Source organism: Pseudomonas wayambapalatensis, from assembly GCF_049942315.1.
In the GTDB taxonomy this organism is placed as follows: Bacteria; Pseudomonadota; Gammaproteobacteria; order Pseudomonadales; family Pseudomonadaceae; genus Aquipseudomonas; species Aquipseudomonas wayambapalatensis.
On record NZ_JBNFMU010000175.1, the window covers coordinates 1 to 55,619 of the forward strand.

Annotated in this window: 52 protein-coding genes and 1 pseudogene (1 of these 53 running past the window's edge); 19 read left to right on the forward strand and 34 right to left on the reverse strand. The window is 64.8% G+C overall.

The genetic code is table 11. The annotated features are described in order from the left end of the window. From ACPZMI_RS11930 to mqo, 3 genes are all read right to left on the reverse strand, one after another. A partial coding sequence (locus tag ACPZMI_RS11930) for an IS110 family transposase (protein ID WP_426352284.1) occupies positions 1-435 on the reverse strand: 435 nt, incomplete at its 3' end. 266 nt (positions 436-701) lie between these two features. Continuing rightward, positions 702-1,100: a RidA family protein gene (locus ACPZMI_RS11935; protein WP_426352285.1), complete on the reverse strand. Its 399-nt coding sequence runs from the start codon at positions 1,098-1,100 to the stop codon at positions 702-704. A 115-nt stretch (positions 1,101-1,215) separates the two neighbouring features. After that, positions 1,216-2,790, reverse strand: a complete 1,575-nt coding sequence (gene mqo / locus ACPZMI_RS11940; protein WP_186709653.1) for a malate dehydrogenase (quinone) — start codon at positions 2,788-2,790, stop codon at positions 1,216-1,218. Positions 2,791-3,043: 253 nt separating this feature from the next. Here mqo and ACPZMI_RS11945 point away from each other — a divergent pair, with 253 nt between their 5' ends. From ACPZMI_RS11945 to ACPZMI_RS11955, 3 genes are read left to right on the forward strand one after another with little or no spacing between them, the layout of a single operon-like run. Beyond that, positions 3,044-4,264, forward strand: a complete 1,221-nt coding sequence (locus ACPZMI_RS11945) for a putative DNA modification/repair radical SAM protein (RefSeq protein ID WP_186665064.1) — start codon at positions 3,044-3,046, stop codon at positions 4,262-4,264. Then, entirely contained in the window at positions 4,255-5,088 is an 834-nt protein-coding gene (locus tag ACPZMI_RS11950) for a TIGR03915 family putative DNA repair protein (RefSeq protein WP_186665066.1), read from the forward strand. Before ACPZMI_RS11945 ends, ACPZMI_RS11950 begins: the two co-directional genes overlap by 10 nt. Positions 5,089-5,142: 54 nt before the next feature. Further along, a complete protein-coding gene (locus ACPZMI_RS11955; RefSeq protein ID WP_054890753.1) occupies positions 5,143-5,361 on the forward strand; it encodes a DUF2970 domain-containing protein in 219 nt (72 codons plus the stop codon). Between the two features lie 294 nt (positions 5,362-5,655). Here the strand turns inward: ACPZMI_RS11955 and ACPZMI_RS11960 are convergent, their stop codons facing one another. Next, a complete protein-coding gene (locus tag ACPZMI_RS11960; protein WP_426352286.1) occupies positions 5,656-6,735 on the reverse strand; it encodes an ABC transporter substrate-binding protein in 1,080 nt (359 codons plus the stop codon). 216 nt (positions 6,736-6,951) lie between these two features. Between ACPZMI_RS11960 and ACPZMI_RS11965 the strand changes: the two genes are divergently transcribed. The 3 genes from ACPZMI_RS11965 to ACPZMI_RS11975 all read left to right on the forward strand — a co-directional run bounded on the left by ACPZMI_RS11965 (position 6,952) and on the right by ACPZMI_RS11975 (position 10,785). After that, entirely contained in the window at positions 6,952-8,604 is a 1,653-nt protein-coding gene (locus ACPZMI_RS11965) for a nitrite/sulfite reductase (RefSeq protein WP_186709650.1), read from the forward strand. After that, positions 8,588-9,082 (forward strand): DUF934 domain-containing protein, encoded by a 495-nt coding sequence (locus ACPZMI_RS11970; RefSeq protein WP_426352287.1) that lies wholly within the window; start codon positions 8,588-8,590, stop codon positions 9,080-9,082. The genes ACPZMI_RS11965 and ACPZMI_RS11970 overlap by 17 nt, the downstream gene beginning before the upstream one ends. 125 nt (positions 9,083-9,207) lie before the next feature. Continuing rightward, positions 9,208-10,785 (forward strand): hypothetical protein, encoded by a 1,578-nt coding sequence (locus ACPZMI_RS11975; protein WP_426352288.1) that lies wholly within the window; start codon positions 9,208-9,210, stop codon positions 10,783-10,785. Between the two features lie 63 nt (positions 10,786-10,848). Here the strand turns inward: ACPZMI_RS11975 and ureG are convergent, their stop codons facing one another. From ureG to ACPZMI_RS12015, 8 genes are read right to left on the reverse strand one after another with little or no spacing between them, the layout of a single operon-like run. Continuing rightward, positions 10,849-11,472 (reverse strand): urease accessory protein UreG, encoded by a 624-nt coding sequence (gene ureG / locus ACPZMI_RS11980; RefSeq protein ID WP_186665077.1) that lies wholly within the window; start codon positions 11,470-11,472, stop codon positions 10,849-10,851. A gap of 11 nt (positions 11,473-11,483) precedes the next feature. After that, positions 11,484-12,158, reverse strand: coding sequence for an urease accessory protein UreF (locus ACPZMI_RS11985; protein WP_426352289.1), 675 nt, complete (start codon positions 12,156-12,158; stop codon positions 11,484-11,486). After that, entirely contained in the window at positions 12,158-12,703 is a 546-nt protein-coding gene (locus tag ACPZMI_RS11990) for a HupE/UreJ family protein (RefSeq protein ID WP_063545045.1), read from the reverse strand. Before ACPZMI_RS11990 ends, ACPZMI_RS11985 begins: the two co-directional genes overlap by 1 nt. Positions 12,704-12,732: 29 nt before the next feature. Next, positions 12,733-13,200, reverse strand: a complete 468-nt coding sequence (gene ureE / locus ACPZMI_RS11995; RefSeq protein ID WP_186719188.1) for an urease accessory protein UreE — start codon at positions 13,198-13,200, stop codon at positions 12,733-12,735. A gap of 10 nt (positions 13,201-13,210) precedes the next feature. Then, the gene (ureC, locus tag ACPZMI_RS12000) at positions 13,211-14,914 is read right to left on the reverse strand and encodes an urease subunit alpha (RefSeq protein WP_288376756.1); all 1,704 of its coding nucleotides are present in this window, start codon (positions 14,912-14,914) and stop codon (positions 13,211-13,213) included. Further along, positions 14,911-15,228, reverse strand: coding sequence for an urease subunit beta (locus tag ACPZMI_RS12005; protein WP_186665089.1), 318 nt, complete (start codon positions 15,226-15,228; stop codon positions 14,911-14,913). Before ACPZMI_RS12005 ends, ureC begins: the two co-directional genes overlap by 4 nt. 19 nt (positions 15,229-15,247) lie before the next feature. Beyond that, the gene (locus tag ACPZMI_RS12010) at positions 15,248-15,550 is read right to left on the reverse strand and encodes an urease subunit gamma (protein ID WP_186665091.1); all 303 of its coding nucleotides are present in this window, start codon (positions 15,548-15,550) and stop codon (positions 15,248-15,250) included. 11 nt (positions 15,551-15,561) lie between these two features. Next, the gene (locus ACPZMI_RS12015) at positions 15,562-16,395 is read right to left on the reverse strand and encodes an urease accessory protein UreD (protein ID WP_426352290.1); all 834 of its coding nucleotides are present in this window, start codon (positions 16,393-16,395) and stop codon (positions 15,562-15,564) included. A gap of 347 nt (positions 16,396-16,742) precedes the next feature. On the opposite strand from ACPZMI_RS12015, the gene ACPZMI_RS12020 reads away from it, so the two are divergent. Continuing rightward, positions 16,743-17,153: a DUF2946 family protein gene (locus tag ACPZMI_RS12020; RefSeq protein ID WP_426352291.1), complete on the forward strand. Its 411-nt coding sequence runs from the start codon at positions 16,743-16,745 to the stop codon at positions 17,151-17,153. A gap of 63 nt (positions 17,154-17,216) precedes the next feature. Continuing rightward, positions 17,217-19,370 carry a TonB-dependent receptor gene (locus ACPZMI_RS12025; protein WP_288376763.1) on the forward strand — a complete coding sequence of 718 codons (2,154 nt, stop codon included), beginning with the start codon at positions 17,217-17,219 and terminating at the stop codon, positions 19,368-19,370. Here the strand turns inward: ACPZMI_RS12025 and ACPZMI_RS12030 are convergent. From ACPZMI_RS12030 to ACPZMI_RS12050, 5 genes are read right to left on the reverse strand one after another with little or no spacing between them, the layout of a single operon-like run. Beyond that, positions 19,367-20,578, reverse strand: coding sequence for an acyl-CoA dehydrogenase family protein (locus ACPZMI_RS12030; RefSeq protein ID WP_186665099.1), 1,212 nt, complete (start codon positions 20,576-20,578; stop codon positions 19,367-19,369). The genes ACPZMI_RS12025 and ACPZMI_RS12030 overlap by 4 nt on opposite strands. A 10-nt stretch (positions 20,579-20,588) precedes the next feature. Continuing rightward, positions 20,589-22,298: a dipeptide ABC transporter ATP-binding protein gene (locus tag ACPZMI_RS12035; protein WP_426352292.1), complete on the reverse strand. Its 1,710-nt coding sequence runs from the start codon at positions 22,296-22,298 to the stop codon at positions 20,589-20,591. Continuing rightward, the gene (locus ACPZMI_RS12040; protein WP_426352293.1) at positions 22,295-23,158 is read right to left on the reverse strand and encodes an ABC transporter permease; all 864 of its coding nucleotides are present in this window, start codon (positions 23,156-23,158) and stop codon (positions 22,295-22,297) included. Before ACPZMI_RS12040 ends, ACPZMI_RS12035 begins: the two co-directional genes overlap by 4 nt. Further along, entirely contained in the window at positions 23,155-24,138 is a 984-nt protein-coding gene (locus tag ACPZMI_RS12045; RefSeq protein WP_186665105.1) for an ABC transporter permease, read from the reverse strand. Before ACPZMI_RS12045 ends, ACPZMI_RS12040 begins: the two co-directional genes overlap by 4 nt. Next, complete coding sequence (locus ACPZMI_RS12050; RefSeq protein WP_426352313.1) at positions 24,135-25,748, reverse strand: ABC transporter substrate-binding protein; 1,614 nt, start codon at positions 25,746-25,748, stop codon at positions 24,135-24,137. The genes ACPZMI_RS12045 and ACPZMI_RS12050 overlap by 4 nt, the downstream gene beginning before the upstream one ends. Positions 25,749-26,023: 275 nt before the next feature. Here ACPZMI_RS12050 and ACPZMI_RS12055 point away from each other — a divergent pair, with 275 nt between their 5' ends. After that, positions 26,024-26,635: a LysE family translocator gene (locus ACPZMI_RS12055; protein ID WP_112898414.1), complete on the forward strand. Its 612-nt coding sequence runs from the start codon at positions 26,024-26,026 to the stop codon at positions 26,633-26,635. A 45-nt stretch (positions 26,636-26,680) separates the two neighbouring features. On the opposite strand, the gene ACPZMI_RS12060 is transcribed toward ACPZMI_RS12055, so the two are convergent. From ACPZMI_RS12060 to ACPZMI_RS12075, 4 genes are all read right to left on the reverse strand, one after another. Continuing rightward, complete coding sequence (locus ACPZMI_RS12060; RefSeq protein WP_426352294.1) at positions 26,681-28,906, reverse strand: TonB-dependent siderophore receptor; 2,226 nt, start codon at positions 28,904-28,906, stop codon at positions 26,681-26,683. 300 nt (positions 28,907-29,206) lie between these two features. Then, positions 29,207-30,421 carry a YeeE/YedE family protein gene (locus ACPZMI_RS12065; protein ID WP_186665111.1) on the reverse strand — a complete coding sequence of 405 codons (1,215 nt, stop codon included), beginning with the start codon at positions 30,419-30,421 and terminating at the stop codon, positions 29,207-29,209. A gap of 102 nt (positions 30,422-30,523) precedes the next feature. Beyond that, positions 30,524-30,670, reverse strand: coding sequence for a type B 50S ribosomal protein L36 (gene ykgO, locus ACPZMI_RS12070; protein ID WP_054890826.1), 147 nt, complete (start codon positions 30,668-30,670; stop codon positions 30,524-30,526). An 88-nt stretch (positions 30,671-30,758) separates the two neighbouring features. Further along, entirely contained in the window at positions 30,759-31,511 is a 753-nt protein-coding gene (locus ACPZMI_RS12075; protein ID WP_426352295.1) for a class I SAM-dependent methyltransferase, read from the reverse strand. Positions 31,512-31,781: 270 nt separating this feature from the next. Between ACPZMI_RS12075 and ACPZMI_RS12080 the strand changes: the two genes are divergently transcribed. Beyond that, positions 31,782-32,450, forward strand: coding sequence for a class I SAM-dependent methyltransferase (locus ACPZMI_RS12080; RefSeq protein WP_426352296.1), 669 nt, complete (start codon positions 31,782-31,784; stop codon positions 32,448-32,450). A 25-nt stretch (positions 32,451-32,475) separates the two neighbouring features. Here ACPZMI_RS12080 and ACPZMI_RS12085 read toward each other — a convergent pair whose 3' ends face one another. After that, the gene (locus ACPZMI_RS12085) at positions 32,476-33,381 is read right to left on the reverse strand and encodes a hypothetical protein (RefSeq protein WP_426352297.1); all 906 of its coding nucleotides are present in this window, start codon (positions 33,379-33,381) and stop codon (positions 32,476-32,478) included. A 154-nt stretch (positions 33,382-33,535) separates the two neighbouring features. Between ACPZMI_RS12085 and ACPZMI_RS12090 the strand changes: the two genes are divergently transcribed. The 4 genes from ACPZMI_RS12090 to ACPZMI_RS12105 all read left to right on the forward strand — a co-directional run bounded on the left by ACPZMI_RS12090 (position 33,536) and on the right by ACPZMI_RS12105 (position 35,669). Then, positions 33,536-34,237 (forward strand): AzlC family ABC transporter permease, encoded by a 702-nt coding sequence (locus ACPZMI_RS12090; RefSeq protein ID WP_186665119.1) that lies wholly within the window; start codon positions 33,536-33,538, stop codon positions 34,235-34,237. Beyond that, on the forward strand, positions 34,234-34,548 hold the full coding sequence (locus ACPZMI_RS12095; RefSeq protein ID WP_065862729.1) for an AzlD domain-containing protein: 315 nt from the start codon (positions 34,234-34,236) through the stop codon (positions 34,546-34,548). Before ACPZMI_RS12090 ends, ACPZMI_RS12095 begins: the two co-directional genes overlap by 4 nt. Continuing rightward, on the forward strand, positions 34,545-35,378 hold the full coding sequence (locus ACPZMI_RS12100; RefSeq protein WP_186665123.1) for an AraC family transcriptional regulator: 834 nt from the start codon (positions 34,545-34,547) through the stop codon (positions 35,376-35,378). The genes ACPZMI_RS12095 and ACPZMI_RS12100 overlap by 4 nt, the downstream gene beginning before the upstream one ends. 63 nt (positions 35,379-35,441) lie before the next feature. Beyond that, complete coding sequence (locus tag ACPZMI_RS12105; protein WP_054890833.1) at positions 35,442-35,669, forward strand: hypothetical protein; 228 nt, start codon at positions 35,442-35,444, stop codon at positions 35,667-35,669. A gap of 51 nt (positions 35,670-35,720) precedes the next feature. On the opposite strand, the gene ACPZMI_RS12110 is transcribed toward ACPZMI_RS12105, so the two are convergent. The 5 genes from ACPZMI_RS12110 to ACPZMI_RS12130 form a co-directional block, all read right to left on the reverse strand. Continuing rightward, a complete protein-coding gene (locus ACPZMI_RS12110; RefSeq protein ID WP_186665125.1) occupies positions 35,721-36,203 on the reverse strand; it encodes a copper chaperone PCu(A)C in 483 nt (160 codons plus the stop codon). Then, positions 36,204-36,812, reverse strand: coding sequence for an SCO family protein (locus tag ACPZMI_RS12115; protein WP_054890835.1), 609 nt, complete (start codon positions 36,810-36,812; stop codon positions 36,204-36,206). Between the two features lie 285 nt (positions 36,813-37,097). After that, a complete protein-coding gene (gene nfuA / locus ACPZMI_RS12120) occupies positions 37,098-37,682 on the reverse strand; it encodes a Fe-S biogenesis protein NfuA (RefSeq protein WP_063545100.1) in 585 nt (194 codons plus the stop codon). Between the two features lie 58 nt (positions 37,683-37,740). Further along, positions 37,741-38,775, reverse strand: coding sequence for an acyltransferase family protein (locus tag ACPZMI_RS12125; protein WP_426352298.1), 1,035 nt, complete (start codon positions 38,773-38,775; stop codon positions 37,741-37,743). 121 nt (positions 38,776-38,896) lie between these two features. After that, entirely contained in the window at positions 38,897-41,197 is a 2,301-nt protein-coding gene (locus ACPZMI_RS12130; protein ID WP_426352299.1) for a fatty acid cis/trans isomerase, read from the reverse strand. Positions 41,198-41,370: 173 nt separating this feature from the next. Here ACPZMI_RS12130 and metH point away from each other — a divergent pair, with 173 nt between their 5' ends. Continuing rightward, complete coding sequence (gene metH, locus ACPZMI_RS12135; RefSeq protein WP_426352300.1) at positions 41,371-45,078, forward strand: methionine synthase; 3,708 nt, start codon at positions 41,371-41,373, stop codon at positions 45,076-45,078. Between the two features lie 176 nt (positions 45,079-45,254). On the opposite strand, the gene ACPZMI_RS12140 is transcribed toward metH, so the two are convergent. Genes ACPZMI_RS12140 through ACPZMI_RS12160 form a run of 5 tightly spaced genes read right to left on the reverse strand, consistent with a single transcriptional unit; the run spans position 45,255 to position 49,691 of the window. Continuing rightward, entirely contained in the window at positions 45,255-46,010 is a 756-nt protein-coding gene (locus ACPZMI_RS12140; protein WP_153773819.1) for an ABC transporter permease, read from the reverse strand. Next, positions 46,010-47,215, reverse strand: a complete 1,206-nt coding sequence (locus tag ACPZMI_RS12145; RefSeq protein WP_186708514.1) for an ABC transporter substrate-binding protein — start codon at positions 47,213-47,215, stop codon at positions 46,010-46,012. Before ACPZMI_RS12145 ends, ACPZMI_RS12140 begins: the two co-directional genes overlap by 1 nt. After that, a complete protein-coding gene (locus ACPZMI_RS12150) occupies positions 47,202-48,023 on the reverse strand; it encodes an ABC transporter ATP-binding protein (protein ID WP_186665141.1) in 822 nt (273 codons plus the stop codon). The genes ACPZMI_RS12145 and ACPZMI_RS12150 overlap by 14 nt, the downstream gene beginning before the upstream one ends. After that, complete coding sequence (locus ACPZMI_RS12155) at positions 48,020-49,084, reverse strand: acyl-CoA dehydrogenase family protein (protein WP_426352301.1); 1,065 nt, start codon at positions 49,082-49,084, stop codon at positions 48,020-48,022. The genes ACPZMI_RS12150 and ACPZMI_RS12155 overlap by 4 nt, the downstream gene beginning before the upstream one ends. A 46-nt stretch (positions 49,085-49,130) precedes the next feature. Continuing rightward, complete coding sequence (locus ACPZMI_RS12160; protein WP_186665144.1) at positions 49,131-49,691, reverse strand: carboxymuconolactone decarboxylase family protein; 561 nt, start codon at positions 49,689-49,691, stop codon at positions 49,131-49,133. Between the two features lie 102 nt (positions 49,692-49,793). Between ACPZMI_RS12160 and ACPZMI_RS12165 the strand changes: the two genes are divergently transcribed. The 4 genes and pseudogenes from ACPZMI_RS12165 to ACPZMI_RS12180 all read left to right on the forward strand — a co-directional run. Further along, positions 49,794-50,708 (forward strand): AraC family transcriptional regulator, encoded by a 915-nt coding sequence (locus tag ACPZMI_RS12165; protein ID WP_426352302.1) that lies wholly within the window; start codon positions 49,794-49,796, stop codon positions 50,706-50,708. A 219-nt stretch (positions 50,709-50,927) separates the two neighbouring features. Continuing rightward, complete coding sequence (locus ACPZMI_RS12170) at positions 50,928-53,345, forward strand: glucose/quinate/shikimate family membrane-bound PQQ-dependent dehydrogenase (RefSeq protein WP_426352303.1); 2,418 nt, start codon at positions 50,928-50,930, stop codon at positions 53,343-53,345. Positions 53,346-53,423: 78 nt separating this feature from the next. Further along, positions 53,424-54,674, forward strand: coding sequence for a carbohydrate porin (locus ACPZMI_RS12175; RefSeq protein WP_426352304.1), 1,251 nt, complete (start codon positions 53,424-53,426; stop codon positions 54,672-54,674). Then, positions 54,655-54,744, forward strand: a pseudogene (locus ACPZMI_RS12180) (lysine transporter LysE); the annotation flags it as partial. The gene ACPZMI_RS12175 and the pseudogene ACPZMI_RS12180, both read left to right, overlap by 20 nt. A 3-nt stretch (positions 54,745-54,747) precedes the next feature. Here the strand turns inward: ACPZMI_RS12180 and ACPZMI_RS12185 are convergent. Continuing rightward, the gene (locus ACPZMI_RS12185; protein WP_426352305.1) at positions 54,748-55,149 is read right to left on the reverse strand and encodes a hypothetical protein; all 402 of its coding nucleotides are present in this window, start codon (positions 55,147-55,149) and stop codon (positions 54,748-54,750) included. 52 nt (positions 55,150-55,201) lie between these two features. Beyond that, on the reverse strand, positions 55,202-55,619 hold the 3' portion of the coding sequence (locus ACPZMI_RS12190) for an anti-sigma factor family protein (protein WP_186719159.1). It continues 335 nt past the right edge of the window; the window shows 418 of its 753 coding nt (coding positions 336-753); its start codon lies beyond the right edge, outside the window; the stop codon is at positions 55,202-55,204.

Consider the following 55,619-nt stretch of genomic DNA (forward strand, 5'->3'; position numbering starts at 1 on the left):
TTTCAGGCGCCGCCGGTCGTCATCTCGCTGCTGGACTAGACGATCACGCTGCTGCAGCAGCTCGCGCAGCAACGCCCTCTGCGGACTGATCTGCAGAGTCGGTTTATCTGGGATAACTTCGGCGAAATGTGCCAATACCGCAGCGTCGATGGCGTCGGTCTTGGCTTTGATGTTCATGGACTCGGCAAACGACCGGGCTCGCCTGGGATTGACGCGAATGACCTTGTAGCCAGCGCTCTGCAGAAAGCTCAGAACCTCACGCTCGTATCCGCCTGTCGCCTCCAGCAGGATGCGCTCGATCTTGAGACCTCGAAGGCTCTTCTCCAATACCTCGAAACCTGCCAGATCGTTGGTGACATTGATCTTGAGGCTCTGGGGACGAACCGCTATGTCCAGCGTGCGACAGGAAACATCGATACCCACAAAGGAAACCATCGCCAAAATCTCCTAGACTCAACAGAGTGAGAGAACTTTGGCTTGGCCCACGCTTGTGATTCGAGATCAGAGCCGCATCCAACTGTTCGGGCTCTCGCCAAAGTGGAACGGTGAATGGCAGCTTGTGCTCCTACTCGTGCTCAAGGCACATGCGGCATGCAGCTTGCCATTCACCGCTCTCACTCCAGATTCTAATCCCCTATCAAGACACAAGCGGGCTTGTCCCGCGATGAGGCCGGTACAAGCGCTACATCTCACCTCCTGCATCACCCCTGGCGCACCACCGCCACGCACTTGATCTCCACCAGCAGCCCGTCATGGGCCAGCTCGCTGACACCGATACAGGTCCAGGGGCAGCTTCCCCGTGGGAACAGCTCGTCCTTCACCGCACGAAACACCGCCATGTGCTCGCGCAAGCCGACATGATAGGTGGTCAGTTCCACCACATCCGCGAAATCGCAACCGGCAGCCGCCAGCACGTCCCTCAGGTTTTCCCACGCCGCGTGAAACTGCTGGCGCGGGTCGACGATGACCTGCAGATCTGCCGTACGCCCCACCTGACCGGCCAGATACAAAGTATTACCGACCTTCAAGGCCGGCAGATAACCGGCGCGCTCGGCAAGTTTTTGCTGGGAGGCGGGAATGATCGGAGTGCGGTCGCTCATCGAGGATGTCCAGTGCTTGAGATTGGACGCATCTTAGCAAGCGAACAGCAAAGCGGCCTGGGGCATGGCGGCACGCCTCTGGCGGCCCTGCACCAGGGCCGCCAGCCCGCCGGGCTCAGCCCGCTGGCGAAGTCAAAGGCTGCAGTTGCAGCACTTCATTGGTGTAGTCCCACTCCTGCTGCACCTTGTCAGGATGCTCGTTCAACTTGAGCCCGTAGCTGGGGATGATCTGGTGCAGCTTCTCCTGCCACGGTGCCGATGCGACCTTGTCCTTGAACACCTTGCGCAGCAGGTCGAGCATGATCGGCGGCGCGGTCGAGGCGCCCGGCGAAGCCCCCAGCAGGCCGGCAATGCTGCCGTCGGCAGAGGTCACGACCTCGGTGCCAAGCTTGAGCACCCCGCCCTGCTCAGGGTCTTTCTTGATGATCTGTACGCGCTGCCCAGCCTGCCACAGGCGCCAGTCCTCTTTCTTCGCATGGGGGAAGTAGGTCTGCAGCGCAGCGAAGCGGTCGTCGTCCGACTGCATGACCTGGCCGATCAGGTACTGCACCAGGTCGAACTCGCGGACCCCGACACGCACCATCGGCCAACTGTTGTGCAGGGTCATGCTGCCGAACAGGTCGAGCAGCGAGCCCTCCTTGAGAAACTTGGTCGAGAAGGTTGCAAACGGCCCGAACAGGATCACCCGCTTGCCATCGAGCACCCGGGTATCCAGATGCGGCACCGACATCGGCGGCGCCCCCGTCGAGGCGATACCGTAGGCCTTGGCCATGTGACGATCGGCAATGGCGGCGTTCTCGGTCACCAGGAACGATCCGCCAACCGGGAAGCCTGCGTACTCCTTCGCCTCGGGGATGCCCGACTTCTGCAACAGCGGCAGCGCCGCGCCACCGGCGCCGATGAACAGAAACTTGGCATCGGTAGCCGACGTGCTGCCATCCTTGAGGTTCTTGTACTCCACATGCCAAGAGCCGTCGTCATTGCGGGTGATGTCCTGCACTTCGCTGGAAAGCTTGAGGTCGAAGTTGGGGCGGGTCTGCAGGTACGCCACGTACTGGCGGGTGATCTCGCCGAAATTGACGTCGGTGCCGATCGGCGTCCAGGTCACTGCAAGCTTCTGGTTCGGATCGCGCCCCTCCATCATCAACGGCACCCACTTGGCGATCTGCGCGTTGTCTTGCGAATACTGCATGGGCTTGAACAGCGGGCTGGCCTGCAGTGCCTCATAGCGTTTACGCAGGAAGCGAATATTGTCATCGCCCCAGACAAAGCTCATGTGCGGGGTGGCGTTGATGAACGAGCGTGGATTCTTCAGCACGCCCTGCTTGACCTGCCAGGCGAGAAACTGCCGGGTGACCTGGAACGACTCGTTGATCTCCACCGCCTTGCTGATGTCGATCTTGCCGTCCTTTTCAGGGGTGTAGTTCAGCTCGGCCAGCGCCGAATGCCCGGTACCGGCGTTGTTCCAACCGTTGGAGCTTTCCTCGGCGACCTTGTCCAGCCGCTCGATCATCTCCATCGACCATCCGGGCTCGAGCTCGTTGAGCCAGACAGCAAGCGTGGAGCTCATGATCCCACCGCCCACCAGCAATACGTCAACCCGCTTGCCCTCGGCAGCCTGTACACCCGTCAGGGCAAAGGCCAGGGCCAGGCCCGCCAGGGCCGGTTTGAATGCGATTCCTCTGTTCATGCTCCCTCCGTCGAGGCGCCGCTGGCCCCGATCCTGTCCGTGAATGTGCCTTGCCCCTGGTCCGCGCACCCGTGCCTTTGGTGTCCAAAAGCTCAGGCAAGCTTAGCTGAGTGATTCACTCAGGTTAGCCGCACGCGCATTCAGGTTCTGAAGGCGGATCCGCTGGCAGGCCGTCAGGCGACTTCAAGAAGCCTCTTGCAAGTCGACCGCTCTGCAAATACTGTATGAAAAACCAGTATCACGAGACATCCCCATGCAACTCATCGCCAAGCTCGGCATCCTCGCCGACGCCGCCAAATACGATGCTTCCTGCGCCAGCAGCGGCGCGCCCAAGCGCAGCTCGCGGGGGCGTGACGGGCTTGGCGCGACCGATGGCATGGGCATCTGCCACAGTTACACCCCCGATGGGCGCTGCGTATCGCTGCTCAAGGTGTTGCTCACCAACTTCTGCCTGTACGACTGCCAGTACTGCGTCAATCGCCGCTCCAGCAACGTGCCTCGCGCACGCTTCAGCCCCGAGGAAGTGGTGCGCCTGACCCTCGACTTCTACCGGCGCAACTGCATCAGCGGGCTGTTCCTGAGTTCGGGCATCATCCGCTCGGCCGACTACACCATGGAGCAGTTGAATCGAGTGGCGCGGCTGTTGCGTGAAGAGCATGGCTTTCGTGGCTACATCCACCTCAAGACCATCCCCGATGCCGATCCACTGCTGATCGAGGAAGCCGGGCGCCTGGCCGATCGCCTGAGCGTCAACGTCGAACTGCCCACCGAGGCCAGCCTCAAGCGCCTGGCCCCAGAGAAACAGGCGCACACCATCCGCCAGGCCATGGGCGTGATTCACCAGGGCCAGCAGGCCGTGGCCAACGAACCCAGGGCGCCACGCTTCACCCCGGCCGGGCAGAGCACCCAGGTGATCGTCGGCGCCGACGCCACCGACGACCGCACCCTGCTGCGCAACGCCGAATCGCTGTACCAGGGCTATGGCCTCAAGCGTGTGTACTACTCCGCCTTCAGCCCCATCCCGGACAGCCCCAACAGCGTGCCGCTGGCCGCCCCGCCGCTGTTGCGCGAACATCGCCTGTACCAGGCCGACTTCCTGATGCGCGGCTACGGCTACAAGGCTGGCGAGCTGCTCGGCCAGGCCGGCAACCTGGCGCTGGACATCGACCCCAAGCTGGCCTGGGCCCTGGCAAACCGCGAGGTCTTTCCGCTGGACCTGAATCGCGCCGAACCCGCCCTGCTCGCCCGCATCCCCGGTATCGGCCTGCGCAGCGTGCAGCGCCTGGTGACACTGCGCCGCGAGCGGCGCATTCGCTACGACGACCTGATCCAGTTGCGTTGCGTGCTGGAAAAAGCCCGTCCGTTCATCGTCACCAGTGATTACCGCCCGGCCCAGGCCGAACTGCGCAGCGGCCTGTTGCGCCAACGCCTGCGCGAGCCGCAGGCGCCGGTGCAGATGGGGCTTTGGGCATGATCGCGCTGGATTGCGACGACCTGTTCGACACCTGGCGCAAGCAAGCGCGGGTACTGCTCGGCCATGGCATCGACCCGGCCGACGTGACCTGGAGCCAGGGCCCGATGGACGACCTGCTCGCCATTGCCACGCCGTTGCCAGAAGGGCCCGGCCCATTCCGCCCGCGAGTGCCGGCGGCCTTGCTCGCACAACTCGAGCAGGCGGCGCGCTATCGCGGCGCGCAACGCTGGAACCTGCTGTACGAAGTGCTCTGGCGCGTCGCCCATGGGGATCGCACGGCAATGCTTGCCGGTGATCGCCTGGGCAGCGAGTTGCAGCGGCGTATCAAGCAGGTCTCCCGCGAGGCGCATCACCTGCACGCCTTCGTGCGCTTCGTGCCGCTGCCGGAAGCGGTCGCCGAACGCCTGCAACTGGACCTGGTGGCCTACCACGAACCCGCCCATGACATCCTTGAAAGCGCCAGTAGCCATTTTGCCGATCGCCTCGGGCGCCAGCGCTGGCTGATCGCAACGCCCACCGATGGCATTCGTTTCGACGGCAGCAATCTCGACTACCGTCGGCAATGTCCAGGTGAGTGGATCGACTGGGCACGCCATGCCGAAGATCCCGGCGCCGAACTGTGGCGTACCTACTACCGCTCCACCTTCAATCCGGCGCGGTTGAATCCTGATGCCCTGCGCCTGCACATGCCGGGGCGGTTCTGGCGCCACTTGCCCGAAGGCATGCTCATTCCCCAGCTCGAAAGCCTGGCGCGCCAGGGCAAACAACGTGACGGCCAGGCACTGGAGGTGGGCTTGCAGCGAGGCAAGCGGGTCGGGCGCTGAGCGCCGTTCTTGCCTACACTTTCGCTGATTGCCTCAGATTTTCCAGGAGCGACCATGGACGATTCCAGCCAAGGCAAGCCGCCAACCTTCTGGCAGATGCTGCACAGCATCCTCGCCGCCGCCTTCGGTGTGCAGAGCGGCAAGAACCGCGCACGCGACTTCACCCACGGCAAGGCCAGCCACTTCATCGTGATGGGGGTGATGTTCACCCTGGTGTTCATCCTGGTGCTGGTGGGGCTGGTGCAATTGGCGATGCACCTGACGGGGCGCTGATTGCCCTTGAAACGCGATACCACCGCCCAAACGCATCCGCCCGCGGAATTCCCTCCCGCGGGCGGCTCAGTTGCGGTTCACGGTCTGAAATTTGCGTTACTGATGGCTGACCCAATACACAGCGGTCACGACAACCAGCACGATCAGGCACAGGATCGCCCAGGCGTCGACACTGCTGTCAGGCTTGCGGAGCTTGGTCGGGTTTCCCATTGCATTACCTCTTGTAGTGGTTATGGGAATGCACGTCACATCAGCAGTTAAGCCCAGCAATGCCCTTTGCTCAAGCAGGGTTTTTCAATAATCGACGGGTGACGTCAGGAACGGGTAGCGATAATCGGTGTCTCGTCCCTCGGCGCTGTAGCGCTGAAAGTCGACGCCATAGCCTTTACGGGCGCTCAGTTCGAGCCAGCGCCTGGCCTTCACCGCATCGATGGCCTGCAGCACCGGCAGGCGGTACAGGTGTTGCCCGTCACGGTCCAGCGCCAGGCCCCGGGCATCGTCATGCAGCATCACCATGGCCCAACCACCCAGGCTGAAGTGCCCGCCCATGAGCACGCTCAGTCGCCCATCCACGCGAGCCTGCAAGGCCTCGGGTGAACTGTTGACCGCACTGAACAGCACATCGCGCCCCGGCACCCGGCCAACCGCCTCGAATGCCTGCATCGCACCGAACGCCATCTCGTCGTTCGCCGACCACACCAGGCGCACGCGTGGATAGCGCTGCAGCAGCAGTTGGGCCTGTTCGAAGGCCCGTTGGCGACTCCAGCCGCCATACACCACCTGGCGCAAGCGTACCTGCGCAAGCTCGGCCAACGCCCGCCGCATGCCCTGCTCGCGCAGTTGCGAAGCCGGCGTGGTGCTGATGCCGGAGAACGCCAGCAGCTCGATCGGTTCGCCAGTCCTGGGCAAACTGGCGACCAGATCGTGCAGCATCTGGTAACCCGCCTGTTCGTCATTGCCGACCAGCGACGCGAGCAGCGCGGCATACTTGCCCGGCTGCGCCTGAATCTCCTCGGCCTGCCCCTCGGTCAGGGCGTTGTTGACCAACAGCAGCTTGACCCCGCTGCCCTGGGACAGCCGCATGATCTCCGGCGCGACGTACTGCTCGTTGACCAACACCAAATAGTCCGGCTTGTGCGCCCCCCGCAGAACGGCCCGCGCCTGCTCGAGTTGCCGCTCGGCCTGGCGCTCGCCGTATTCCACCCGCAGGTCCATCCCCAGATCGTCGGCGGCGGCCTGCATGAAGTGCGAATAACTGACCCAGAACGTCTCATCGGACAAGCCCGGGTTGAGAAACACCACCGAAGCCGCCTGGGCGCTCGCCACCAATGGCAGACCCAGGCACAGACTGCGGCACAGCGCCCTGATGAACATGCGCAACATCCCTGCAATGCAAAGGGGCTCAGTATAACGGCGCCGGGCCAGCCACCCGACAAATAGCAGCCAGTCTCACTTAGTCCAATTGGTTCTTTTCATATGCAAAAACATCACTTTAGCGCATAAATACAACCTGTTATCGTTCCCCCGCTCCGACCCGGAGTGCGCGGCCGTGCGCGCGATTAGCTGCATGCAGCCTGAGACAGGACTTTTATGTACGTATACGACGAGTACGATCAGCGGATCATCGAGGACCGCGTCAAGCAGTTCCGTGATCAGACCCGCCGCTACCTGGCCGGTGAGCTGAGCGAAGAAGAATTCCGCCCTCTGCGCCTGCAGAACGGCCTCTACATCCAACGTTTCGCGCCGATGCTGCGTGTCGCCGTGCCTTACGGCCAGCTGAACGCCGGCCAGGTCCGCATGCTGGCGAAGATCGCCCGTGACTACGACAAGGGCTACGCCCACATCTCCACCCGCCAGAACGTGCAGTACAACTGGCCGGCGCTGGAAGACGTCCCGGACATCCTGGCCGAACTCGCCACCGTGCAGATGCACGCGATCCAGACCAGCGGCAACTGCCTGCGCAACGTCACCACCGACCAGTTCGCCGGTGTCGCCGCCGATGAGCTGATCGACCCGCGCCCCTGGTGCGAGATCGTCCGCCAGTGGACCACCTTCCACCCGGAATTCGCCTACCTGCCGCGCAAGTTCAAGATCGCCGTCAACGGCTCGAAGGACGACCGCGCCGCCATCGAAGTGCACGACATCGGCCTGGAGCCGGTGCACAACGAAGCCGGCGAGCTGGGCTTCCGCGTCCTGGTCGGCGGCGGCCTGGGCCGTACCCCGGTGATCGGTGCGTTCATCAACGAGTTCCTGCCCTGGCAGGACCTGCTCAGCTACCTGGACGCCATCCTGCGCGTGTACAACCGTTACGGCCGCCGTGACAACAAGTACAAGGCGCGGATCAAGATCCTGGTCAAGGCCCTTACCCCGGAAGTGTTCGCCGAAAAGGTCGAAGCCGAGATGGCTCACCTGCGCGGCGGCAGCACCACCCTGACCGAAGCCGAGCTGCAACGCGTCGCACGTCACTTCGTCGACCCCGAGTACCTCGCGCTGGAAAACGTCGACTACAGCGCCCTGGACCAGGAAAACCCTGGCTTCGCCCGCTGGCGTTCGCGCAACACCCGCGCCCACAAGAAGCCGGGTTATGTCGCAGTCACCCTGTCGCTCAAGCCCACCGGCGTAGCCCCAGGCGACTTGACCGACAAGCAGCTCGATGCCGTCGCCGACCTGGCCGACCGCTACAGCTTCGGCCACCTGCGCACCTCCCACGAGCAGAACATCATCCTCGCCGACGTCGAGCAGCGTCAGCTGCACGCGCTGTGGCTGGAACTGCGTGAAAGTGGTTTTGCCACGCCGAACATCGGCCTGCTGACCGACATCATCTGCTGCCCGGGTGGCGACTTCTGCTCCCTGGCCAACGCCAAGTCGATCCCGATCGCCGAATCCATCCAGCGCCGCTTCGACGACCTGGACTACCTGTTCGACATCGGCGAGCTCGACCTGAACATCTCCGGCTGCATGAACGCCTGCGGCCACCACCACGTGGGCCACATCGGCATCCTCGGCGTGGACAAGAAAGGCGAGGAGTTCTACCAGGTGTCGTTGGGCGGCAACGCCGCGCGCGATGCGACCCTTGGCAAGATCCTCGGCCCCTCCTTCGCCCAGGACGACATGGCTGACGTGATCGAGAAGCTGATCAACGTGTACGTCGAGCAGCGCAACGAAGACGAGCGCTTCATCGACACCTACCAGCGTATCGGCATCGACCCATTCAAGGAACGCGTCTATGCAGCGAATCATTAAGAACAACCAGCTCGTCGACGAAACCTGGCACCTGCTGCCCAAGGAAACCTCGTTCGACGAACTGACCAACTGCGACGACTACATCGTTCCGCTGCAGCTGTGGCGTGACCATGCCCATGCCCTCAAAGCCCGCGACGGCGGCCTGGGCGTGTGGCTGGACAGCGACGAAGAAGCCGAGGAAATCGGCGAGGACGTCCAGCACTTCCAGGTCATCGCCCTGAACTTCCCGGCGTTCACCGACGGGCGCAACTACTCCAATGCGCGCCTGCTGCGTGACCGCTACCAGTACAAGGGCGAACTGCGCGCCATCGGCGACGTCCTGCGCGACCAGTTGTTCTACATGGCCCGCTGTGGTTTCGACGCCTTCGCGATCCGTGCCGACAAGGACCCGCAAGACGCGCTGCAGAGCCTGAAGGACTTCTCGGTCACCTACCAGGGTGCCACCGACGAGCCGCTGCCGCTGTTCCGCCGCCGCTGATCGCCGCCTGCTGTAACGAACGGCCCGCCTTCTGGCGGGCCGTTTCGTTTGCGGGATTTTCTAATGTTGGGTGCTGGCCTGCCGATATCACTGACGTACCCGCACCTCAATTCGGCAGGACGCTAATGAATCCGATAACAGCAGCACAGCGCCTGGCCCCGGTCCTGACTGCCCCGCGACCAGCTCCGACCAGCGCCAGCAACCCGACCGGCATCGCCAGTGCCTCGGCAGTCCCGAGCACCAGTGTGATTCTCGGCCAGAACAACACCATCAGCGATTCCGAGACCTACTCGCGCCAGGGGCTGCTGCCAGGCCAGGTCCGCTATGTCTGGGAAAACGACAGCCAGGACAAGCTCGCCACCACACTGCAGACAGCCTTCCAGTCGTCCAGCAGCGCAGGCCGCTTCAAAGGCATTGGTGCGGCCTTGATCGAGCAGCTTGCACAGAACGGCGGCAAGAACATCTCGCAGTCGGTGTTCGCCTTCAGCGACGACTCTCCGATCGACCCTGGCGTGCTCAAGCTGCAGCAGCAGCGCCTGCGCGAGAATCCCGACAGCGGCGTCACCTTCAGCCTGACCACCGCTTCCGGCGCGACCATCCGCTTGTCGCTGGCCAGTGGCGAGAAGGGCCTGGCGGTGAGCGCCGAAGTCGAAGGCGGCTCGCTCAGCGCCGAAGAACTCAAGGGCTTGGGCAACCTCGCCGACGCCTTCCAATCCACCATCGACGGCCTCAACGAGGTGCCACCCCAGCTCAAGCTCGGCGCACTGGTCAAGCTCGATCCGAAGCTGTTCAGCGCCTTGCAGATGAGCAGCAAGTTCCAATCCCTGAGCGGCGAGCAGACCTTCTCCCTGAGCCTCGATGACAAGGCGCGCAGCCTCAGCCTGCAGGGCCCTTCCGGCCAGGTGCAACTGAGTCTGGACACCCAGGACGCCGAGCTGCTGGGCAAGTCGGCGCAGCGCAAGGCGGCGATCGACAACTACCTGACCCAGTTCGACGCCGCCCAGCGCCGCGGTCGTGGCGACGAGAACCTGATGAACCTGTTCAAGACCGCGTTCACCCAGCTCAACAGCATCGACGACAATCGCCAACCTGCGGTGCAAAGCCCATCCGCCCTGAACGACAAGGACCGTGCCCTGCTCAGCGGCCTGGCCGACTTCAGCGCATCGATCAGCGAAACCACGCGCAGAAGCAACCCGATGCGCCAGGACGAAACCGACAGTTTCACCTTCAGCGCCTCGCAGAGCACCACGGTCAAGAGCCGTGGCATGCAGGACCGCTCGGTGGAGCAGAACCAGCAGAGCAAGCTCACTGCCTCGTTCCACCGCGGCCTCAATCCGTTGACCAACCTGATACTGGGCAGCGACCGCGAGTCGCAGAACTACAGCTACCACCTGATCGACGACCAGGCCAGCAGCACCACCCGCCTGGCCTATGACAAAGGCCAACTGGTTGAGGCCAGCGCGACCCAGCAGGCGAGCCAGAAAGAGCGGATCCTCACCTATGTCGATGGCGACCTGAAAAGCGACGTGACCACGCCCAAGGCCGTGACCCAGTCGCGCAACGTGCTGAGCTTGCTCAAGGATGCGTTCGAGCAGGACCGCATCGCCCAACGCGATCGCGGTGTGTCGCTGCTCGAGGGGCTGCTGCAATCGCAGCGCAGCCGCTGGTTGCTGCAGGCCGATCCTTCGAAGATCGCGGCCTGACAAAGGACCTGTGGGCGCGGCAAACCGCCGCTGCCACAGGGCCGAGTAAAGCTCAGAGAAGGCTTACCCCCTCACCCCCAACATCCCGCGATCGACGATGAAATCGATCACCGCCTGCAACCCCTCCCCCTTCTTCAGGTTGCTGAACGTCCAGGGCCGCTCGGGACGCATGCGGTTGGTGTCGCGCTCCATCACCTCCAGCGACGCACCGACATAAGGTGCAAGGTCGGTCTTGTTGATCACCAGGAAATCCGACTTGGTGATGCCCGGCCCGCCCTTGCGCGGGATCTTCTCGCCTTCGGCGACGTCGATCACATAGATGGTCAGGTCGGCCAACTCCGGGCTGAACGTGGCACTGAGGTTGTCGCCACCGCTCTCCACGAAGATCACCTCCAGGTTGCCGAACTTGCGCGCCAACGCCTCGACCGCCGCCAGGTTCATCGAGGCATCCTCGCGGATTGCGGTGTGCGGGCAGCCGCCAGTCTCGACGCCGACGATGCGCTCAGGCTCCAGAGCACCGGCCTCGGTGAGGATGCGCTGGTCCTCCTTGGTGTAGATGTCGTTGGTCACCACGGCGATGTGGTAATGGTCACGCATGGCCTTGCACAGGGCCTCGAGCAGCGCGGTCTTGCCGGAGCCGACCGGGCCGCCGACACCGACGCGCAGGGGTTGCTGATAGCTTTGCATGTTGGCAATCCTCAGGAACGGAACAAACGGGTGTATTGGGTTTCGTGGCGTGACGAGGCAATGGCCAGCAGCGGCAGGCCGCCGCCCAGTTCGTCATCCTCCAGGGTCAGGGCCTGGTCGAGCACGGCGGGCAGCTCGGCGCCCAAGTCGCGCAGCAAGGTCTGGGCCGCCTGTTGGCCGAAAGGCACCAGCTTGACCCCGGCCATGACGGCGCCTTCCAGCCAGGCGAAGCCATGACCAAGGGCCAGGTCGCGCAGCGCAATCGACCAATGCGCGCCCAGCCAGGCCATGCCGCCGAGCTGGGAGAGTTCGATGCTCTCACGCCAGGCTGGCGCCTGGGCCAGTTGCCAGCCATCGAGCAGCCGCGCCAGGGCGCTACCTCGCTGGCGTTCTTCCAGCCGCAGCTCAGCCGTCTCGCGGTTGGCCAGCAGAAACTGGGTCCAGCGTGCGAAGGCCTCGGCATCATCGCCCTGGCATGCCCGGTAGAGGCGCGCCAGCAATGGCCAGTCAAGACAACCCAGGGTGTCGTGCAACTGCTCACGCTGCCAGGCACAAAAGCCGGCCGTGTCACGCACCCAGCCCGCCTCGACGGCCCACTCCAGGCCTTGCGAATAGGTGAAGCCACCCACCGGCAGGCCCGGGCTTGCCAGTTGCAGCAGGCGCAACAGCGCCAGGTCGCTGCTCATCAGCCGGCCAGCACGAACGCGGCACCGGCCAGCAAGCCGCCACCGAACAGCTTCTGCAACTTGCTGTGGCGACGCAGCAGGCAGCCCACGCCAAACCCGACCACCAGCAGCAGCGCACTGACGGTGACGAAGCCTGCGCTGAACATCCAGAACGCGCTGGGCGTTGCTTCAACGCCGTGGGCCCAGCCATGGAACAGGGCGAACACCGGCATGGCCAGGGCCAGCAGTACCTGGCGATTAGGCAGCAGCATGGCGCAGGCGGCCACCACCAGTGAGATGGAGATCATGGTCTCGACACCGACCAGGTCGCCGAACAGATGCCCCAGCACCGCGCCGCCGAACATCGCCGAAAGCGTGGCCAGGGGCAAGCTCAGGTTGCGTCGGGTCAGTGCGGCCAGCACGCCGGTACCCAGCAGCATGAGCAGGTGGTCCAGGCCCGTCAGCGGGTGCAGCAAACCGTCCTGCAGCGGGTTGTTGTCGTGGCCGGGGTGAGCGAAGGCTGGCAAGGCGATCATCAGTAAAGCGAGGGCAAGGGCTTTTTTCATTGTGTGCTCCAAGGCAGTTCGGAAGGTGTTTACAGGCGAACGAAGGGATGATTGTGGGCGTGCCCGTGAGGAGCACTCTGGTAGGCGCCAGCCTCCGGCTCGAACGGTGCCTGCTCGATCAGCACCTCAAGACCGAGGCCGCGCACCATTTCGTCCAGCACATGATCATGCTGGTAGCGCAAAAGGCCGGCCTCGATCTGCAACGGCACATGGCGATTGCCCAGATGGTAGGCCGCACGCGCCAGCAGCAACGGATCGGCGCAGCGCACCGTGGAAACGCGCTCCGGTGCTGCCAGCACCTGCACCACGTGCAGGCCATCGGCATCGGCGAGCAGTTCGCCACCGCGCAGCAGGTGGCCGCGTTCGAGCATCAGACCGGCTTCGCGGCCATCGTCGAGGGTCACGCGCAGGCGGCTCTTGATTCGGCTGTCCACATCCAGGGTGACAGTGCCGCTGACCGAGGCAGCCTCGGCGACACGGCGGGTCAGGACAATCATGCTTGCTCCTTCAGAACAGGAAATAACGCTGGGCCAGTGGCAGTTCGCTGGCCGGTTCGCACACCAGCAACTCGCCATCGGCGCGCACCTGGTAAGTTTGGGCATCGACCTCGATCAACGGCTGCAGGCCGTTGTGCACCATGTCGGCCTTGCGTACCCGGCGACAGCCGCGGGTGACCCCGATCAGGCTGCGCAGCCCCAGTTCCTCGGCCAGCCCACGGTCCATGGCGGCCTGGGGCAGGAAGGTCATGCGCGTGGCGTGGCGCGCCGCACCGAAGCTTGCGTACATTGGGCGGTAATGCACCGGCTGCGGGGTCGGGATCGAGCCGTTGATATCGCCCATGGGCGCCGTGACGATCAAACCGGCCTTGATCACCGCCGACGGCTTGACACCGAAGAACGCGGGCGACCAGACCACCAGGTCGGCCAGCTTGCCCACCTCCACCGAGCCGACCTCATGGGCGATGCCATGGCTCAGCGCCGGATTGATGGTGTACTTGGCGATGTAGCGCTTGACCCGGAAGTTGTCGCTGTAGCTGCTGTCCGGCGCCAGGGGGCCGCGGCGAACCTTCATCTGGTGAGCCACCTGCCAGGTCCGCAGCACCACTTCGCCGACCCGGCCCATGGCCTGGGAATCGGACGAGGTCATGGAGAACGCGCCCATGTCGTGGAGGATGTCCTCGGCGGCGATGGTCTCGCGGCGGATGCGCGACTCGGCGAAGGCCACGTCTTCGGCAATGCTCGGGTCCAGGTGGTGGCAGACCATGAGCATGTCCAGGTGCTCATCCACGGTGTTGATGGTGTAGGGCAACGTCGGGTTGGTCGAGGACGGCAGCACGTTGGCCTGCCCTGCCGCGCGAATGATATCCGGTGCATGCCCCCCACCAGCCCCCTCGGTATGGAAGGTGTGGATGGTGCGATCGCCAATCGCTGCCAGGGTGTCCTCGATGCAACCAGATTCGTTGAGCGTATCGCTGTGGATCGCGACCTGGATGTCCATCTCTTCGGCCACGCTCATGCAGCAATCGATGGCCGCCGGCGTCGAGCCCCAGTCTTCGTGCAGCTTCATGCCCATGGCACCGGCCGCGATCTGCTCGCGCAGCGGCTCGGGTTTGGAGACGTTGCCCTTGCCGAGAAAGCCGATATTGATCGGCAAGCTGTCGGCAGCCTGGAGCATGCGTGCCAAATACCAAGGCCCCGGCGTACAGGTAGTGGCGTTGGTGCCGGTCGCAGGACCGGTACCACCACCGATGAAGGTGGTGACGCCGCTGGTCAGCGCTTCATCGACCTGCTGCGGGGAAATGAAATGGATGTGTGTATCGATGCCACCTGCGGTGACGATCTTGCCCTCGGCAGCGATCACTTCCGTCGCCGCGCCAACCGGGATGGTGACGCCGGGTTGCACGTCTGGGTTGCCAGCCTTGCCAATGGCGACGATACGCCCCCCGCGCACGCCGATGTCGGCCTTGACGATCCCCCAGTGATCGATGATCAGTGCGTTGGTCAGCACCAGGTCCACGGCTTCGGCGGCCAGCATCTGGCCCTGCCCCATGCCATCGCGGATGACCTTGCCACCACCGAACTTGACTTCCTCGCCATAGATCGTGAAGTCCTTCTCCACTTCGACCCACAGCGCCGTATCGGCCAGGCGCACGCGGTCGCCGACGGTGGGGCCGAACATGTCGGCGTAGGCCCGACGGGAAATACGGCTCATGCCTTGTCCTCCAGCGCGCCCATCACCTTGCCCTGGAAGCCATAGACTTCGCGCTTGCCGGCGTAGGCCACCAACTGCACGGTACGTGACTGGCCAGGCTCGAAACGCACGGCGGTGCCGGCGGGGATGTCCAGGCGAAAGCCTCGGGTCGGCTCGCGCTCGAACACCAGCGCGTCGTTGGCTTCGTAGAAGTGGTAGTGCGAGCCGACCTGCACCGGGCGGTCGCCATGATTGGCAACGCTGACGCTGACCGTTTCGCGGCCGACATTGAGCTCGATGTCGCCTGGGGCGACCTGGATTTCTCCGGGAATCATGAATGCCTCCTGGGCAGCGTCAGACGATAGGTTCGTGGACCGTCACAAGCTTGGTGCCATCGGGGAAGGTCGCTTCCACCTGGACGTCCGGGATCAGCTCAGGCACACCGTCCATGACCTGGTCACGGCTGAGCACCTCGCGGCCCAGGCTCATCAGCTCGGCCACCGTGCGGCCGTCCCGCGCGCCCTCCATCACCGCAGCGCTGATCAGCGCCACCGCTTCGGGGTAGTTGAGCTTCAGTCCACGGGCCAGGCGGCGCTCGGCAACCAGCGCGGCGGTGAACAGCAGCAGTTTGTCTTTCTCTCTCGGGGTCAGCTCCATGGGAGGCTCTCTCAGGTGGCCCAGATGCGCGGCGGGCTCGGCGCCAGGCCCAGTACGGCCGGGCGCAACAGATGCCAGAGGCGCTGCAGGGTGCGTTGCACGTGTTGGTTGTCGTTATCGAGCAGGCGAATCACCAGCAACGGCCCGAGCAGGGTCGCGCCAGCCGGGGTTTCCACGTCGTCGAGCAGCTGGCGTACCTGCTCGAGCAGGGCCATATCGGCAGGTGCGGCGCAGAACGTCGCGACCAGCGGATAACCGCCGAGTTTTTCCAGGTGCCCGCCTTCTATGCGCAGGCGCTCGTGGAGCCCCGGGTCGTCCGGCAGCTCGACGCGCAGTCGGCTGTCGAGGGCGCCATGATCGAAGCGCTCGCTCATCACCGGACGCCCCAGGCACAGGGTTTCCCAGGCCAGCAGGCGGGCGCCGGGTTCGAGGGTGAAACGGCTGTCGAGCCGGGCGCGGGCACCATCGAAGAAGATGCTGTCGTGGGGCAGCCACTCCAGCGAGCTGTCGGCCGCCAGGTGGAAGCGCTGCGCCAGGTGCGCGGTCGGGCCGATGCTGCGGTAGAACTTGCTCGCGCCAGGCATGGTCAGCAGCGCGTGGCTGCCAGGTTCCAGGTGGATATCGAGCTCGAGCCGGTCACCGGCGACGACGCCACCTGGGGGATGAAGGATGTAGACATGGCACGGCGCGCCTTCGGGATAAAAAGGGCGCTGCACCAAAAGAGGGCCGAAATGCTTTCGTGCACCAAGACGAGTCGTATCCCCGCGTTTGACGAAGCGCAATTGCAGGTGTGCACTCCAGCCGGAATCGCTCCCAGGTTGTTCGATTTGTTGCGCGGACGACATCCTGCAGCCCCTGAAATCCGTGGTGTTGCTAAGTTTTGGCTGATCTGTCGCGTTTACCTACGATGGGGTACGCAATGACCGCTTGTCTGAAACTGCTGAGCTGATATAGCAGGTTGCGGGCCAACTACGCAGATGAACGAAGATGAAATTCTTCGGCCTGCGCTCCGGGATAGGGCGGCATGCACAACTGGAGAGCGGGTGTGAGCCCGGTTTCGGTGCTCATGGGCATCGGGTCTGTGCCAGATACTGCGATAAAGGGCAGCGCGAATTTCGCCAGACGACGTTGCGACAATCGACCACACCACGACCGCCACCCTCCCCGCCATCCGAATGGTAGATTCGCGGCCATGAAAACCACCCGTCGGACACGTTCGCTGACCGCCTGGACGCTCTATGCCAGCGTGCTGTTCAGCCTGTTGCTCTGTGGCCTGCACCACGGCCAGATGAGCGGCCTGCGTCTGTCGGGCCTGGACGGTGATTTCTGCGCCCTCGACAGTACCGGCAAAGGCCCGGCCATCGACCTGGGCGACAGCAGCAGCGACCAGCACATGGCCCAGCTCGATTGCCCGGTGTGCTCCTCCTTTGCGCTGGCCGTGCCACTGAGTGGCAGTCTCTGGTCATTCCCTGCGGCGCATGGCGGGCAACCCTCGCCGATCATCGTGCGCAGCTGGGCGCAGCCGCCGCCACGCTATCTGCGCCCCGCCATCCCGCCCCGCGCCTCCCCGTCCGACCTCCCCGCAGCAGCGACCTTCGCCTGACCCCAGGCGGGCACGCCCGTGCCCGTGGGTCAGCCATGACCTTTGCGTGGAAATCACTACAACATGATCCGCAACACTTCTCTGGTGCTCCTGATGGGCGCCACATGCACCTGTGCCTGGGCCGACGTCGCCCCCGTGCAACTCGACGCCACCACCATCGACGCCGAACAGCAGTCGCCCTCTGGCGTGCAACTGGACGAACCGATTCGCACCGGCTCGCGCCTGGGCCTCACGGCACGGCAGACACCGGCTTCGGTCAGCGTCTCGGACCGCCGGGTGATCGAGCAGCGTGACGCCAAGGACAGTCAGGACGTGATCAACGCCATGACCGGCGTCAATGCCTCGGCCAACCCCGGCTACGGCGGCTTCGTCGCCTACCGAGGCTTCACCCAGAACCAGGTGACCCAGCTCTACAACGGCATCAACCTGGGCTACAGCAGCGCCACCCGCCCGGTGGATGCGTGGGTGCTGGATCGGGTCGAACTGATCGGCGGCCCGTCGTCGTTCCTGCATGGCGCCGGCGCCGTGGGGGGCTCGATCAACTACATCACCAAGCTCGCCAGCCGCGACGCGCAAACCCTCGATGGGCGCATCCGCTACGGCAGCTACGACGACTCGGAAGTCGCCTTCGGCATCAACCAGGCCCTGGCCGAGAACCCCGCCGATGCCCGCCACTTCGCACGCCTGGACTTCAGCCACAGCCAGGGTAATGGCTACATTGACCGCAACCAGCGCAACACCGACAGCCTGGCCTTCTCGTTGCTCAGCGACCTCTCGCCCAACCTCACCCACACCTTGGCGCTGGAGTACCAGGAAGACAAAGAGGACAGCCCCTACTGGGGCTCGCCCATCCTGCCGGGGCGCAGCACCCTGAAGATCGACAAGAGCCGCCGCTTCGAAAACTACAACGTCGCCGACGGGCGCTACGAGCAGCGTGTGCGCTGGCTGCGTTCGATCCTCGATTACCAGGTGAGCGACACTACCAGCGTGCAGAACACCCTCTACCACTACAATGCCCAGCGTGATTACCGCAACCTCGAAGGCTACCGCTACAACAGCGACGGCAACGTGGTGCGCTCCAGCCCCTACCTGCAACGCCACCAGCAGAGCGTGATCGGCGATCGTGTCGAGCTGCGCCACGACAACAGCCTGTTCGGCCTGAGCAGCCAGTGGTCGCTGGGGCTGGACTGGTCGAGCATGCACCAGACCCTGTACCCGACCTCGGGCAGCTACAGCGACGTGGTCGATCCGGATCACTTCGACCCCGGCAGCTTCTACGACATTCCCGGGGTCAATCGCGGCCTGACCAAACAGCGACGCAACGAGGTGCTCAACCGCGCGCTGTTCGCCGAGAATCGCCTGGAACTGACCGACCGCCTGGCGCTGCTGACGGCCCTGCGCTACGACTACCTGGACATGCAGGTCACCAACTACGGCCCGGTCAGCCCCAGTTCGCCGGCCTATTTCGAGCGCCGCTGGGAGCCGCTGTCCGGGCGCATCGGCCTGACCTACGAACTGACCCCGACAGCCAGCGTCTACCTGCAGTACAGCAACTCCGCCGACCTGCCGGCCGGCTCGCTGGCATCGGCGACCTATTCCAACGTCGGGTTGTTCGACCTGTCCAAGGGCGAGCAGTGGGAGGCCGGCAGCAAGTTCGACTTCCTCGACGGACGCGGCGCCGCCACCGTGGCGGTCTACCAGATCGTGCGCAAGGATTTCGCGGTGCGTGACTCCAACGACCCCAACCTGACGGTCCAGGCGGGTCAGCAGACCTCGCGCGGTATCGAGCTGTCCGGGCGCCTGCAGGTCACGCCCAGGCTGTTGGCCGAGGCCAACTACGCCTATGTCGATGCCCGTTACGATGAGTTCAACGAGGCGGTAGGTGGTGTGTCGGTGTCACGCAAGGGCAATGCGCCGGTGAACGTGCCAGCCAATGTCGCCAACCTGTGGCTGACCTATGCCTTCACCCGTGACTGGTCGGCCGGCGTGGATGCCCGCTACGTCGATTCGGTCTACGCCGACAACGCCAACAGCCTCAAGGCCCCCGCCTACACCCTGTTCGGCGCCTTCGCCCGCTATCGCCTGGACGAGCACACCACCCTCACCGGCCGTGTACGCAACCTGACCGATGAGGTGTATGCCAAGCAGGCCTATGGGCAGCAGTACTACATGGGCGCACCGCGTACCTTCGAGGTGGCGATGGATGTGAAGTTCTAGAACAAGCCGGACACCGGTGGGCGGGTACCCTTGAGTTGCCAGGCACCCACCACCGCCGCCTTCCACTGCCGTGGATTGTGGTTGGCCACGGTGCGGGCGTTGCGCCAATGGCGGTCGAGATTGTGCGCACGCCCGGTGGTCGACGCGCCTCCCACGTCGAACACTGTCTCGGCCGCCTTGAGCGCAAGCTCCGCCACCAGGTACTGGGCCTGCGCGACTTCGAGCGCGGCCTGCTCCACCGCCGCCTCGTCCGACTGCGCCGCCCAGGCCCGGTCGATCGTGGCGGCCGCCTTCAGCACCAGCGCCTCGGCGCCATAGGCGCGCGCCGCGATATCGCCCACGCTCAGTTCAACATAGGGATCGTCCACCGAACGACTGGCCGTACTGTGCTTGATCGGCCGGGCATGCTCGCGGGCGAAACGGGTGGCGTCGTCCAGCGCATTGCGGGCGATCCCGGCCAGCACGGTGCCCAGGAACAGTTGCAGGAACGGCGTCACCAGCGTGCGCTTGCCCTCCTCCACGGTACGCGTGCGCAGTTCGCGCGCCTCCACCCGCACATTGCGCAGGTGCGTGGTGCCGCTGGCGGTCAGGCGCTGGCCCATGGCATCGAAATCATCGACCAGCTCCAGGCCGTCGCGGTCACGCGGAAGGATGAACGACACCGGTTGCTCGTCCTCATCCAGCGCCACCGCGCTGACATAGTCGGCGAACAGCGCCCCGGTGCTGTAGAACTTGCTGCCATTGGCGCGATAGTGGTCACCCTCGCGGACCAGCCGCGCAGCGATGGCACCATTGGCGCCGCCCAGTTCCCAGCCTGCATTGCCGATCACCGCACCTTGCAGGTAGCGCGCAAACCAGCGCTCGCGCTCCTGTTCGGCATCGTCTGCGCCCGACACCAGCAGGCCCTCGACAAAGGCGAAACCCGGGCGCAGGGCCTGGGCAACGTTGGAGTCGGCCGAGGCGATCTTCAGCAGCAATTCGATGACATCGCTCACCGACCCACCGGGCCCACCATAGCGGGTCGGGATGCGCACGGTGTAGAGCCCGGCCGCAGCCAGCCGGGCGATGGCTTCGAACGGCAACTGGCGCTCACGCTCGCGCTCGGCCGCACCGGCGGCGATGTCTGGCAGCAGCGCATCGATGCGCGTCTTCAAGGCCTCCACAGTGGCGGCCGGCGCCTGGGAGGGGAAACGTTGGAAGGTGGTCATGGGGCAATCCTTAAATGGCGATTTTCCAGAGGCGTGATTCATCGAACAGGTCGAAGGCTTCGTGTTCCAGGTCCAGCGGCGGCACCACCAGCTCGGCGCCGCTGCCCGGCAGGCGCGGCACCGAGCCGAGCAGGCGGCGGGTGTATTCGTGGGCAGGCTGCTCGAACAACTGCTCGACCGGCGCATGCTCGACCACCTGGCCATGGCGCATCACCAGCACGTCATCGCTGACATGGCGAATCACCCCCAAGTCATGGGAGATGAACAGATAGGCCAGGCCCAACGCATCCTGCAGGTCGGCCAGCAGGTCGAGCACCTGGGCTTGCACCGATACATCCAACGCCGACACAGGCTCGTCGCAGATGATCAGCTTCGGCTCACTGGCGATGGCGCGGGCGATCGCCACACGCTGGCGCTGGCCACCGGAGAGCTGCAACGGGCGGCGGCTGGCCAGGCTGGCCGGCAGGCGCACTTGCTCGAGCAGCACCTGGATACGCGCCGGGCGCGCGGCGGCCTCGACGCCCGCCACCTGCAAGGCGTCATCGAGGATCTGCGCCACGGTCCAGCGCGGGTCGAACGAACCCAGCGGGTCCTGGTAGATCACGCTGATCTGCTGGCGTAACGGACGTCGGCTGGCTTCGCTTACGGCATCGTTCGGGCGGTTCCATGGCTGGCCGCGATACAGCACCTCGCCCTGGTCCGGTTGCAGCAGCCCGAGGGCAATGCGCGCGACCGTGGTCTTGCCCGAGCCGGACTCACCGACGATGCCCAGGGTACGCCCGGCACGCAGGGTGAAGTCCACGCCCTGCACCACCTGGCGCACCACCCCGTCAGGGCCGGTGTAGCGCTTGCCCAGGCCTCGGGCCTGCAGCAGCACCTCGCTAGGCACGGCGCTACGCGGTACACGCTCGCCCGCACGCGCTGGCGAGAGGCGGCTGCCACGCGGATGCTCCGCCGGCACCGCGGCCAACAGCGCCTGGGTATAGGGGTGCTGTGGATGACGCAGCACCTGCTGCATCGGCCCCTGCTCCACCACCTCGCCATGGCGCAGCACCACCACCTCATCGGCCAGTTGCGCGACCACCGCCAGGTCATGGCTGATGATCAGCAACGATGCACCCCGCGCCTTGATCTGCTGGAACACCTCAAGAATCTGCGCCTGGACCGTGGCATCGAGCGCAGTGGTGGGTTCATCGGCGATCACCAGCGCCGGTTCCAGTGCCAGCGCACTGGCGATCAGCGCTCGCTGGCGCACCCCCCCAGAAAGCTGGCCTGGCCGCTGCCGCGCACGCAACGCCACGTCCGGCACCCCGACCCGTTCGAGCAGCGTCAGTACGCGCGCAGCGCGCTGCGCCCGATCTCCATAGCCATGGGTCTGCAACACCTCGAGGATTTCCTTGCCCACGGGCCGCAGCGGGTCGAGCGACACCAACGCATCCTGCAGCACGAAGCCGATATCCTTGCCACGCACCGCACGCCATTGACGCTCGCTCAGGGCCAGCAGGTCGCGACCGGCAAAGCCCAAGGTGCGCGCGGTCACCTCGCCACGCGCGCCCACCAGCCCAACCAGGCTGCGGGCGCTGACGCTCTTGCCCGAGCCAGACTCCCCCACCAGGGCCACACAGCGACCCGGCGCCAGGGTAAAGGACAGTTCGCGCACCACACTGCGGCCTTCGAACGTCACGTTCAGGCCATCGACGATCAAGGTCTTGTCGCTCATGGCAGGCGGCCCTCCAGGCAGTGTTGAAGGTAGCGTCCGGCCGCGGTGGTCGCCAACGTGGTGAGCACGATGAACAGGCCGGGGAAAAAGGTCAGCCACCAGGCGCTGGCAATGAAATCACGGCCCATCGACAGCATGGTGCCCCACTCAGGCGCCGGTGGTCGGGCACCAAGGCCCAGGAAACTCAGGGCAGATGCCCAGACGATGGCTTGACCGACGCCCATGGTCAGGGTCACCACCAGCGGGCGCATGGCATTGGGCAATAACTGACGCAGGACAATGCGGGCGGTCGGGTGCCCCAGCGCCCGCGCCGCTTCGATATAGCCCGAATTGCGTACCGCCAGCACCTGGCCACGGACCATCCGCGCATAGCCAGGCGCCCCACCCAGCCCGGTGGCGATGATCAGCGGACCGACACCGCTGCCGAACACCGCCACGAACAGCAGCGCCAGCACCAGGCTGGGAAAGGCGAACAGCACCTCCAGCAGCCAGCCCACGCCACGGTCCACCCGCGCCCCGCCCAATCCGCCGAGCAGCCCGAGGCTGACGGCGATGGTCATCGACAGCAAGGTTGCCGCCACACCGATCAGCAGGCTCTGACGCGCGCCGTGGACGATACGCGCGAAGATGTCGCGCCCCGACTGGTCGGTGCCCAGCCAGTGCGTCCAACTCGGTGCCTGGAACGCCTCGCGCGGCACGATCGCCAGCGGGTCGATGCGGGTGAACAGCCCAGGCGCCAGCGCCGCCAGCAGCAGCGCGAGCAGGAACAGGATCGCCAGGCTCGCCCCCAGCGGCGGCCACTGCAAGCGACGTTGTCGACGCAGCGGCGCCTGGCTGTGTTCCAGAATAAGGTCGCTCATGCGCTCGCCTCCTGTTGGCGTGGGTCGATCCATTGGTAGAGCAGGTCCACGAGAATGTTGGCCAGCACGTAGGCTGCAGCCACCACCAGGGTGATGCCGATCACCAGCGGCAGATCCTGCAGTTGCACCGCCTGGTACAACTGACGGCCCACCCCCTTGCGCGAGAAGATCACTTCGCACACCACCGCCCCGCTGATCAGCGCACCGATGGCCCAGCCCGACAGTGACACCCCCGGCAGCAGGGCGTGGCGCAGGGCATGCCGGAAGCGCACGGCCAGGTCGCTCAGGCCACGGCTGCGGGCGCTGAGGATGAAGGGCTGATCGAGGGTCAGCTCGAGCGATTCACGGGTCACCTGGGCGATGAATCCTGCCAACGGAATGGCCAGGGAGAATGCCGGCAGCACGAGGCTTGCGAGGCTGTCGCTGCCCGCCGGCGGGAACCAGCGCAAGCCGAAGGCGAACACCGCCAGCAGCACCACCCCCAGCCAGAAGTGCGGCAAGGCGGCGCTGAGGGTTTCGGCCAGCGAGGCCAGCCCGCCGATGAGCCGGCCACGGCCGGCGGTGACCACCGTCAACAGCAGCACCAGCAACCAGGCCAGCACCAGCGCGGCGAACGTCAGCTCGAGGGTTGCCCCGGCCTGTTCGGCCAGCACTCGGGTCACGGGCTGGTGCTGGGAGTAGGACTGGCCCAGGTCGCCCTGCACCAGACGCCCGAGATACAGCACGTATTGCACCGGTAGCGGTTTGTCCAGGCCGTACTCGCGCCGGGTCGCCTCGATGGCTTCCGGCGTCGGGTTGCCGGTGGTGCCGCCAAGAATCGCCAGCACCGGGTCGCCCGGCATCAGGCGCAGGGCGAAGAAGGTCAGGGTCGCCACCGCCCACAGCACCAGCAGGCCGCCGCCCAGGCGAATGGCGGCGCGGCGTGCGAGCGCACCCAGGCGCTCGCGACGGGGATCGGTCAGGGTCGTCGGGTCGCTCATTTGCTCACCCATGCGTCATAGAGGTAGGTCACCGCCAACGAGGGTTCCAGGCGCACGCCGTGGGCCGTCTTGTAGAGGCCCAGCCGCGTGCTCTGTGGGTAGGTGGTCAATTGCAGGTACTGGCTGGCGGCCTGTTGCTGGGCCTTGAGGTACAGCGCCCGACGGCGCTCCGGATCCTGCGTGGCCAGGGCGTCGTCGAGCAGCGCGTCGAAGCCCGGATCGGCAAAGCCCGAGGAGTTCTGGTGATAGCCGCCGACACCTGCCGGCTGGACGAACGCCGAGCCAAAGATGATGCGCAGCACATCCGGGGTGTTGGTGTTCCAGTAACCGATGCGGATGTCGTAGTCCCAGGCGGCCTGGCGCGCGGTGACCTGGGCGTCGCTCATCTGATCGATCACCAGTTCCAGGCCAGCCTGGCGGGTGGTGGCCTGCACCTGCTCCCAGAGGGTCAGTTCCGAAGGCGGTGTACGCGCGCCGATCAGCACCACCGCGCTCAGGCGCTTGCCATTGCGGGTGCGGTAACCCTGCGCATCACGCGCGGTCCAGCCGGCGGCGTCGAGCAATCGGGCGGCGCGCTGCGGATCGTAGTCCTGGCTGCGCTCGAAATCGCCGCTGTAGAACGGCGTGGCCACGCTGAGCGGGCCACCGGCTCGCGGAAACTCGCCGAAGTACACGCTCTTGAGCGCGCCTTCGATATCGGCACTGCGTACGAAGGCTTCCCGCACGCGGATATCGTCGAACGGCGCCCGGCGCAGGTTGAAGGTGCCGTTGGTGGGGTTGCCGGGGCGCTGGGCGATGATCAGCTCGACATCCGGATTGCGCCGCGCAGCCTCGTGCGACTCGGGTGGCACGCTCTCGATCACGTCGACCTCACCGGCCTGCAGCGAGGCGAAACGCACCGAAGGCTCCTGGATGAACTTCCACACGATGCGCTCAAGATACGCCGGGCCCTGGTGCCTGGCGGTCGGAGGCGCCCAGTTGTAGTCGGGGTTGCGCACCAGTTCGACCTGGTTCTGCCGGTCCCAGCGCACCACCTTGAACGGCCCGCTGCCCACCGGGCTTTCACAGTTCTCGTCACGGCTGCGCTTGAGCGCGGTGGGCGACTGGATGCCGAGAAAACCTTGGGCGAGCACTTCGAGGAAGGCGGCATAAGGCGTGGCCAGGTGCACCACGGCGGTGTATTCGTCGACGATATCGGTGCCGCGATACTGGCGGATATAGCCGCCCGCGGTGCTGGACTGGGTCTTGGGGTCGGCCATGTGGTCGAGATTGGCCTTGACCGCCTGGGCATTGAACGGCGTGCCATCGGTGAAATGCACGTCGCGGCGCAGGTGGAAGGTGTAGCTCAGGCCGTCGGCGGACACCTGCCAACGCTCGGCCAGCCAAGGGCCGATACGGCCGTGGCTGTCCATCGACACCAGCGAGTCGAGGTACTGCTGGGCCACGAACACTTGCGGCATGTCACCCGCCACATGCGGGTCCAGGCAGGTGGGCTCACGGTCGGTGGCATAGACCAAGGTTCCGCCGTGCAGCGGCTGGTCGCTGCGCGTCGTGACCTGCTCGGCACGCTCGCAGCCAGCCAGGGCCAGCACGGCACAGAGCGGGATCAAGGGGAAGTTGAGTCGGTTCAAGGGCGCTCCTGCGGATGACTGGGCATGCAGGGGCTTTTGCAGAAGTTGTGCCGGGTTTCAACCCACTGATTTTGCTGGAGTTTGCCAAATATGCGGTGATCGATGGCGGGCAAAGTGTGCGCAGGGTGTTGGCACGCCAACAGTTGAACGTCCAGATCATACCCATGCCCAAGGACAAGCGGCCCTATACTCCGCACTCACAGGGCCGCTTGCGCGCAGCGTGCCCGCCGCCCCTTCCCCTACAAGGCGTTCTCATGGCACTCGACACCTGGCTCATCTACCTGCTGGCAAGCATCGGCCTGTCTCTGACCCCGGGGCCCAACAGTTTGCTTGCCCTGACTCATGGCGCCCGCTACGGCGCGCGGCGAACGCTGTTCACCATCCTCGGCGGCATGTGTGGTTTCAGCGCCCTGATCGCCCTGGCGATGTTCGGGCTGAGCGCACTGCTGCAAACGTCCGGCTCCGTGCTGCAAGTGCTCAAATGGGTCGGCGGCGCCTATCTGCTGTGGCTCGGCATCCAGCTCTGGCGTGCCCCACCTCTGCACCTGGACCTGGCCCAGGGCCAGACCCGGCTGGGAAATGCCGGTTTGTTCCGCCAGGGTTTGCTGTCGGCGCTGTCCAACCCGAAAGTGCTGCTGTTCTACGGCGCCTTTTTGCCACAGTTCATCGACCCGCAACGCGGCCTGGCCCTGCAGTTCATCGTGATGGCGGCGACGTTCGCCTGCGTGGAATGCCTGGTCGAATACCTGCTGGCACGCCTGGCCGGTCGCATCAGGCCGTGGTTGGCCAAGGGCGGCAAGGGGTTCAACCGCTGCTGCGGCGCGCTGTTCGCGATGATTGCGGTGGCGTTGCCGCTGGGGCGCTGAACCTGGCCTGCGAGCGCTTGCACGTCGCAGGCCAGGCGCAGGACGCTACAACGACCAGTCCAGGCTGACCATCAGGGTGCGCGGTTCGCCGTTATAGACGCCGTTGTAGAACCCCAGGTTGTTGTAATAGTGCTCGTCGAACAGGTTCTTCACGTTCACCGATGCCGACAGGTGTTCGTCGATCTGGTAGCGGGCCATCAGCCCGACCACCGAGAACGCCCGCTGGCTCATGCGGTCTCTGGCGGTGATGATGCCACCCGATGCATTGCGCCCCACTGGGCGGTTACCGAGACCAAAGGTGTGGCTCTGCCAGTCGAGGGTGCCGCCCACGGTCAGTTTTGGCAGCACCTTGTAGGTGCTGGAGAAACGCACCAGGTTCATCGGTCGGGCAGTGTCCTTGCGCGTCTTGTCGCCGCGCAGGGCGTGGGTGTAGCTGTAGCCCAGGCTCATCTGCCAGTCCGTCATCACCTCGCCTGCCAACTCGGTCTCGAAGCCCTCGACCACCGCCCCCTTGCCACCGGACTTGTAGTACTGCTCGCCGTTGGGGCCTGGCGGCACCGAGTCGTCGACCTCCGCAACGTTGTCCTGCTTGCTGCGGTACACCGCGGCGCTGAGGTTGGCCCGGTCCTCGAACAGGCTGCCCTTCAGGCCCAGCTCGTAGACCTTGCCCACGACCGGGTCCAGGTACTTGTCGCTGATGTCCTTGTTGGTCTGCGGGTTGAAGATGTCGGTATAGCTGACATAGACGGTGAATTGCTCATTGAGGTCGTAGAGCACACCGGCATAGGGCGTCCACTGGTCGTTCTGGGTCTGCTCGCTGCGGGAGATGTCGCTGACCGCCAGGTTGTCATCGTAGCTCCAGGACTTGCTGGTGGTCTTCCAGCTGCCGTAGCGGCTGCCGAGTACCAGGTGCAGGCGATCGGTAGGGTTGAGCCGGGTGGCGATGTAGCCGGCCTTCTGCTCGATGCGCGAGCGCGATTCATCCAGGCCAGTCTTGCGATCGTAGAACTTGGAAATACCGCCCATGTATTTCCAGTCGGGAATGATCGCGTAGCCCTGCGGATCGTTGCGGCCGGTGTAGTACGGCGAGCTGTCGCGTCGCTCGGAAACCCCGTAGCCGATCATGAAATCGTGGGTACGACCCAGCAACTGATAGGGGCCTGCAAGGTTGAAGTCCACGGCATCCATCTGCTCCTCTCCGGAGAAATGGCTGCTCCAGGCCTTCATGCCGCTACGGTCGGCCTCGGGGAAGCCGTTGCCGCCATAGTAGACCTTGCCGTCGCTGTCGCTTTGCCGATGGGTGTAGGCCGCCTTGAGCAGCCAGTCGTTGCCCAGTTGCTGGTCGAGCGTGGCGAACACCGTCTGGTCCTTCAGTGGCCAGGACGACCAGGGCGCCGCCAGGTTGGTCGAGCGTGGCAGGTTGGCCTTGCTGCCATCGGCGTTCCAGTAGGGCACGGTGCCCCAGCTGGAGCCCTGGACATGCTTGTTCTGGTAGTCGTAGCCGACCGCCAGCACCGTGCTGTCGGTGAGGTCGGCCTCGAGGATGCCGTAGGCCACCTCACGCTGGGTCTGGTAGTGGTCCATGTACGATTTGTTGTCGCGATAGGCCAGCACCGTGCGCCCACGCAGGCGCCCGTCCCAACCCAAAGGGCCGCCAACGTCCACGTAGCTGTAGTAGTTGTCGAAACTGCCGGCACTGATGCCGGTCTTCACCGCCAGCTCATGGGACGGGCGCTTGCGTACCATGGCGATGGTGCCGGAGGGATCACCCGCGCCGGTGGTCAGGCCGGTAGCGCCACGCACCACCTCGATACGGTCGTAGATGATGGTGTCGGAGTCGGACTTGAGCCCCGAGAAGGTGTTGAGCATCCCATCGATCTGGAAGTTGTTGATCGAGTAGCCGCGCGCATAGTACGTCGGTCGCTCGGAGTCGTTGCGCTGGACGGTCACGCCAGTGACGTGGCCCAGGGCTTCGGACAAGGTGTCGAGCTGGAAGTCGTCCAGTTGCTGGCGGGTCAGCACCGAGACCGATTGCGGGGTTTCCTTGATCGACAGGTTCAGGCGCGTGGCGGCGCTCATGCTGCCGGTGGTGTAGGAGCCGGTGTGCTCGGTGGTGCTGCCCAGGCCCTGGGCGAGGATTTCGGTGGAGCCGAGCTCCAGTACGCCTTCCTCGGAACGCTTTTCGCGCTCTTCGGCCACCCCTGCCGGGCTGATGACGGTGGCGCACAGACCCAAGGTGAGAGTCATGCTACGGCTGATGGGCGCGAACATCGCTGCCTTCTCCTTGTTCGATTCGATGAAAGTCCTGGATACCGGTTGGCCGGCATTCACATGAAAACGAATCTCGTATGAGAATCGTTATCGAATTGTCATCAAAACGAAAACAGAAGGTCAGCAGGCGGGGTTCAGTGCCTGAAGCGGACGCACGCGATCGTCATTAATCGAGAAAGTAAATCTATATTTATCAGTGACATAAGAAACATACATGAAGTCATTTATAGAAAAACCTCATGTAGTTTCTCACCATTTCACAGGCGCTGATCGCTTACGCCTCAGCGCCCTGAAAGCACCTCAGCAACCGGTCAGGGTTGCTGCTCGTCGCTCGCCAGCGAAGAACAGCGGGCGCAGTCGCACACCGATCAGGTTGCCGGCGTAGGCCGCCACCAACCACAGCCAGCCATGCACGCTGCCCGAGGCGATGCCGCTGAAATAGGCGCCGATGTTGCAGCCATAGGCCAGACGCGAACCGTACCCCAGCAGCAGGCCACCAATCACCGCGGCGATCAGCGAGCGCATCGGGATCTTCAGGCTCGGCGCGAAGCGTCCCGCCAGACCGGCAGCGAGCAAGGCACCCAGCACGATTCCCAGGTCCATCACCGTGGTGATGTCCTGCCACAGCGGTGCAGCCAAGGCCTTGGCGTTGGCCGGCGACTGCCAGAACACCCAACTGCCCACGTCCACGCCCAGCCCGCTCAAAGTCTTGGCACCCCACAAGGCGAAGGCCGAGGTGATACCCCAGGGGCGTCCGGCCAGCGCCAGGGTGGCGTAGTTGAGCAACGCCAGCGCGATTGCGCCCCACAGCAGTGGCCAAGGCCCACGCAGGAAACGGCGCAGGCCTTGATGCTCGCTGCTCACGGGCGCTTCCAGCGCGCCGTGGCGACGCTTCTCCAGCACCACGCTGACCCAGGCGATCACCGCGAACAGGGCGAGGCTGGCCACCAGCGCAGGCCCCATGCCCCACGCCTGGACGATCGAGGTGGCCGGAAATGAAGGCAGGGCGAACCACCAATCGGCATGGTGGGTCGCGGTGACCGAGCCGATGATGAAGAACAGCAGCGTCACCAGCATCCGCGCATTGCCGCCCCCGACAGTGAACAGCGTGCCCGAGGCACAACCGCCGCCCAGTTGCATGCCGATACCGAAGATGAACGCGCCGAACACCACCGACACCCCGGCAGGGGCCACAAGGCCGGTGACAGGGCTGCCGAACAAGCTGCCCGCCGACAGCGCCGGGAAGAACAGCAGGACCGCCAGCGCCAACATGACCATCTGCGCCCGCAAGCCCGCGCCACGGCGTTCATTGATGAACACCCGCCAGGCCGAGGTAAAGCCAAAGGCGGCATGGTAGAGGGTCAGGCCCAGCGCCGCGCCGACCAGCAGCAACAGCACCTGCTTGAAACCGGCATTGAGGTTGAGGAACCAGGCGCCTGCCAGCAGCAGGGCCAGGGCAATCAGCGGCGCGCCAAGGCGGCGCGGCTCAGGTGTGACGGTAGCGGAAAAACCCATTGAAATACTCGGATAACAGTCGAACGGGCGGCGAGTATACCGCCGCACATTCGCGGATGGGAGCAACCGTCTTGCTCACACCCTTGAAAACAGGCCTGCCGCTCAACCGCGCTTCTTCTTCACTCCACCTTGGCGCGCCTTGAAACGCGGGTTCGACTTGCAGATGACATACAGGCGGCCGCGGCGCTTGACCACCTGACAGTCGCGGTGGCGCAGTTTGGCGTGCTTGAGGGATGACAAGACTTGCATGGCGATGCTCCGATACGACGATTGATAATGTAATAACATTACATTAACGAGAATCATTAGCGATTGGCAAGCCCCCTCTCCCACTGCGTCAGCGCTTGTTCGCCCAGACCCCGAATGCCATGTCGCCGATATAGGTCCCTTGCGACTGCATGCGCTCGGCATCCAGCCGTGCCTGTAGCGTTTCGATCCCCACCTGGCGCGCCGTGGCGATGCCGTGCTCGAGGATTCGTGGCAGGCACGCCCGTATGATCGCTGCCAGCCCGTAGGGGCTGTCCGGGGTCTGCAACAGGCATTCGGCGCGCAGGCTCTGCACCTGCAATCCGGCTTCAGTGAGGATGCGATGCAGATTGAAGCCGATGTGCAGGTCTGCCCCTTCATGGGCGAGCATTCGCTGGAGCCACTGCTGGGCGCGGCGATGCAGCGGGAAAGGTTCCAGGCTCGCGGGCGTCAGGGTGCTGTCGTGCTCCTGGAACACCAGCACGCCGCCAGGCAGCAACAACCTGGACAACCTGCGCACGGCCAGAACGGCGTCTGGCTGATACATCAGCACCCGCCGTCCGACGATGGCGTCGAACAGCCCCAGGGATTCGGGCAATCGATGCAGGTCACACGCGACGAACTCGACCAGGGCATGGCCCGAAACAGGCGACCGCTGGCGTGCCAGCTCAAGCGCAGCCACGGACTGGTCGATCCCGACCACCGCCCCGTCACGCCCGACCAACTCGGCGAGCAGCACACTCACATCACCCGCTCCACAGCCGACATCCAGCACCCGCATGCCAGGGCCGATGCCCGCGTCTACCAGCAACCGGGTGGTGAAATCCGTCGTCGAAAGTGCCATGCGCTGCTCCTTGTCCGGGGAAGCCAGTGTGGCGGGGGCATGGGCCGATGCACAAGTGTCGGGGCAGCGTTGCACTAGGGTCTGTCTGAAATATGTCTGCGCGAAGGCCAGACAAGGCGAAACGGGGGGAGGAACGCCCGGGGTCGCGCACGACTGTACCGGAGTACATGAGCATTCCGAGCCCCGTTTCAACGCAGTATGGGCGAGTGCAGACATATTTCAGACAGAGCCTAGAATGCTGTGCATCGCCCACTGCACGCAGGCCAACCAATGCCCAATCCCACCACCCAGTTGCTGGACAGTTGGCAGCACAATGCCAAGGCCTGGATCGAGGCCGTGCGCAGCGGCAGCATCGCCTCGCGCCGCCAGGTCACCGACCAGGCGATCTTGCTGGCGATCCTCGGCTGCCAGCCGGAGCGCGTGCTCGACCTCGGTTGTGGCGAGGGCTGGCTGCTGCGCGCCTTGGAGGGCCGGGGAATCGAGGCCGTGGGAGTAGACGGCGACAGGACCTTGGTCGAGTCGGCCAGGGCGGCAGGCTCGACGCAGGTGCACCTGGCCAGCTACACGCAACTGATTAGCGCCGAGGTGGAGATCGGTCGGGATTATTCGGTGATCTGTGCCAACTTCGCCCTGCTGCACCAGGACATCATCCCGCTGCTCGCTGCCCTGGCGCCGCTGCTGGCACCAGACGGCGCACTGGTGATCCAGACCCTGCACCCCTGGAGTGCGGCTGCGGGCAACTATCAGGATGGCTGGCGGGTAGAGTCCTTTGCAGGTTTCGAGGGCAACTGGGAGCCCATGCCCTGGTATTTCCGCACGCTGTCCAGCTGGCTTGCCGCACTGGACATGGCAGGTTTCAACCTGTGCGCGCTGCAGGAGCCGCAACACCCCCAGAGCCCGGTGCCGCAGTCGCTGCTGCTGATCGCGCAACCCAAGTGAAACGCTGATCGGCCACTGAGACGGATCAGGGCTGTTCCGCGTCGAGGCTGGCCACATGCGCTTCCAGTTCCTGCGCGGGCGGCGACAGGTGCAGGACGCGATTGCGACCGCCTTCGGCGAGCAGGTAGCCGCCCTTGCCATCGGGCACGATCGACTGCGGCGCCTTGAGGAAGGACAACACGGTATGCCGCTTACCCTCGGCATCGATGCGCAGCAGGCGCGCGCGATGCGTGGAGTCTTCGCTGATCCACAACCCGCGCTGGTCGCAGAACAGGAAGGTGGGATTGCGCAGTCCCTCGGCCACTACCGGGTCTTCACCCCCTTCGTTCAGCGCACGGATCTTGCCGGCAGCCTTTTCGGTATAGAGCAATTGACCACCGCTGCAGCGTGTCAGCCCTTCGGTTTCAGTCAGTGCCGAGCGCAGCACTTGCACCTGGCCGCTCTGCCAGTCATAGCGCATCAGGCGGCCATCGCCCTTGCGGTCCTCGATGGCGTAGAGGTGGTCGCCGTCGTTCCACAGGCCTTGCACGCTTTCGCCGTTGAACAAGGCGGTGACCCGGCCATCGCGAGACAGGCTGACCGGGGCCAGCCCGCCCTCCTGGCTGAACACCCAGCCACCCTCGACCGCAACCATGCCGTCAGGCTTGGACAGGCCATCGACCACCACCACCCGCTCCCCTTGTGGGGTGATCTTGAGAATGCTGCCCAGCCCATCGTCCAGCTCGCGGCTGACCAGCAGACTGCCATCGGCCAGCGGCAGCAGTGAGGCGGCCTTGGCCACGTCACGGTGGAGCACCTGCACGTGCCAGCCCTCGGAGGCCTGCACCGGGTAGAACGTCTGCCAGGCAAAAAAGCCCAGGGCACAGGTGACGACCCCGGCTGTCGCGGCCAAAGTCAGCCTGACGCCACGCTTGCGCAACACTTGAATCATCGATCGCTCCTTACTGTCGCGGCGATCCTAGCAAGGGGATGTGAAAAAAATGTCGTGACAGAACGCATCGCACCGGTAAACGAGCAAGATCGTTCAAGCCAGGCAGCTTTTTCCTCTGGCATGCTGCCCATCCCTGCCTTTGTCCGTAGCCGCCATGTCCAGCAGTCCGCCGCTCGCCCGCCACGCCTTCACCCAAGGCACCGTCGCCATCCTGCCGTTATCGCTCGCCGTTGCGCCCTGGGGGCTGCTCGCAGGCTCCATGGCCATCGAAGCAAACCTCAGCGCCTGGCAAGGCCAAGGGCTGTCGGCGATCGTCTTCGCCGGGGCTGCGCAACTGGTGGCGATCGGCATGCTCAAGAGCGGCGCCGGGCTGCTGTCGATCCTGCTGACCACCCTGCTGCTGACGTCGCAGCACCTGCTTTACGGTTTGTCCATGCGCCCGGTGGTGTCGGGGCTGCCGACCCGCTGGCGATTGGGGTTGGGCTTTCTGCTCACCGATGAACTCTTCGCCCTGACCAGCCACCACGACCAGCAACAGTTCAACCGTTGGTATGCATTAGGCGTGGGCCTGACCTTCTATGTGGCCTGGAACCTGTTCACCCTGGCCGGCATCATCCTCGGCCAGAATATCCCGCACCTGGACCAGCTCGGCCTGGACTTCTCGATCGTCGCCACCTTCGTCGCGTTGATCACGCCGCTGGTACGCAGCGTGCCGACCCTGGTGTGCGTGGCGGTGTCGCTGTTCTGCTCGGTGCTGTTCAGCCATTGGCACTGGGAGACGGCGCTGGTCGCCGCCGGCCTGCTGGGCATGGCTGCGGGTTTTGTCTGTCAGAAATTCGCTGGGAGCCGCTCATGATCTGGCTGCTGATCGTCGCGATGGGCGTGGTGGTGTTCCTCAATCGCTATGTCTTTCTCGAGCCGCGCCTGCCCTTGCGCCTGGGCTCCAACGTGCGCCAGTTCCTCGGCTTCGCCGTGCCAGGGATGCTCACGGCAATCTGCGGGCCGATCATTTTCCTGCCCGAGCATCAGTTGAACCTCGACCCGCTCAATCCCTACCTGCTTGGCTCGCTGGTGGCCATCGCCCTGGTGCTGTTGACCCGCAGCGTATTGCTGAGCATGCTGGCGAGCATGCTGATTTTCTTTCTCCTGCGCAGCTGGCTGACATGAGCACGCCCCTGCGCGAACAAATCCACCTGTGGCAGGCGCCAGCCCTCGGCGATGTCGAGATGCTGCACGCCCGCTATGTACAGCAGCGCTTTGCGCCGCATGTGCACGAAGGCTATGTGTTCACCGTGATAGAGTCCGGCGCCCAGTGTTTCTGGCACCGCGGCAGTGATCACCTGGCGCCGGTCGGCAGCGTGGTGCTGATCAATCCCGACGAATTGCACACCGGTGCCAAGGCCCACGAGGCAGGTTGGCGCTACCGTGCGTTCTATCCGGAACACGAACGTGTCACCGGGGTGCTCGACGAGCTGGAGCTGGGCCGCCACGGCTTGCCGCACTTCAGGCAGAGCGTGGTGCAGGACCCGACCCTGGCGGCGGCCTTCAGCCGCGTGCACCGCCTGTCGGAGGCCGGAGCGAGCGCGCTGGAGCAGCAAACAGCCTGGCGCGATGCGGTCCTGGCGCTGGTACAACGTCATGGCCATTGCAGCGAACCTGCTGCCCCCGGTCACGAGCCGGTGGCCGTGGCACGGGCCCGCGAACTGCTGGAAAGCCAACTGGCCGATCCGCCTTCGCTGGAGGCTCTGGCCGCGGCGGTCAACCTGTCACCTTTCCACTTTGCCCGGGTGTTTCGCCAGGCCACCGGACTGCCGCCCCATGCCTGGCTCAAGCAGCGTCGGCTGGCCCGCGCCCGAGAGTTCCTGCGCCGTGGCCTGCCAGCTTCGGAAGTGGCCTTTGCGCTGGGCTTCGCCGACCAGAGCCACCTCAGTCGGCAGTTCAAGCAGGCCTTCGGCGTGACGCCAGGCGCCTACCGTCTCGCCTGCCTGCACCACTGACCCATCGCCCGGCAAGACCGCCAGCCGCTGCTACACTGAGAGGGCTGAACGGAGGATCCTGCCATGTCAGAACGAGAGCTCACCACCCTCATCACGCTGATGAACCAGCGCCAGGCCTGCCTGAGCAGCGCCTGCAAGGAAATCGCCGACTGGATCGACCGGCAGGGCGATGTGCCCTCGGCCGGCAAGATCCGCGCGAGCCTCAAGGCCCTGGAGGCCGACGAAGCCCAGGTTCGCAAGACCCTGACTTCGCTGACCATCGATCGGCCGCTGCCGCGATTCCGTAGCTGAGCGACAGCAGGCTGAAAGAACAAGGGCCGCTTTCGCGGCCCCTGTAGGTACTCAGTGCTTCATGTGCATGTGGTCGTGCCCGGCGTCCATCTCGGCGGTCAGCGGCTTGACCGGCGCCTGCACCTCAATTGTCTGCTTCTGGCCCTTGGCATCTTCGATGGTCAAGGTCAGCGGCACTTGCTGGCCTTCCTTCACCTGGTCGTTCAGGCCCATCAACATCACGTGAAAACCGTTGGGGTCGAGGGTGACCGGCTTGCCAGCCGGCAGCTCCACCGCCTTCACTTCACGCATGCCCATCACATCGCCATTCATGGTCATCTCGTGCACCTGCACGGTCTTGGCCACCGGCGAAGCCACGCCCACCAGCTTGCTGTCGGTGCTGGCGGTCAGGGTCATGAAGGCACCGGTGGACTGCTGGTGCGGTACGCTGGCGCGCACCCAGGCGTCGCTTACGGTGGTGTCGGCCAGCGCCGGCAGTGCCAGGCCCAGCAGGGCGAGAGCGGCCAGGCCGCGCTTGATCGGTTGCATCGACATTCAGCAGATCTCCATCAGGGTGCGCAGGTCTTCGGCGCATTCCTGAGCATTCAGGGAATGGCCCAGACTCAGGCGCAAGGTGCCACGCGTATCGTAGACGTAGCTGGTGGACGAGTGGGAAATGGTATAGGTGTCGCCGGCAGGGACCTTCTCGTAGAACACCTTGAACTCCCGGGCCACCTCGTCGATTTCTTCCGGGGTGCCGGTGAGGGCGACGAACGAGGGGTCGAAGGCCTTGACGTAGGCGTCCAGCACTTCAGGGGTGTCGCGCTCCGGGTCCAGGGTGATGAACACGACCTGGAACAAGTCGCGGTCACGGCCCTTGAGCAGTTTGCGTATCTGCGCGGCGCGTGCCAGCGTGGTCGGGCAGACCGCCGGGCACTGGGTGAAACCGAAGAAGATCATCGGCATCGAGCCGTAGAAGCTCGACAGGGTACGCTCGTTACCCTGAGGATCCTTGAGCTTGAACTTGCGCCCGAGGATCTCGTTGCTCATGTTCTTGCCGTACTTGAAGTCCAGGCCCCGGGCCGGGTTGCAACCCGCCAGCAGGCCAAGCCCCAGTACGCCCATCCCGGCGACAACTGCGCGCCGGGTCAGTAGATCAGTCATGGAACCATCCTTTACAGGGAAGGTGCCGGCCCTCGAGCAGGGCCGGTCGAAAAACCGGGGCATTCTGGCATGACACCCCCGCACCATCCAGACGACCTCTGGCAGATCGGGCTGCAGCCCTTGATTTACGGGCTGCGGCCTGTTGTCGCAGGGCTTGAAACAGTAACACTTTGTTGCTAGGCGAAGACATTTTTGGCGGGCAGCGAATGCAATCGCGGGGCAAACCCGCTTCTACAGGCACGACGCCGTACCTGTAGGAGCGAGCTTGCCCCGCGATAGGGCCTATCAGTAGTAGGCGTTCTCTTTTTGCGTGTGGTCAGTCACGTCACGCACACCCTTGAGCTCCGGGATGCGCTCGAGCAGCGTGCGCTCGATGCCATCCTTGAGGGTGACGTCCGCCTGGCCACAGCCCTGGCAGCCACCGCCGAACTGCAGCACGGCGATGCCGTCGTCGACCACATCGACCAGGCTCACCTGACCGCCGTGGCTGGCAAGACCGGGGTTGATCTCGGTCTGCAGGTAGTAGTTGATGCGCTCGTTGATCGGGCTGTCTTCGTTGACCATCGGCACCTTGGCGTTCGGCGCCTTGATGGTCAGCTGGCCGCCCATGCGATCGGTGGCGTAGTCGACCAGTGCGTCTTCGAGAAACGGCTCGCTGACGGCGTCGATGTAGGCGGTAAAGCTCTTCAGACCCACGGCGGTGTCGTCAGGCTTTTCTTCGCCCGGCTTGCAGTAGGCGATACAGGTTTCGGCGTACTGGGTGCCCGGCTGGGTGATGAAAACGCGGATGCCGATCCCGGGCGTGTTCTGCTTCGAGAGCAGATCGGCCAGATAATCATGGGCGGCGTCGGTAATGGTTATAGCGCTCATGGAAGTTCCTCACAGACTTGCCGCCCAGTGTACGCCATGCCAAGCCTCGAACAAAGTCCTAGTAATTGACTCGGGATAGTGCCGGTTGCGCCTGGCGCATACCCCGCGCCCCGAACCAGGCCTTGAGACGGCGGTACAGGCCGCGCTCCAGCCACTGGTAGCTGAACCACGACATTAGTCCGATTGACGGTACGCAGAAGGCGAACACCAGATACGGATTGAGCCGCAGCCGCTGGCTGATGAACCAGCCTCCCCACAGCACCAGCACATGGGTGAGATACACCGAGTACGAACAGTCGCCCAACGCCTTGAGCACCTGATTGCCACGAAAGTACGGCTCCAGTGCGACAAAGGCCAGCACCACCATCGCACTGGGCAAGCCCCAATGCAGCAGGCGCTGCGAAGCATCGAGCTGGTACAGCGCATACCCCGCCGCCGCCAGCACCGCCAGCGGCAGCCACAGCCCCTCGCGGATCAGCCCGCGCCGATACAGCACACCCAGGCCGATGCCCAGCAGGAACTCGTAGATGATGTCGTTGTTGTAGAAGCGGCTGAGCACCCCCAGGCGCCCCAGCACCTCACTGACCAGCAGCAGCGCCGCAGTGACCAGCACCAGGTGATGACGCTGGCGCACCAGGAACGCCAGGCCGAACAACAGGTAGAAGAACATCTCGAAGTTCAGCGTCCAGCCCACATTGAGCGTGGGATAAAGCCCGTAGCCACCCGGGTTTTCCGCGGGCACGAACAACAGCGACAGCACCAGGTGCTGCCACTCGAACACCTGGTGCGGCATCCAGCGGCTGGCCACTATTAACAGCAGGGCCATGAGCAAGGTGTAGAACCAGTACGCCGGGACGATGCGCAAGGCGCGGTTGAGCAGGAATTCGCGCGGGGCGATGACTTTGTCGCGGGTCGAGAGGTAGATCACCAGGCCGCTGATGACGAAGAAGATATCGACCCCCACCGCTCCGCGCTCGGCGAGCAGGCGGCCGACGGGGCCTTTGGCATTGAAATCGAAGAAGATCTGCATGAAGTGGTGGCAAACCACCACCCAGGCGGCGAACGCCCGGAGAGCCTGAAGCGAATACAACATGGGTTGTCCTGCGGTTCTTGGTGCATTCAGGCCCGCGATGGGCTGCAACGCATCCCCGGGGCCACCCACAGGTCCGACCGCAGAATGCCGGGAAAGGTCGCACGCCTTTCCCGGCAATCGATCAGAGGTTCTCGTAGCGGTTCATGTCCAGCACGCCGGCCTCCACCGGTTCGGTTTCCTTGATGTAGGTGTTCAGGTCATGGAAGTACTGCCAGAACTGCGGATGGCTGCGGCGCACGCCCCAACGCTCGACGATACGCTCGAACTTGCCCTGGTCGTCACGCGCCGCTTCCATGTCTTCGACGAACTCCGGCACGTCGCTGGCCGGAATGTTGAAGATGAAGTTCGGATAACTGCTCAGCACCCCCGGATACAGGGTCAAGGTGTCCAGCCCCGGCTGGTAGCGGTAGGCCTCGCCCAGCAGGAAGGCAACGTTGCTGTGGGCGCGGTTGCGCAGCAGGCTGTAGACCTGACGCTGACCGCCCTGCCCTTCGATGCGCAGCATGGTTGCCTCGGGCAGTTGGCCGATCACCTTCAGCCCTGCGGCCGGACGCGACACCAGGCGACTCAGGCTCTGCTCCACATCTCGGAACTCCTCGCTCATTTGCGGGCGCGAGCAATAGGCGCCGGTGCAGCGGTTGATCGGATCGGGCGCCGCGTTCAGGCTGCCAGTGCGTTGCAGCAACTTGAGGCCGAAGTCGCGTGTGGCATTGTGCTTGTTCAGATGCAGGGCGCTTGGGGTATCGGTATCGATGTCGGTGTAGTCGAGCCACATCTTCACCTTGCCGCTGTTCTGGTACCAGTCGCTGAGGATCGCGCCGCGCTTGTCGGCCGGCATCAGGCGCAGGAAGTTGACCTCGGCACCGTTGCGGATCAGGTCGAAGTACAGGCGCGTCTGCAACTGGTGCGAGACGTTGCCGTACACGTCGAAATTGACCGCCAGCTGGTAGTAGGTGCGCTCCAGCAACGGATAGTCGAACAGCCAGATGGTCAGCGGCACGTCGCCGATCAGGCCCTTGCTCACCGAGGCGCTGTCGAAGTGGCGGAAGATGCTGAGCAAGGCGTTATCGTTGCCTGCCCACAGCGTCGACCAGCTCGGCGGCGGCATTTCGGCGTAGGCTTCGCGGCGCAGCGTCTCGTAGTCGTTGCGCTTGTCGCGGTAGGCACGCCACAGGCTCAGCACGCTGCCGACATCGTCGATCTGCCCCGGCATGGCCAGCAACGGCGTGGCCTGGCCACGGTAGGCGGCATCGGTGACGTAGCGGTCGTGGGCCGGCTCCTGGAACAGCGCCCAGAAGTTGTCGCGGATCACGTCGGTGGCGATCTGGCCACGGCACACCGGGCCACGGATGAAGGTGCGCACGAAGTACTCGGCGTTGTCGAGCATGAACTGGTAGCGCGCCACCGCCGGGATCGCCTCGAAGGTCTCGAACGGGTTGGCGCGGCGCTGCGGGCCATAGCCCGGCAGCGAGGTGGCGCGCCAGTCGCCGCTGTAGAACAGCTGCTTGACCCGCTTGAGCTTCTGCGGCCCCATCGGGTAGGTGATGTGCGTCTTGTGCACGATCACGCCCTGCACCGGGATCAACCGGTAGTAGAAGTCATTGCCCGGCGGGTCGTTGGGGCGGCGCGTGGCGATCACGTCGACCGGCTGGCCACTCGGCGTGCGCGAGCGCACCCACTGGAAGAAGTGGCCCTGCTCACCGCCGACGAAATAGATATGCGCCAGGAACAAGTGCTCGTACAGCCAGCGCCCCACCAGCGCCTCGGTGGAGCCGGGGCGGTTGAGCAGCGCCTCCCAGTCGGCGATCTGCTTCGCTTCGCTGGGACTCGGCTGGATCGGTTGGTACTCGACCGGTGCACCGGCCGCCAGCCAGCGCTGCAGGGTCGAGTACTCCTGGTCGGTCAGCCCGGTGACCGCCAGCGGCATGCCCTCTTTCGGGTGCGCACCGGCATAGGCGTCGAACTCGTGGGGCAACGGGCACATGTTGTTGCGGTTCAGGCCCAGGACGATCTCTTCGGGCAGCTTGGCGTTGGGCGTGAGCGGCGTCTTGTGGCCCAGTTCGAGCATGCGCGCCATCAGCGCGGCCTGGCTGCCCTGGTTGTCGAGTACCGAATAGAAGCCTTTCCTGCGCCAGCCCTCTTCACTCTGAGCGTCATAGAACAGCCGCGTGGTGGCGACTGCCTGGCTGCGCTCGCCCTGGTACACCGGCACCTTGGAGGCGCCGCGCTCGGCCCCCTCGGCGCTGCCCAGGTTGAGCTGGCAAGCGGCGTCGTTGCAGGCGTGGCAGGCCACGCACTTCTGGGTGAAGATCGGTTGGATGTCACGGGTATAGGAGATGGCCGAGCTCGATTGAGGGGCCTGCGCCAACACTGCGCCGCTGACGAGCAGGGCGAAGATGGCGGCTATAAAACGATGCACCATGTGCCGTATGTCCTGGTTCTTGATAGCTGTCACGATTTGCCTTTCTGTCCCTGGGCCTGAGTCTTGGCATCGCCAACATGAATCAAATTCATGCTATCGGGCGATACGTCTAAAATCCGTGCAGCTTTGTTATTATTCCGCACTTCCGATATTTGTCCGACCAGGTAGTTCTCATGTCCGACCGCAGCGCTCGTCTCCAAGCACTCCAGCATGCCCTCAAGGAGCGCATCCTGATCCTCGACGGCGGCATGGGTACTATGATCCAGAGCTACCGCCTGGAGGAAGGCGACTATCGTGGCACGCGCTTCGCCGATTGGCCAAGCGATGTGAAAGGCAATAACGACCTGCTGCTGCTCACCCGGCCCGATGTCATCGCCGCCATCGAGAAGGCTTATCTGGACGCTGGCGCCGATATTCTCGAGACCAACACCTTCAACGCCACGCAGATTTCCCAGGCCGACTACGGCATGGAAGCGCTGGTGTACGAGCTCAATGTCGAGGGCGCGCGCATCGCCCGCCAGGTGGCCGACGCCAAGACACTGGAAACGCCGGACCGTCCACGCTTCGTCGCCGGCGTGCTCGGCCCGACCAGCCGCACCTGCTCGATCTCCCCGGACGTCAACGACCCTGGCTACCGCAACGTCACCTTCGACGAGCTGGTGGAAAACTACATCGAGGCCACTCGCGGCCTGATCGAAGGCGGCGCCGACCTGATCCTGATCGAGACCATCTTCGACACCCTGAACGCCAAGGCGGCGATCTTCGCCGTGCAGCAGGTGTTCGAGGATGACGGCATCGAACTGCCGATCATGATCTCCGGCACCATCACCGATGCCTCCGGCCGCACATTGTCGGGCCAGACCACCGAAGCCTTCTGGAACTCGGTGCGTCACGCCAACCCGATCTCGGTCGGCCTGAACTGCGCCCTGGGCGCCAAGGACCTGCGTCCGTACCTGGAAGAACTGTCGACCAAGGCCGGCACCCATGTGTCCGCGCACCCCAACGCCGGCCTGCCCAACGCCTTCGGCGAATACGACGAAACCCCGGCGGAAATGGCCGCCGTGGTCGAGGAATTCGCCGCCAGCGGTTTCCTCAACATCATCGGCGGCTGCTGCGGCACCACCCCGCCGCACATCCAGGCCATCGCCGAGGCCGTGGCCAAGTACAAGCCACGGGCCATTCCGGATATCCCCAAGGCTTGCCGCCTGTCGGGCCTGGAGCCATTCACCATTGATCGCCAGTCGCTGTTCGTCAACGTCGGCGAGCGCACCAACATCACAGGTTCCGCCAAGTTCGCCCGGCTGATCCGCGAGGAGAACTACACCGAAGCCCTGGAAGTCGCCCTGCAGCAGGTCGAGGCTGGCGCCCAGGTGATCGACATCAACATGGACGAAGGGATGCTCGACTCCCAGGCCGCCATGGTCCGCTTCCTCAACCTGATCGCCGGCGAGCCGGACATCTCCCGCGTGCCGATCATGATCGACTCCTCGAAGTGGGAGGTGATCGAAGCGGGCCTCAAGTGCATCCAGGGCAAGGGCATCGTCAACTCGATCTCCATGAAGGAAGGCGTCGAGCAGTTCAAGCATCACGCCCGCCTGTGCAAACGCTACGGCGCCGCCGTGGTGGTGATGGCGTTCGACGAGGTCGGCCAGGCCGACACTGCCGCGCGCAAACGCGAGATCTGCCAGCGCAGCTACGACATCCTGGTCAACGAAGTAGGCTTCCCGCCCGAAGACATCATCTTCGACCCGAACATCTTCGCCGTTGCCACCGGCATCGAGGAACACAACAACTACGCCGTCGACTTCATCGAAGCGTGCGCCTACATCCGTGACCACCTGCCCTACGCGCTGTCCAGCGGCGGCGTGTCCAACGTGTCGTTCTCGTTCCGCGGCAACAACCCGGTGCGCGAGGCGATCCACTCGGTGTTCCTCTACCACGCCATCCAGAACGGCCTGACCATGGGTATCGTCAACGCCGGCCAGCTGGAGATCTACGACGAGATCCCGCCGGCACTGCGCGAGAAGGTCGAGGACGTGGTACTCAACCGCACCCCCGAAGGCACCGACGCCCTGCTGGCCATCGCCGACGACTACAAGGGCGGCGGCGCAGCGAAGGAAGTGGAAAACGAAGAGTGGCGCTCGATGCCCGTCGACAAGCGCCTGGAACACGCGCTGGTCAAGGGCATCACCGCCTACATCGTCGAAGACACCGAGGAGTGCCGCCAGCAGTCGGCGCGCCCCATCGAAGTCATCGAAGGGCCGCTGATGAGCGGCATGAACGTGGTCGGCGACCTGTTCGGCGCGGGCAAGATGTTCCTGCCCCAGGTGGTCAAGTCCGCACGGGTGATGAAGCAGGCGGTGGCCCACCTGATCCCGTTCATCGAGGCCGAAAAAGGCGACAAGCCCGAAGCCAAGGGCAAGATCCTCATGGCCACGGTCAAGGGCGACGTGCACGACATCGGCAAGAACATCGTCGGCGTCGTGCTGGGCTGCAACGGCTACGACATCGTCGACATGGGCGTGATGGTCCCGGCCGAGAAGATCCTGCAGACCGCCCGCGAGCAGAAGTGCGACATCATCGGCCTGTCCGGGCTGATCACCCCGTCGCTGGACGAGATGGTCCACGTCGCCCGCGAGATGCAGCGCCAGGACTTCCACCTGCCGCTGATGATCGGTGGCGCGACCACCTCCAAGGCGCACACGGCGGTGAAGATCGAACCCAAGTACGCCAACGACGCGGTGGTCTACGTCACCGACGCCTCGCGCGCCGTGGGCGTGGCCACGCAATTGCTGTCCAAGGAGCTCAAGCCTGGCTTCGTCGAGAAGACCCGCCAGGAGTACGTGGAAGTGCGCGAGCGCACCGCCAACCGCAGTGCCCGCACCGAGCGCCTGACCTACGAACAGGCGATCGCGGCCAAGCCACAGTACGACTGGGCCAGCTACCAGGCAGTGGTGCCCTCCTTCACCGGCGTCAGGGTGCTGGAAGACATCGATCTGCGTGAACTGGCCAAGTACATCGACTGGACGCCGTTCTTCATCTCCTGGGACCTGGCGGGCAAGTTCCCGCGCATCCTCACCGACGAGGTGGTCGGCGAAGCTGCTACCGCGCTGTACCAGGATGCCTGCGACATGCTCGAGAAGCTGATCGGTGAAAAACTCATCAGCGCCCGCGCGGTGTTCGGTTTCTGGCCGGCCAACCAGGTCGCGCATGACGACATCGAAGTCTATGGCGACGACGGCAAGCCTCTGGCCACCCTGCACCACCTGCGCCAGCAGACCATCAAGCCCGACGGCAAGCCGAACTGGTCGCTGGCCGACTTCGTCGCACCCAAGGACAGCGGCATCAGCGACTATGTGGGCGGCTTCATCACCACCGCTGGCATCGGTGCCGAGGAAGTGGCCAAGGCCTACCAGGACAAAGGCGACGACTACAGCTCGATCATGGTCAAGGCGCTGGCCGACCGCCTGGCCGAGGCCTGCGCCGAATGGCTGCACGAGCGGGTGCGCAAGGACTACTGGGGTTATGCCAAGGACGAGCAACTGGACAACGATGCGCTGATCAAGGAGCAGTACAGCGGCATCCGCCCTGCCCCGGGCTATCCGGCGTGCCCGGATCACACCGAGAAAGAGACCCTGTTCCGTCTGCTCGATGGCACGGCCATCGGCGAAACCGGCCCCAGCGGCGTGTTCCTCACCGAACACTTCGCGATGTTCCCGGCGGCGGCGGTCAGCGGCTGGTACTTTGCCCATCCGCAGGCGCAGTACTTTGCCGTCGGCAAGGTGGAGAAGGACCAGATCGACAGCTACAGCGCCCGCAAAGGCCAGGATGTCAGCGTGAGCGAGCGCTGGCTGGCACCGAATCTGGGCTACGAAGGCTAAGCTGCGCCCACACCCTTTTGTGTGGGCGCACATGCCTTGTCCAGCGTCTACACGCCTGCGCAGTCCTTGCATGACTAGCACCGTGGCCGGCGGCGCCGTGGTTTTATGCGGCTAACATCGTTGTCGGCTGCATGGTTGCCGCGCCGAAGCTGCAGGCGCCCGCACGCCCGAACACCTCAGGCATGCACCCAGCGCCGATGCAGCCCGCGCGCCAGTGCATCGAGCATGAAGCCCAGCACACCGATCAGCAGCACCATGGCCATCAGCTCCGAATAGGCCAGGCGGTCACGGGTGTCGAGGATGAAGTACCCCAGGCCCGCGCTGACCCCGAGCATCTCGCACGGCACCAGCACGATCCACAGGATGCCGATCGCCAGGCGCACGCCGGTCAGCACATGGCCGATCACCCCGGGGATGATCACCTTGCACAGGGTTTCCCAGCGCGTGGCACTCAAGCTGCGCGACAACTGCAACCAGCGCGGGTCGAGCTGACGCACACCCGCGGCGGTGTTGAGCAGGATCGGCCACAGCGCGGCGAACGCCAGGAGGAAGTAGATCGGCTGATCGCCCACCCCCATCAGCATCACCACCACCGGCATCCACGACAGCGGCGAGATCATCCGCAGGAACTGGAACGCCGGCGTGGTCGCCGCCTCCAGGTGCCGGTAGCTGCCCACCAGCAAACCCAGCGGCACACCGATCAGCAGCGCCAGCAGCAGGCCGATGAGGATACGCTTGAGACTCACCCAGATGTGCCCATAGACCTCGCCATGGCCGAGCAGCTCGACCAGGCTCTCCAGCGTCGCCTGGGGCGAGAAGCGCGCAGACAGGCCATCGGCCTCGCCGAACACCCGCACTCCCGCCCACCACAACAGCAACAGCACCGCCAGCCCGGCAAGGCCCAGGGCGCCATGTACGACATGCTTGCGCATCAGACCGCGAACTCCTCGCTACGCTCGAAGTTGTCGGCGATGCCGAACACCGACGGGCCTCCCACGGCGGCGATGGCGTTGCGCACGAAGCGGTCGTCCACCAGGTCGCGCGCGGTCTGCGCCGGGTCCAGTCCGGCGAGGAAGCCACTCTCGCCCTCGATCAGGGTGTTCTTCAGGCGCTTGACCAACTCCTCGGTGTAGCTGGGGAACGGGTACGGCTGGAAGTCGATGCGCTTTTCGTCCCACTGCTGATGCTGGATCGCACCGCTGGCGATGTAGCCGGCGCGGTCTTCGACCGAAGGCGCCAGGACCTTGGTCAGCACCGCCGGCTCGTGCGGGGTGTATTTGTTGGGGCCGGCCTTGGACAGCAAGGCGGCGGCCTCGGCGCGGTGATCACGGGTCCACTGCTGCGCCTTGACGATGGCATTGACCACCTTCTGCGACCACTCCGGGCGGTTGTTCAGGTCGTGCTCGTGCATGAACACCACACAGCATGCATGGTTGCGCCAGACATCGCCGGTGAAGCGCTGCACGCGCCCGACCTTGAGGTTCTCGGCCAGGGCATTGAAGGGTTCGGCGACGATGTATCCGGCGATGCGCTTGCTGGCCAGTGCTGGCGGCATGTCCGAAGGCGGCAGCACCAGCAGGTTGACCTCGTTGGCCGCCAGTTGCGCGGTGGCAGGCTTGGACACAGGCTTCAGGCCGTTGTCACTGAGCATCTGCTGCAGCACCACGTTATGGATCGAGTACCAGAACGGAATGGCGACGGTCTTGCCACCGAGCTGCTTCATGTCGGTGATGTCCGGTGCCACGGTCAGGCCCGAGCCGCCGACGTGGTTCCAGGCCACGACCTTGGCCGGCACCTTGCTGCCGTAGCGGGCCCAGACCGTCATCGGTGACAGCAGGTGGATCACGTTGACCTGCCCGGAGATGAACGCTTCGATCACCTGCGCCCAGCTGCGCAGCAGCACCGGACGCTCGGCCTTGATGCCTTCGGCCTCGAACAGGCCATTGTTGTGCGCCACCAGCAGCGGCGTGGCGTCGGTGATCGGCAGGTAGCCGATGCGTACCGGCGCGTCCGGCTCGGCGGCGGCGCGCGCCTGCAGGCTCGACAGCATCGGCAAGGCGCCGGCGGCGGTGAGCATGGCGCTGAGCTTGATGAAATCGCGACGCGAGGTGGAAGAGCAGCAATCATCCATGCACATGGGCAGGCTCCGACGACAGGGGGGAAGAAGACGTTGAGGTGGGGCGGCTCGCCTGCCGTAGGGTTTTCAGGATCTCGATGCGCAGCGCGCCCAGCTCTTCGACCCGCTGCGCGCGCGGCTGCGGCAGGTCGATATGCCATTGGCCGAGGGTGCGCGCCGGGTGGTTGCCCAGTAGCAGCACGCGATCGGACAACAGCAGGGCTTCGTCGATATCGTGGGTGATCAGCACCGCCGCGGTGTTGTGGGTGGCGATCAGTTGCAGCAGCAGTTGCTGCATGTCGGCGCGGGTCACTTCATCGAGTGCGCCGAAGGGCTCGTCCAGCAGCAGCACTTCCGGCTGGCGCGCCAGGCAGCGGGCCAGCGCCGTGCGCTGCGCCATGCCGCCCGACAGCTGCGCCGGGTACTGGCTGCGCGCATGGTTCAGGCCCACCGCCTCGATGGCGTGGTCGATCCGAGCACGACGCTCGGCCGCCGCCAGCGCAGGCTGACGGGCGAAGTCGAGGCCGAAGGCAACGTTCTTTTCAAGGCTCAGCCAGGGCAACAGGCTCGGATCCTGGAAAGCAACGGCCAGACGCGGATGCGGCCCCTGCAGGGGCACGCCATGCAGGGACACCGCACCACCACCAGGCTGCTGTAGGCCAGCCAGCACGCGGAGCAGGCTGGATTTGCCGACACCGCTGGGGCCGAGAATGGTCACCACTTCGCCCGGCGACAGCTTGAGGTCGAACTGCTCCAGCACCGCCTGCCAGCCGCCCTCGCGAGGGTAGCCCAGGCTGATGGCGCGGGCTTCGAGTAACACGTCGGTCATACGTTCGCCGCCTGGCGTTGCAGTTCGGCGCGCAGTTGCACCAGGCTCGGCGTAACGATCGGCACGAATGCCGACTCGCGCCAACGCCGGGCGAAGCCTTCGCCATAGGCGGTGAGATAGGCCTTGCCGCCACTGGCCTGAAGCTCCATCTGCACCGCATCGGCGGCGCTTTCGGCCAGGGTGATGCGCAGCTTGAACAGTGCCGCTGGCTGCTTGAGGAAACGCCCGTCGAGCAGGCCCTGCTTGAGCTCGCCGACGGTATTCTCCAGGCGCTCGCGCAGCACCTGCTCGGCTTCGGCGAGGAACGAGCCGCGCCCCTGCAGGTGCTCGCGCACTTCGTCCAGGGCGCGACGGGTCAGGCCGATGGACATGCCGCACTGCAGCGCCAGGAATGCCGGACGCACCCGAGGCAGGAACTCGCGGGCGTTCTCGTGCAACAGCCAACTGCGGTCCAGCGCGACCTGGTGGAAGGCCAGCGCGGCGGTGCTGCTCGACTGCAGGCCCATCAGTTGCAGGTCGTCGGAACGCTCGAGGCCTTGGCTGTCGGACGGAATCGCCAGCACGAAGGGCGCCTGGCCCTCTTCGGCCTCGATTGCCGCCGCCACCACGAAGCCACTCTTGCGCAGGTTGGTCACCCAGTGCAGGCGGCCTTCGAGGGCCCAGCCTTCGCCCTCGGCACGCGCCTGCACTTGCAAGGCTTCGATACCTGAGAGGAATTTCATGGCGTTGGACAAGCCGGTGGCGCCGGCCAGTTCGCCGGTCAGCAGTTCAGGCAGCAACTTCTCGCGCAAGGCCTGGTTGGGGCTGTGCAGCAGGTATTCGATGAAGGCCCGCTGCCCCCAGCAGACGAAGGCCGAGGCCAGCGAGCGACTGGCGATGGCAGCGATGGCCTCCACCGCGTTGGTAACGTCACCGCCCGAGCCGCCAAGTGCCGGATCGACGCCAACCCGCAGCAACTGCGACTCGGCGATGTGGGCCAGCACCAGGTGCGGGTCGCACTGGCCCTGGTCGATTGCCTCGGCATTGGCATCCAGCCATTGTCGAAATGCAGAATCAAGCATGTCCCTACTCCTTTTAAAACGCCGGCGTGCCGGCACCGGGCGTGGATTACGCCGAAGGCTGCCAGCGGTACTTGCTCAGCTCGTCGTTGAGCGGCGTCTGGGCGAACACATTAGCAAAGTTGCACAGGGTTGCGAGGCTCACGCCCAGAATCACTTCCAGGGCATTGCCTTCGGTAAAGCCGGCATCGCGGAAGGCCTGGTAGGTGGCATCGCTGACATTGCCGCGGGTGGCGATGACTTCACGGGCGAACTCGGCCAGGGTTTCGTAGCGTGCATCAGGTAGCTCGCCACGCGCACGCAGGGCATCGACCACCTCTTGCGGCAGCTTGGCCTTGTTCAGGGCCACTGCCGTGTGGCCGGCAACGCAGAAATCGCAACCGTGCTTGGTGGCGGCGATCAGTTGCACCACTTCGCGCTCGGCCAGGGTCAGCTCGGACTTGCCGTTGAGGGCCGAAACCGTGACATAGGTTTCCAGGGCCGCCGGGGCGTTGGCCAGAATACCCAGCAGGTTGGGGATGAAGCCGGAGTTCTTCTGGGCGTTTTCGAGGAAGGGACGTGCAGCTTCCGGGGCGCTCTGCAGAGTGTGTAGAGTAATGCGCGAGGACATGGAGTAGTCTCCTTTGATGTGTGTCCGTACAGTCTGTTGGTTATAAGAAGTAGCATCCATATTCATCAGTCGCCTTTCCTTGCTCCTGAGTCTTTGCATTAGATGATTTCGTCCAGCCATCTTGTCGATTGGTTATTAGAGGGCCTGGAGCTCGACGCCAGCCTCTTTCATGTCGGCCGCTACTGCGGCGGCTGGCACGCCAGCACCCAGGGCATGGGCCGGGCCAGCTTCCACCTGGTGGTTCAGGGGCACTGCTGGCTGCACATCGACGGGCAACCGGAGCCGATCCGCCTGGACAGCGGTGATGCGGTGTTTTTGCTGCGCGACCTGGCCTACAGGCTCTCCAGCGACGCCGACCCCGTCGATGCCTGCGCCCAGCCGCGGCGTACCATGCAGGCGCTGGACCTCGACGCAGGGGATGGCGTGGGCCTGGTGTGCGGCTTCTTCCAGTTCCAGTCGGGGCTGTCGTCGCTGATCGTCGAAGGGCTGGCCGACTGGATCCTGCTGCGGGCCGACGATCCGGCCGGCAGCGCCGCGCGAGCGCTCTTCGAGCTGATCCTGGAAGAATGTCGCCGCCAGCCGACACCCTCGCAGACCTTGCTCGAACGCCTGACCCACCTGCTGTTCCTCTACGTGCTGCGTCAGCAAGTCAATGGCGGCCAGTCGCTCGGCGGGCTGATCGCCCTTGCCCGCCAGCCGGCCTTTGCCGGCCTGCTCGAACGCCTGATCGAAGACCCGGGCCAGGCCTGGTCGCTGGAGAGCATGGCGGCCTGCACCGGGCTGTCGCGCTCGGCGTTCTTCAAGCGTTTCAACGAACTGGCCGGGCAATCGCCGGGCCAGGTGCTGCTGGCCCTGCGCATGCGGCATGCCTGCCAGTTGCTGCGCGCAGGCAATACCGTGGAACAGGTCGGCGTCCAGGCGGGCTACCAATCGGTGGCGGCCTTCACCCGGGCATTCGCCAAGGCAATCGGCATGCAACCGGGTGCCTACCGCAAGCAACACGAACCCAGGCGCTGATTCCGACGTACCGCTGACTTGCGAATACGACCTTGGTCGAATGCGCAAGCAATGCCAATTGCCTGAATTTATCTGCATATAACCGCCATATTCACGACAAATCCCGGAAAAAAGCTTGTAAACACCTGCGACAATCCGTCACCCAATAAAATGTACCAACTTGTTAATTAGCTTGCTAAGGGCTTAGACTTCGCGCATTCCACCTGCGAGATCCCTGGCATGAACGACACACCCCGCGCCTCTGGCGCCTCCACATTCCTTCTGGTCGGGCTGGGCGTCATCATCGCCCTGCTCGGCATGCTCCTGGCCGCGGGCGGCGTCAAGCTGGCCGGCCTGGGCGGCTCCTGGTACTTCCTGATCGGCGGCCTGGTGATGACCATTGCCGGCCTGCTCATCGCCCGTCGCAAGCCGGCCGGCGCCTGGCTCTACGCCGTGTTTCTGCTCGGCACCTTCATCTGGGCACTGGCCGATGCGGGCTTGGTATTCTGGCCGCTGTTCTCGCGGCTGTTCATGTTCGGCGCCATTGGCCTGGTGGTCGCGCTGGTCTATCCACTGTTGGTGCGTGCCAATGGCGGCAGTGCCGGTCGTCGCGCCTATGCCCTGGCTGCAGCACTGGCAGTGGTGCTGGCCATTGCCGCAGGCAACATGTTCGTCGCTCACCCCAGCGTCGCACCGACCGGCAATGGTCCGGGCCTGACCGCCGTGGAACCGGGCAAGGCGCAGAAGGACTGGGCGCACTACGGCAACACCGAAGGCGGCAGCCGTTTCGCCGCGCTGGATCAGATCAACCGCGCCAACGTCGACAAGCTCAAGGTGGCCTGGACCTACCACACCGGTGATGTCGCGATCAGCGACGGCAACGGCGCCGAAGACCAGCTCACCCCGCTGCAGGTCGGCGACAAGGTGTTCATCTGCACCCCGCACAACAACCTGATCGCCCTGGATGCCGACACCGGCAAGGAACTCTGGAAAAACGCCATCAACGCGCAGTCCAAGGTCTGGCAGCGCTGCCGTGGCCTGGCCTACTTCGATGCCACCGCGCCGATCGTCCAGCCAACCCAACCGCACAGTTCGCCGATCACCGTTGCCACGCTGCCGGCGGGTGCCAACTGCCAGCGTCGCCTGCTGACCAACACCATCGACGGCCGCCTGATCGCGGTGGATGCCGACACCGGCGCCTTCTGCGAAGGCTTCGGCAACAACGGCCAGGTCGACCTCAAGGCCGGCCTTGGCGATGTCCCGGATTCCTACTACCAGCTCTCCTCCGCGCCGCTGATGGCGGGTACCACCGTGGTGGTCGGTGGGCGGGTCGCCGACAACGTCCAGACCGACATGCCCGGCGGTGTACTGCGCGGCTTCGACGTGATCACCGGGCAGATGCGCTGGGCCTTCGACCCAGGCAATCCGCAGGACCGCAACGCCCCTGCCGACGGCAGCACCTACGTGCGCAGCACCCCCAACAGCTGGGCACCGATGTCGTACGATCCGGCGATGAACACGGTATTCCTGCCGATGGGTTCCTCCTCCACCGACATCTATGGCGTGGAGCGCAGCAAGCTCGACCACACCTATGGCGCCTCAGTGCTGGCGCTGGATGCCACCACCGGCAACCAGAAGTGGGTCTACCAGACCGTGCACAACGACCTCTGGGACTTCGACCTGCCGATGCAGCCCAGCCTGATCGACTTCACCAAGGACGACGGCAGTACCGTGCCGGCCGTCGTGATCGGCACCAAGGCCGGGCAGATCTACGTGCTCGACCGCGCCACCGGCACACCGCTGACCCAGGTCGATGAAGTCCCGGTCAAGCCGAGCAACATCCCTAACGAGCCCTATTCCCCGACCCAACCCAAGTCTGTCGGCATGCCGCAGATCGGCGCGCAGACCCTGACCGAGTCGGACATGTGGGGCGCCACCCCGTACGATCAACTGCTGTGCCGCATCGACTTCAAGAAGATGCGCTACGACGGCCTGTACACCGCACCGGGAACCGATCTGTCGCTGAGCTTCCCAGGCTCGCTGGGCGGCATGAACTGGGGCAGCCTTTCGACTGATCCGGTGCACGGCTTCATTTTCGTCAATGACATGCGCCTGGGCCTGTGGATCCAGATGATCCCTTCGCAGAACAGTGGCCAGGCAGCCTCCGGTGGCGAGGCGCTGAACACTGGCATGGGTGCCGTGCCCCTCAAGGGCACACCTTACGCGGTGAACAAGAACCGCTTCCTGTCGGTGGCCGGCATCCCCTGCCAGGCGCCGCCGTTCGGCACCCTCACCGCGATCGACATGAAGACCCGACAGATCGCCTGGCAGGTGCCGGTCGGCACCGTCGAGGACACAGGCCCCCTGGGTATCCGCATGCACCTGCCGATCAAGATCGGCCTGCCAACGCTGGGCGGCACCCTGTCCACCCAAGGCGGCCTGGTGTTCATCGCCGGCACCCAGGATTTCTACCTGCGTGCCTACGACAGCAGCAACGGCAACGAGATCTGGAAGGCGCGCCTGCCGGTTGGCAGCCAGGGCGGGCCGATGACCTACGTATCGCCCAAGACCGGCAAGCAGTACGTGGTGATCACCGCCGGTGGCGCGCGACAGTCGACTGACCGTGGCGACTATGTGATTTCGTACGCCTTGCCATAGACCGCGTTGCCCCCTTCGCGTGCAAGTCGCTGCGGCCTGCACGCGAAGGGGCCCTCACAGACCATCCGAGACCCTGCAATGTCCCCCGCTTTTCGCTTGACCCCTCTTGTCTTCGCCCTGACCAGCACCGCTTCGCTCGCCGCCGACAACACCCTGACCGGTGACTGGGGCGGCCTGCGCGAGCAACTGGAAGAAGACGGCATCCACATCACCGGCGACTACAGCGGCGAAACCGCCTACAACGCCCACGGCGGCCTGCACCGCTCGGCGCGCTACTCGCAGAACCTCAAGTTCGGCGTGCAGTTCGACCTGTCGAAACTGTATGGCCTGGACAACGGCGGCAAGGTCCAGTTGACGGTCAACGACCGCCGTGGCAACAGCGCCTCCGAAGACCTGGTCGGCAACCGTCTGCCGATCCAGGAGAACTACGGCGGTCTCTATACCCGCCTCACCGAACTGAGCTACGAGCGCAGCCTGTTCACCCCGGCCTTGAATCTCAAGCTCGGCTACATGGCCATGGGCAACGACCTCGGCGGCCTGGACAGCGGCATCCTGTGCAATTTCATGAATGCCGGTTTCTGCGGCCATCCGCTGAACATGTCCGGTGGCAGCGGCTGGACCAACTACCCCAACGCGCACCTCGGCGCCCGGGTCAAATACGATCTCTCGCCCTCCTGGCAACTGCGCGTGGCGGCCTTCAACGTCGATCCGCAAAGCAACGGCAACTCCAGCCGCGCCTGGCACCTGGGGCCCAAGCACAGCACAGGCACCGTGGTGCCAGTCGAGCTGGTGTACAAGCACCTGGGCGAACTGCCGGGCGAGTACAAGCTGGGCTATTACTACGACAGCTCCAACGTCAAACGTATCGGCAGCGACCAGGACGTGGCCGGACGCAGCGGCCACTACCTGCTGGTCGACCAGGCGCTGTGGAACGACCCAGCCTCCGCGGGTCGTAGCCTGCATGCGTTCGGCCAATATTCGGCGTCGAGCAAGGCCGCCTCGCCCTTCACCCGCTGGTATGGCGCAGGCGTGGTGTTGTACAAGCCCTTCGAAGGACGCCCGCGCGACACCCTGGCTTTAGGCTATGGACGGGCGGTGCCGAACCCGCGCAGCCGTCAATTGCTGGAAGCGACCGCGTTCGATGCCGGGCGCGACTTCCCCAACCTGGACAGCGCCGAGCAGTTGATCGAACTCAGCTATGGCTACCAGGCCACCGCATGGCTGAACCTGCGTCCGGATGTGCAGTACATCATCGAACCTGGCGCCTTCTCCGGGGAAGCCATCGACAACGCACTGGTCGTAGGGCTGCAGGTCAAGGCGACGTTCTGACAGGCTAGACTCGCTCCTGGCCGGTGCCTGCCTGGTCGGGTTTGGCATCAAGCTGGCGGCGATGCGCTGAGACTCAGGCGCCGCCGAGCAGGTCATGGGCATCGAGCAGCCGGAAGGCCACTTCCGGATTGCGCTCCAGGCCCTTGCGAATGGCAGCCGGGATCGACTGGCGGGTCTTGCGGCACAGGCCTGGCTGGTCGTCCAGCTCGATGACGAAGCCGCGCATGGTACGTACCTCGTTGTCGCCTGGTGCGATATGCACGCCAATGCCCAATTGCTCAAAGAGGCGTGACTGCAGGTGCTGCAGGTCTTCCAGGCTCTTGAGGTTTTCCAGACGTTCGAGCAGGCGTTTTTCCTCCTGGCGGGTCAGCAGGAGGATACGTTGGGCCTGGGGTGGGTGCGCGTGCAACTGCTCGCGCCCGCAATCACAGGCGCCGGGAGGGCAAGGTTGGCGCAAGGCAGGTGTGCTGGACATGGGCCAAGCATAGCGCTTTCAAATGAATGTTCGCCTCCCCTGGCCATCGGCGCTAGAGACTGACCCCCAGGACCTTGCGCACCTGCTCGCTACGGGTATCATCCGCCGCGCTGACCAGGGCGAAATTGTAGTCGCCATGGGACCAGTAGCGCGCCTCGAGCTGCCCATCGACCCGCTGCCCGCTGGGCATCTGCTCGTAACGCCCGCCTGGCGAGCGCATGAACAGGCTGATGCGCTCGCCTTTTGCGTCCTGGAACACCAGCAATGCCGCCGGGCCGTCCTCGTTGGCCAGCAGACGTGCGCCCACCGGCTGGAAGCCGTATCCGCTGAGGTCCGGCACCTGGCCGACCCGGTTGAAATGCCGCCCCAGCCACGACTGCAACTGTGCCGGGTCATCGGCCTGGACATCGAGGGCCTTGGCATCGGCGAACAGCTTGTGTGCCTGCACCGCGTCGGCCATCGGCATATCG

Excerpts from the sequence above, each read along its gene's own strand:
- mqo (WP_186709653.1), bottom strand. The coding sequence starts at position 2,790 with ATGAACAGAGGAATCGCATTCAAACCGGCCCTGGCGGGCCTGGCCCTG.
- ACPZMI_RS11960 (WP_426352286.1), bottom strand. The coding sequence starts at position 6,735 with ATGTTCATCAGGGCGCTGTGCCGCAGTCTGTGCCTGGGTCTGCCATTG.
- ACPZMI_RS11990 (WP_063545045.1), bottom strand. The coding sequence starts at position 12,703 with ATGAAAAAAGCCCTTGCCCTCGCTTTACTGATGATCGCCTTGCCAGCC.
- ACPZMI_RS11935 (WP_426352285.1), bottom strand. The coding sequence starts at position 1,100 with ATGAGCGACCGCACTCCGATCATTCCCGCCTCCCAGCAAAAACTTGCC.
- ACPZMI_RS12030 (WP_186665099.1), bottom strand. The coding sequence starts at position 20,578 with ATGACCACCTTCCAACGTTTCCCCTCCCAGGCGCCGGCCGCCACTGTG.
- ACPZMI_RS12025 (WP_288376763.1), top strand. The coding sequence starts at position 17,217 with ATGATCCGCAACACTTCTCTGGTGCTCCTGATGGGCGCCACATGCACC.
- ACPZMI_RS11965 (WP_186709650.1), top strand. The coding sequence starts at position 6,952 with ATGTACGTATACGACGAGTACGATCAGCGGATCATCGAGGACCGCGTC.
- ureE (WP_186719188.1), bottom strand. The coding sequence starts at position 13,200 with ATGATTGTCCTGACCCGCCGTGTCGCCGAGGCTGCCTCGGTCAGCGGC.
- ACPZMI_RS12075 (WP_426352295.1), bottom strand. The coding sequence starts at position 31,511 with ATGGCACTTTCGACGACGGATTTCACCACCCGGTTGCTGGTAGACGCG.
- ACPZMI_RS12145 (WP_186708514.1), bottom strand. The coding sequence starts at position 47,215 with ATGTGCATGGATGATTGCTGCTCTTCCACCTCGCGTCGCGATTTCATC.
- ykgO (WP_054890826.1), bottom strand. The coding sequence starts at position 30,670 with ATGCAAGTCTTGTCATCCCTCAAGCACGCCAAACTGCGCCACCGCGAC.
- ACPZMI_RS12155 (WP_426352301.1), bottom strand. The coding sequence starts at position 49,084 with ATGCTTGATTCTGCATTTCGACAATGGCTGGATGCCAATGCCGAGGCA.
- ACPZMI_RS12110 (WP_186665125.1), bottom strand. The coding sequence starts at position 36,203 with ATGTCGATGCAACCGATCAAGCGCGGCCTGGCCGCTCTCGCCCTGCTG.
- ACPZMI_RS12040 (WP_426352293.1), bottom strand. The coding sequence starts at position 23,158 with ATGAGCGACCTTATTCTGGAACACAGCCAGGCGCCGCTGCGTCGACAA.
- ACPZMI_RS12060 (WP_426352294.1), bottom strand. The coding sequence starts at position 28,906 with ATGTTCGCGCCCATCAGCCGTAGCATGACTCTCACCTTGGGTCTGTGC.
- ACPZMI_RS12150 (WP_186665141.1), bottom strand. The coding sequence starts at position 48,023 with ATGACCGACGTGTTACTCGAAGCCCGCGCCATCAGCCTGGGCTACCCT.
- ureG (WP_186665077.1), bottom strand. The coding sequence starts at position 11,472 with ATGCAAAGCTATCAGCAACCCCTGCGCGTCGGTGTCGGCGGCCCGGTC.
- ACPZMI_RS12095 (WP_065862729.1), top strand. The coding sequence starts at position 34,234 with ATGATCTGGCTGCTGATCGTCGCGATGGGCGTGGTGGTGTTCCTCAAT.
- ACPZMI_RS11970 (WP_426352287.1), top strand. The coding sequence starts at position 8,588 with ATGCAGCGAATCATTAAGAACAACCAGCTCGTCGACGAAACCTGGCAC.
- ACPZMI_RS12080 (WP_426352296.1), top strand. The coding sequence starts at position 31,782 with ATGCCCAATCCCACCACCCAGTTGCTGGACAGTTGGCAGCACAATGCC.
- ACPZMI_RS12005 (WP_186665089.1), bottom strand. The coding sequence starts at position 15,228 with ATGATTCCCGGAGAAATCCAGGTCGCCCCAGGCGACATCGAGCTCAAT.
- ACPZMI_RS12045 (WP_186665105.1), bottom strand. The coding sequence starts at position 24,138 with ATGAGCGACCCGACGACCCTGACCGATCCCCGTCGCGAGCGCCTGGGT.
- ACPZMI_RS12035 (WP_426352292.1), bottom strand. The coding sequence starts at position 22,298 with ATGAGCGACAAGACCTTGATCGTCGATGGCCTGAACGTGACGTTCGAA.
- ACPZMI_RS11975 (WP_426352288.1), top strand. The coding sequence starts at position 9,208 with ATGAATCCGATAACAGCAGCACAGCGCCTGGCCCCGGTCCTGACTGCC.
- ACPZMI_RS12100 (WP_186665123.1), top strand. The coding sequence starts at position 34,545 with ATGAGCACGCCCCTGCGCGAACAAATCCACCTGTGGCAGGCGCCAGCC.
- ACPZMI_RS11955 (WP_054890753.1), top strand. The coding sequence starts at position 5,143 with ATGGACGATTCCAGCCAAGGCAAGCCGCCAACCTTCTGGCAGATGCTG.
- ACPZMI_RS12055 (WP_112898414.1), top strand. The coding sequence starts at position 26,024 with ATGGCACTCGACACCTGGCTCATCTACCTGCTGGCAAGCATCGGCCTG.
- metH (WP_426352300.1), top strand. The coding sequence starts at position 41,371 with ATGTCCGACCGCAGCGCTCGTCTCCAAGCACTCCAGCATGCCCTCAAG.
- ACPZMI_RS12175 (WP_426352304.1), top strand. The coding sequence starts at position 53,424 with ATGTCCCCCGCTTTTCGCTTGACCCCTCTTGTCTTCGCCCTGACCAGC.
- ACPZMI_RS12140 (WP_153773819.1), bottom strand. The coding sequence starts at position 46,010 with ATGCGCAAGCATGTCGTACATGGCGCCCTGGGCCTTGCCGGGCTGGCG.
- ACPZMI_RS12160 (WP_186665144.1), bottom strand. The coding sequence starts at position 49,691 with ATGTCCTCGCGCATTACTCTACACACTCTGCAGAGCGCCCCGGAAGCT.
- ACPZMI_RS11985 (WP_426352289.1), bottom strand. The coding sequence starts at position 12,158 with ATGAGCAGCGACCTGGCGCTGTTGCGCCTGCTGCAACTGGCAAGCCCG.
- ACPZMI_RS12015 (WP_426352290.1), bottom strand. The coding sequence starts at position 16,395 with ATGTCGTCCGCGCAACAAATCGAACAACCTGGGAGCGATTCCGGCTGG.
- ACPZMI_RS12105 (WP_054890833.1), top strand. The coding sequence starts at position 35,442 with ATGTCAGAACGAGAGCTCACCACCCTCATCACGCTGATGAACCAGCGC.
- ACPZMI_RS12090 (WP_186665119.1), top strand. The coding sequence starts at position 33,536 with ATGTCCAGCAGTCCGCCGCTCGCCCGCCACGCCTTCACCCAAGGCACC.
- ACPZMI_RS12185 (WP_426352305.1), bottom strand. The coding sequence starts at position 55,149 with ATGTCCAGCACACCTGCCTTGCGCCAACCTTGCCCTCCCGGCGCCTGT.
- ACPZMI_RS12170 (WP_426352303.1), top strand. The coding sequence starts at position 50,928 with ATGAACGACACACCCCGCGCCTCTGGCGCCTCCACATTCCTTCTGGTC.
- ACPZMI_RS12065 (WP_186665111.1), bottom strand. The coding sequence starts at position 30,421 with ATGGGTTTTTCCGCTACCGTCACACCTGAGCCGCGCCGCCTTGGCGCG.
- nfuA (WP_063545100.1), bottom strand. The coding sequence starts at position 37,682 with ATGAGCGCTATAACCATTACCGACGCCGCCCATGATTATCTGGCCGAT.
- ACPZMI_RS12020 (WP_426352291.1), top strand. The coding sequence starts at position 16,743 with ATGAAAACCACCCGTCGGACACGTTCGCTGACCGCCTGGACGCTCTAT.
- ACPZMI_RS11945 (WP_186665064.1), top strand. The coding sequence starts at position 3,044 with ATGCAACTCATCGCCAAGCTCGGCATCCTCGCCGACGCCGCCAAATAC.
- ACPZMI_RS12085 (WP_426352297.1), bottom strand. The coding sequence starts at position 33,381 with ATGATTCAAGTGTTGCGCAAGCGTGGCGTCAGGCTGACTTTGGCCGCG.
- ACPZMI_RS12125 (WP_426352298.1), bottom strand. The coding sequence starts at position 38,775 with ATGTTGTATTCGCTTCAGGCTCTCCGGGCGTTCGCCGCCTGGGTGGTG.
- ACPZMI_RS12010 (WP_186665091.1), bottom strand. The coding sequence starts at position 15,550 with ATGGAGCTGACCCCGAGAGAGAAAGACAAACTGCTGCTGTTCACCGCC.
- ureC (WP_288376756.1), bottom strand. The coding sequence starts at position 14,914 with ATGAGCCGTATTTCCCGTCGGGCCTACGCCGACATGTTCGGCCCCACC.
- ACPZMI_RS12130 (WP_426352299.1), bottom strand. The coding sequence starts at position 41,197 with ATGGTGCATCGTTTTATAGCCGCCATCTTCGCCCTGCTCGTCAGCGGC.
- ACPZMI_RS12115 (WP_054890835.1), bottom strand. The coding sequence starts at position 36,812 with ATGACTGATCTACTGACCCGGCGCGCAGTTGTCGCCGGGATGGGCGTA.
- ACPZMI_RS12165 (WP_426352302.1), top strand. The coding sequence starts at position 49,794 with ATGATTTCGTCCAGCCATCTTGTCGATTGGTTATTAGAGGGCCTGGAG.